The following is a 57,671-nucleotide window of genomic DNA, read 5'->3' as shown; positions in this document are numbered from 1 at the left end:
CGTGACCCTGGTCAGTGCCAGTTCCGGCACGCTGGGTTGGGCGGGTGCTGTATCTCTGGGTGTCGCCCTCTGGTCGGCGCGGGCGGGGGTCGGGGCGATGATGCACGGGCTTAATCTGGTCTATGCGCAAAAAGGGCGCTCCAGCATCAAGCACTACCTACGTGCGCTTTTGCTGACCGTCAGCCTGCTGGGCGTGGGCATTGTCTCGCTGCTCACCATTGTGGTGACGCCGATTGTGCTGTCGTTCTTTCCGTTGGGCACGCTTGCCTCTTTCATGATCGAACTGCTGCGTTGGGCCATCGCCATCGTGGTTATTTTTGGCGGTATCGGCATGCTTTATCGATTTGGCCCCAACCGCAAAGGCATTCGCATTGGTTGGCTGACGCCCGGTGCCGTGATGGCGGGCACGAGCTGGGCGATCATGTCCATCGCCTTTTCATTCTACGTTGCGCATTTCGGCAATTACAACGAAGTCTACGGGTCCATCGGTGCTGTCATTGCGATGCTGATCTGGCTCTGGATCAGCAGTTTCCTTGTGCTGTTGGGCGCGGCGCTCAATGCCGAGATTGAAAGACGCAGGCCGACCATCTCTCCTGAACCTTCCCCTCAGATCGACGTCGCCGACGAGGTCGAGCCAAAACCGGCAGAATAACTGCGGCAAGCCGTCACGCCCCAAGGTTTTCCGGAACATACTCCGGGTGCCGCGTGTTTCTCCTTTGACAGAAGAAAAGGAGAATGACGATGACAAGCGCATTGAATGTAGTACCAGAGACAACCGACATCAGCACCGGTGTCAAAGACGCCGAAGCGATGGCGCAGGGTCTCGAAAACGCATTGGCGGATACTTATCGCATGCTGTTCAAAACGCATGCAACTCATTGGAATGTGGAGGGTCCGCTGTTCTTCTCGGTGCATAATCTGACGGAAGAACAATATGAAAACCTGTTCAAGGCCGCCGACGATATCGCCGAACGCATTCGCGCATTGGGCCAGCTGGCGCCGTCAACACTCTCGTCGATTGTCGCCAACTCGGTGATTCAGGATGAAGAAACGCCGGCGTCGGCAGGCGAGATGTGTGAAGACCTGGCCGCAGATCATGAACGTGTGGCCCATCGCTTGCACGCGCTGATCAAAGTTGCGGGCGAGCACGGAGACCCGGTGACAGAGGATATGGCGACCGAACGCGCCGCGTTCCATGAGAAAGCCGCGTGGATGCTGCGCTCCATCGCCAAGAGCTGACGGATGATTTGCAGAAACGAAAAACCCCGCTGGAAGCAGCGGGGTTTTTTGTGTGCGCCTGCTATGTGCGTCAGGCTTTTAATGTTTCCGTGGAGGAGAAGAACATTGCCTGGCTGACGGCGGAGATCACCTGATCCTCGGTATATGGTTTCGAGATCAGGAACGCCGGTTCGTGCTTGTCACCGGTCAACAGACGTTCGGGGAAAGCGGTGATGAAAATCACCGGGCGTTCACCGAGGTTCGCCATCAGATCATTCACCGCATCGATGCCGGACGAGTTGTCCGCCAGCTGAATATCGGCGAGGATCAGATCTGGCTTGTCCGCTGACCCAAGCGCCACGGCCTCGTCCCGGGTGCGGGCGACGCCCGTAACGCGATGTCCCATCTCAGACACGATGCTTTCGATGTCCATTGCAATCACCGCCTCGTCCTCGATGATCATCACGGAACCGGAAACCGCATCGGCCATCTCACGCCGCGCGATTTGCACCAGCTCTTCGGCCTCGCTCTGATCGACGCCGATGATGCTGGCAATCTCGCCAAAGCTGAACCCTTCGACGCTGTGCAGCAGCAAGGCTTCGCGGCTGTTGGCCGTCAGGCGCGACAGATGCTTCTGTGCGCGTGCTTTCAATCCGCTCTCGCCGTCATCCACCGGGGCGCCGGCGCTGGACCAGATGCCGTAGAGCACTCGAAACACGCCGGTTTTTACTGCTGCGCCATCCAGCACGGACCGATCAGTCAGGATGGCCTCGAGCGCTGCCGCAGCGAATTGGTCGCCGCTGCTCTGGCTGCCGGTCATCGCGCGCGCAAAGCGGCGCAGATAGGGCAGGGCAGTGCCGAGTTCTTCACTGATGTCCGGGGAGACAGAGGCATCCGACATATGAAATCTTCCTTTTTTCACTTTTCTTGGAACCGAACGCACAGTTGCGAGTTTGGTTCCGACGCAGGTGGGATATTTTTAACCTTCTCGGGGAATGATCGGCAGTATGACTCAGCCAGGCGGAAACAGGAAACGTGAAAGCGTGATCGACGAAAATTTGAAGCGAGTCTACGAAGAGGCGCTGGAAGAGGGCGTTCCGGACCGCTTCAAGGACCTGCTGAATGCGCTCAAGGAACAGGATCAGGCCAAGGGATCCAATAAATGAGCACGCCGGACCCTCGCGATGCATTGGTGGAGCATTTGCCCGCCATGCGCGCCTTTGCAATCAGTCTTACCCGAAATGGCGCAACAGCCGACGACATGGTGCAGGATACGCTGGTCAAGGCCTGGACGAACATCGATAAGTTTCAGGCCGGCACCAACATGCGCGCTTGGCTATTCACCATTTTGCGCAACACTTATTATTCCTCCCGCCGGAAGGCGAAACGCGAAGTCGCCGATGTTGATGGCACCCATACTGAGGGTTTAGCCGAAAAACCGGCGCATGACGGACGTTTGCAGATGACGGACTTTCGCCAGGCCTTTGCTCAACTCAGCGACGAGCAACGCGAAGCGCTCTTGCTGGTTGGCGCGTCGGGCTTTTCTTACGAAGAAGCTGCGGATATGTGTGGTGTAGCAGTCGGCACGATCAAAAGCCGTACCAACCGGGCACGGCAGCGGCTGGCCGAACTGATGCAGCTGGACGATGATGAGGCGCTTGAGATGACCGATGATGCGACAATGTCGGTGCTGACGGCGGCCAAAGCCACCTCCTTCTGACAATGACAGGCGGGTTTCTGGATGGCGATGTCTTTCGCGGCCTCGCATTTCGTATCCTCGTCTTTTTATCGCTTGCCCTTTTGCCTTTTGGTCTCATTGCGGTCGTGCAAACCCAGGAGATTGCTCAACAGGCCGAAGAGAAAACGGCGTTGTCGTTGCTCGGCCTGACGGAACAGGCTTCAGGGGCGGAACGTAACTTTATCCAGGAAGGCTTTGGCGCCGCTGAGGCGCTCAGTTCCATTGTGCGGTTGTTTGTGGAGGATGCGCAGGCCTGCGTCTCTTTCCTGCGCGCGTATCAAATGGCCTCCGGCGTCTATTCCATGGTGGGCTTCTTACCGGCAGATGGCGTGATGACCTGTTCGTCAGCCGGAGGGGAATATGATTTCAGCGCTTATCCGGATTTCGACTTGGCCCTTGCAACACCAGAACGCTCCGTTGTTCTGAGCCGCACCGGACCCATTACACAACAACCGACGCTCGTGGTTGTGAGCCCGGTATTTGAGCGTGACGTTTTTGGCGGTTTCATGCTGTTGTCCATCAATCTGACAACTCTCGAAGAATCCAAGGATACCCCGACCGAGATCAGCCCCTCTGACCTGGTTATTTTTAATGCGGCCGGCGAAATCCTGACGTCGGATCGGGCACGGCTGGTGACCGAGGCCGATTTACCCTTGAACCGGAGCCTGAAAACGCTTGTTGGCGACAACACGTCTGTCTTCGAAGATGTGAATGGTAAAGAAGAGGAACGGATCTACGCGGTGGTGCCCATTGTGCCGGACGTGGTCTACGCGATGAGTATCTGGCGTCAGGCCGATGTGCTGGCCAGTGCAAGCCAGACAGGCACGCTCAGCGTGTTTCTACCCATTCTGATGTGGATAGCCAGCCTCGTGGTCGCATTCTGGTCAATCAATCGGCTGGCCATTCGATACATCCGCAAACTGGGCCGCCAGATGCGCCTTTTCGCCTACAACCGATCAATGCCGCGGTCTGCCATGGGGCAGGGGGTGCCGAAGGAATTTGTGGATATTCAGACCGCGTTCATGGGCATGGCGGAGTCGATTATTCGGGATGAGGCGTCGCTCGAGGACTCCTTGCGTGAAAAGAACATCCTGCTGAAGGAGGTGCATCACCGGGTCAAGAACAACCTGCAACTGATCTCTTCGATCATGAACATGCAGATTCGGCGTGCCCCAACCGACGAGTCGCGCCTCGTTCTGAAACGCTTGCAGGAGCGCATTCTGAGCCTCGCGACGGTGCACAAGAACCTCTACCAGAGCGATGGTTTGGAACGGGTCGACGCGGGCGCGCTGGTCGAAGAGATCGTGGGGCAGCTGCTGGTGGTTGGTTTGCCCGCAGGGTCTGCTGTCACAGTGGAACAGTCCTATGCGCCCGTGCAATTGGATACGGATGACGCAGCTCCGTTGACCCTGTTGGTCTCCGAGGCCGTGACCAACGCGATGAAATACATCGGACAGGCAACCGCGCGGGACCCTGCGAAACTCAAGATCGAACTGTCGCAGGAGGACGGCGAGATAGCTGTTTTCGCAATCTCCAACTCCGTAGGAGAGGCCACGGAGGCAGAAAGTACGGGGCTTGGTAAACAATTGATCAATGCTTTCGCTCGGCAGTTGAATGCCGAGGTCACTACCGAAGTCAAAGAAGGGGTGCACTGCTTGACGTTGGCCTTCCCTGTGCCCCATCGGGTCAAGACCATCCAGGATTATTAACTATATTCTGATAGCTATGGAACAAATCCGAAGCAAACAACGTTTTTCCCACGAACACTGAGGAAAGGAACCCTGACATGTCGATTGACCTGTTCGTTTTCGGGCTTTCCATTCTGACTGTGGTTGCGCTGATTGTTCTTGTTCTGACGAGCGAGGGCAAAGGCAGACGTGGTGACGACAACGACTAGATCGTTGTTGTGACGGACCATTGTTGGTCATCCTTACGCAGGGGTTTCCCTTGCCTGAGAGCCACCGCCTGATAGCGGCGGAAGAAAGCCAAAACAGATAGACCCCTGATCGCCCATGGCGGTCAGGGGTTATCTTGTCAAAAGCTGGGAGGTGTGCAGGCGCTGATGATCTCGCACTCCTCGGTGCCGGTGTTTCGGAACCGGTGAGGCAGCTGGCTGTTGAAAAGATATCCGTCACCGGGGCCCAGGGTATCGACCGCGTCGTCCACGGTGATCTCGATTTGACCGCGAATGATCACCCCGGCCTCCTCTGCATCGTGGCTGAGCAGTTCCGGCCCGGTATCCGCCCCCGGTGCATAGCGCTCGTGCAGCAGCTGCAGGGCGTGCTCCTGCGCGTTCCCCAGCTGCCGCAGGGACAGGAGTTGCGCCTGCGGCCCATCGAGATCGGGGGGTGCGATTTCGGTGAATTCCTCGGCAGTGTAGAAGTATTTGCTCTTACTGCTCTCTTCGAGCGTGGCAAAAAATTCGGCCATCGACACCTGAATTGCATCCAACAGGCTTTTGAGCGAGGCCACGGACGGGCTGGTCTTGTTCTGCTCGATCAGGGAAATCGTGCCATTGGTCAGCCCCGCCCGTGTGGCAAGTTCCCGCTGGGAAAGCCCCCGTTTTTTTCGGATCGTGCGTAGCCTGTGTCCAATATCCAAGAGGCCGGTTCCTCGTCTTTCGGTGACATGTTGGTTTTGCTTGGTTTTTTAAACAGCAAGCGGGGTCTGTGCTCAATCCCTTTTCTGCCAGGTGCGGTCGAGAAGTCATCCATTCCATAAAAACACCCGTAGAATCACGATTGACAACAAAATTAAACGGCGTATCGATATTTTAAACATCTCGCCTGACATCAAAGGAATGAGCATATGGCCAGCACTGTCAAAACGCCTGCGGCAAAAAAGCCGCGCAAACCCCGCGCGGCAAAAGCCCGCAAGATCGCTGTGGTTTCCACGACGCCCGCCGAACAGAGCAATGCAGCCCTGCTCGCCCGCCGCGAGGCGGCGGTCCCGCGCGGCGTCGCCTCTGCCGCGCCGGTGTTTGCGGAGCGCGCGGAAAATGCGGAATTGTGGGATGTGGAAGGCAAACGCTACATCGATTTCGCCGGTGGCATCGCCGTGTTGAACACCGGGCACCGCCATCCGTCGGTCGTCGCGGCGGCGAAGGCACAAGAGGACAAGTACACGCATACCTCCTTTCAGGTGGTGCCTTATGAGCCTTATGTCGCACTGGCAGAAAAGCTGAATGCGCTGGCGCCGGGGGATCACGCCAAGAAATCCTTGCTGGTGACCACAGGTGCGGAAGCCGTTGAGAACGCGGTCAAAATTGCCCGCGCGGCAACAGGTCGTCCCGGTGTGATCGCCTTTACCGGTGGCTATCATGGCCGCACGCTGCTCACACTGGGCATGACCGGCAAGATCAGCCCCTACAAGAAGGACGTAGGCCCGTTTCCGTCCGATATTTTCCGTGCGCCCTTCCCATCCGTGCGCGATGGCGTCACTGTCGAGGACGCGCTGACCGGGCTGCAGAACCTCTTCCTGACCGACGCACAGCCGGACCGTGTTGCCGCGATCATCATCGAGCCCGTGCTGGGTGAGGGGGGGTATACACCTGTGCCCTTCGAGATGATGCAGGCGCTGCGCCAGATTTGCGACGAGCATGGCATCCTGCTGATTGCGGATGAAATTCAGGCGGGCTTTGGCCGTACCGGCACGTGGTTTGCGATTGAGCATTCGGGCGTGGTGCCGGACCTGATCACCGTCGCAAAATCCATGGCGGGCGGCTACCCGATTGCCGGCGTGATCGGACGTGCGGACATCATGGACGCGATGGCGCCTGGCGGTCTGGGCGGTACATACGGCGGCAACCCGGTGGCCTGCGCTGCCGCCCTGGCCGCGATCGAAGCCATTGAGAGTGAAGGGCTGCTGGCCCGCTCGCTGGAAATGGGCGAGACCTTCCGCGCCCGTTTTGCCGAGATTGGTGCGCGGGTTGCGCCCTACCGGATGTGGGACATCCGTGGCCTTGGCGCGATGCTGGCGGTCGAATTCGTCACCGACTTTGACACCGCGACACCGGATGCGGCCCTCGTGAAATCCATCTGCGCCCATGCGCTGAAACGCGGGTTGATCCTGCTGGCCTGCGGGATGCATGGCAACGCCTTGCGGATCATGGTGCCCCTGACTGCGTCAGACGAAATCATTGCCGAAGGCATGGCGATTTTCGAGGCAGCACTTGCGGATGCGGTGGCAGAACAGGCCGCCTGACGCGCGCCATTATAGCATTACCGGAAAGGGCGCCTTTGAGCGCCCTTTTTAACAGGGTGGGGGTGCGAAGCTTTCGGCGCTCGCCCGTGCCCAGCGTTTGCGGTAATCGGTACCGATATCTTCCTGGGTGTTGAGCAGGAACCCTTCCGGCAGATAGGGATAGGCCTCGTTTCCCTCGACCATTTCCTTGTCGCCCAGGCGCACCATCATGTGTTGCGGCATGAAATCCCCGGGGTGTTTGAGCCCGGCAGCTCCCGTCATTTCACCCAAAGCCTGCAAAGTATTGTCGTGAAACCGCGCGACGCGTTGCGACTTTGAGCCGACATCAAGCGCCCGCTGGCGGATCGGGTCCTGCGTGGCCACGCCGACGGGGCAGTGGTTGGTGTGGCAGGCCTGCGCCTGAATGCAGCCGATGGCGAACATGAACCCGCGTGCCGAATTGCACCAATCCGCCCCAAGCGCCAACGCCCGCGCGATGTCAAAGGCCGAGATGATCTTGCCCGCCGCGCCCACCTTGACCTGATCGCGCAGGCCTGCGCCGCGCAGGGTATTGTGCACGAAGGTCAGCCCCTCGATCAGGGGCATGCCGATGTGGTTGGAGAATTCGACAGGGGCCGCGCCCGTGCCGCCCTCGGTGCCGTCCACCACGATGAAGTCGGGCGCAATCCCGGTCTCCAGCATCGCCTTGACCATGCACATGAACTCCCGCCGGTGCCCGATGCACAACTTGAAGCCCACCGGCTTACCCTCTGATAAATCGCGCAATTGTCCGATAAACTGCATCATCTCAATGGGTGTCGAAAAGGCGGAATGCGCGGCGGGTGAAATACAATCCTCGCCCATGGGAATGCCGCGCGCCTCTGCGATTTCGGGGCTTATTTTCGAGGCCGGCAGCATGCCACCATGTCCCGGTTTTGCCCCCTGGCTGAGTTTCAACTCGATCATCTTGATCTGATCGAGGCTGGCCGTCTTTTTGAACTTCTCTGGATCAAAGGAGCCGTCTTCTGCCCGGCAGCCGAAATAGCCGGACGCGACCTGATAGATCAGATCGCCGCCCCCCGCCTTGTGATAGCGGCTGACCGAGCCTTCACCTGTGTCATGGGCAAAGCCGCCCAGTCTTGCGCCAGTGTTCAGCGCCTCGATCGCGTTGGCAGATAGAGAGCCAAAGCTCATCGCCGAGATGTTGTAGAGCGACGCGTCATAGGGCTGCTTGCAGGCATCCCCGCCGATTTTCACCCGGAAATCCGTGTCTTCGATGTGAATAGGGCTGACCGAATGCGTCACCCAGGCGTAGCCCGCATCATACACCCTTTGCCGCGTGCCGAAGGGGCGTTTGTCTTCCTGACCCTTCGCGCGCTGATAGACCAGACTGCGGGCGTCACGGGAAAACGGCTCCTCGTCCTGATCGGATTCGATGAGGTACTGACGAATCTCTGGCCGAATGCCTTCGAAGAGGAATCGCATATGCCCGAGCACGGGGTAATTGCGCAGAATCGAATGGTGCGGCTGCCGTACATCATGCAGCCCCAGAAACGACAGGAAGATGAAGAACGCTGCCGGGATCAGCATCCAACTGGTCCAGATCAGCGCAGCGATCAGGCAAAGAAAACTGGCCACCACAACACCTGTGAAGGTGGTGTAGCGCAACATGGATCCGAGATCTGGCATATATCTTCCTGTTGTGGCCGCCGCTTTGGGTGCGCTCTATCGAAACGGCGGGCTGATGGCGTCACGAAAAATTAAACATCCCCGAATGATGATTCATTGTGCGGAGTAGCGCAAGCTTTCCTGCTGTCACGCTTTGGTGGGCAGGAAACAGGTATAGCGCTTGAACAACACTCAAAAGCTTCGTACGCTTTTGGAGAACAGGGTGTGCATGAACAATATAGCGAATCCAGCCGCAAGATAAGTCGGAGCGCACCTGCCGGAGGATTGGGGAGCCTCACCGTCGTCATCCGCCCGTGCGGGGTCGTCGGGCCGCCTTTCCTGCCGAGGATCAAAAGGGAGAGGTGATGCGCGCGTTTAAAATACTAATCGATCCGGCCGGTCGTATAGCGCGCAAGCAGGCTGAAATGCTTATTCTCTCGAAATGCCTTAACGTCGTTTTCACTTTGCGCCTGTTCCTGAGGTTCCAACTGACGGCAGATGGGCGTAAGGCAACGTGGCGCGAAGTCGTATGTGGGTCATGCTGGCCCCCTTCGCCGCGACGGAGTGTTTTGTTATGACCCCATTCGCCATTGCCGGCGTGCAGATGTACGTGAACGCGCTGCATTCCAATGTGGAAGGGATGATCCACCGGCTGGACGTGCTGATGGCGCGGTTCCCCTGGACGCAGATGGTGCTGTTTTCAGAGCTGGCGCCCTATGGTCCGCTCGACAAGTTTGCCCAGGCCCCGCAGAACGAGGCGCTCGACACCTTCTGCGAAGCAGCGCGCAAGCATCGTGTCTGGCTGATCCCCGGTTCGATGTTTCTGCGCGACCCGGAGACGGGCATGATCTTCAACACCGCCGTGGTGATCAACCCTGAAGGCGAGATCATCAAGCGGTATGCCAAGATGTTCCCCTTCCGGCCCTATGAGACGGGCATTGCCGCGGGCACTGAGTTCTGCGTTTTCGACGTGCCGGAGGTCGGGCGGTTCGGTCTGTCGATCTGCTACGATATCTGGTTCCCCGAAACCACGCGGCAACTCACAGCGCAGGGTGTCGAGGTGCTGTTGCACCCGGTGCTGACCGGGACAACCGACCGGGACGCGGAACTGGCAATCGCGCGGTCCACGGCGGCACAGTTCCAATGCTACGTCTTTGATGTGAACGGGCTCGGCGCGGGCGGCGTGGGCAAATCGCTGGTCGTGGATCCCTCGGCCCATGTGCTGCACCAGTCTGCGGGACAGGAAGATATGTTCCCCATCGAGGTCGACCTGTCGATGGTGCGCCGCCAGCGCGAAACCGGCATGAAGGGGCTGGGTCAGGTTCTCAAGAGTTTCCGCGACCGATCCGTCGATTTCTCGGTCTATGACCGGAACAGCGGAACCGATGCCTATCTCAAGACGTTGGGCCCACTGGAAATACCTCAACAAGGGACGCGCGCAGGACTTCACGTGGATGTGCCAGCAGAAAAAGTACAGGAAACGCCTGCGTTCAAAGGTATGGCGATTGACACGCTGTCCGGATCCGTGACCGCGCATCCTGCGTCCAATACGACGAAAACTGCCCAAGCAGAGGCAGCACCCCAACCCCCGACCGAAGAAATTCGGGGGAGCGAAAAACAATCTAGCGGGTAGATCGCCGGGCCTTGTCGGGCGGTCACTGCCGCCCGGCGTATCAATCGGTGGTTTTCCCGGACAGCGGAGGACAACTGATGCACGCGATAAACGATTACTCTTCGGCCATTCAATTACGGTCGGACAGGTGGAGCGCGCTGCGCGAAACAACCGCCGCGCTGACCCGCAGTCCCAAGCCCAAACAGGAAGCGGAACTGCGCAAAAAGGTCGAGCAGCTCTTCAAGTCTCTCGCGGTGATCGAACCCTATTGGGCATTTCCGGGCATGTCCGCCTTTGACCATATGCGGCGGCAGTTTGAGCATAACTCCTTGGACGACTTGGCTTTTGCGGTGGGACGGGTGACACGGGCACTCACGACCGGGGCCTACCGGCGGCGGCATATCCCGTTGGAGCGGGATAGTGTCGATGCCGAAGAACATGACGATGAGGCGATGCTGCCACCCGAGGCACGGGCGTTGGCCAAGCCCTACTTTGAAGTGTTGATCGTCGACAATGTGAACGAACATCAGGAGCGTTGGCTGCGCAGCAATGTCACGCGGATGCGCCGTGCCGAGGACCCCTTTGTCTACGAGGCGCTGGTGGTGCCAAGCCTTGAGGACGCGCTGGTTGCGGTGCTCTTCAACCACAATATTCAAGCCATTGTGGTGCGACCCGGGCTGGTGCTGAAATCCAAGATGGATCAAGAGATCGTTGCCCGGTTCATCACCCGTGCAGGCGGGCAGGAAGAGATCGACAACATGCTGCCCGAGAATTACGGGCCGGAATTATGCCGACTGGTAGCCAAGGTGCGACCCGAGCTGGACGCTTATCTGGTGACCGAGCGGTCGGTAGAAGAGATCGCAGGGCTGGATCTCGGGATTTGTCGGCGGGTGTTCTACAATCAGGAAGACTTCATGGAGTTACACCTGAACATTCTGCGCGGGGTTCAGGCACGCAACAAAACACCGTTTTTCAACGCGCTGGTGGAGTACTCCAAACAGCCCACCGGTGTGTTTCACGCCATGCCCATCAGCCGCGGCAAATCCATCAGCCGCAGCCACTGGATTCAGGACATGGGGGCCTTTTATGGACCGAACATCTTTCTGGCCGAGACCTCAGCCACCTCTGGCGGGCTCGACAGCCTGCTGGAGCCGCACGGCCCGATCAAGGAAGCGCAGGAACTGGCCAGTCGGGCGTTCGGTTCCAAGCAGACGTTTTTTGCCACCAACGGCACCTCGACCTGTAATAAGATCGTTGTGCAAGCCCTTGTTCGGCCCGGAGATATCGTATTGGTGGACCGCGACTGCCACAAGTCGCACCACTACGGCATGGTGCTGGCGGGCGCGCAGGTCTGTTATCTCGACAGCTATCCGCTGAATGAATATTCAATGTACGGCGCGGTGCCGCTGCGCGAGATCAAGCATCAGCTTTTGAAGCTTAAGGCCGAGGGCAAACTGGACCGGGTGCGTATGCTGTTGCTCACCAACTGCACCTTTGACGGGCTGGTCTATAATGTCGAGCGGGTGATGGAGGAGTGTCTGGCGATCAAGCCCGACCTGATTTTCCTCTGGGACGAAGCGTGGTTCGCCTTTGCCCGGTTCAACCCGACCTATCGCCAACGTACGGCCATGGCTGCGGCTGGCAACCTCAGAGAGAAGTTCCGCAGTGACACCCATGAGCGGCTCTATGAAGCGCAGCAGAGCATGCTGGAGGGATGCGACGACGAGAAACTTCTGGAGACGCGGCTGATCCCGCCGCCCAACGCCCGCGTGAGGGCCTATGCGACGCAATCTACGCACAAAACGCTGACCTCTCTGAGACAGGGGTCGATGATCCATGTCTACGATCAGGATTTCAAAGGGGAGGTAGAGCAGGCGTTCCATGAGGCCTATATGACGCACACCTCAACGTCGCCGAACTACCAGATCATTGCGAGCCTGGATGTTGGACGGCGGCAGGTCGAATTGGAGGGTTTCGAGTTCGTGCAGCGCCAGATCGAGGCGGCGATGTCGATGCGGCGCGCGATCATGACACATCCGCTGTTGTCCAAGTATTTCAAGGTGTTGACTGCCGGCGATATGATTCCGGACGTCCACCGCCAGTCGGGTGTGACCAGCTATTACGATGCGGAGCAGGGCTGGACCGACATGTGGGATTGCTGGGCGCAGGATGACTTCGCGCTGGATGCCACGCGGGTCACCCTGGCCGTGGGCGGCACGGGCTGGGACGGCGATACGTTCAAGACCGATATCCTGATGGATAAATACGGTATCCAGATCAACAAGACCTCGCGCAATACGGTCCTGTTCATGACCAATATCGGCACCACGCGGTCGTCTGTGGCTTACCTCATCGAGGTGCTGGTGGAGATCGCCAAATCGCTGGATGAGCGGCTGGATGATGCCAGCCGGATGGAGCGGCTGTCGTTTGACCGGCGGGTGCAGAACCTCATGGAGGAGCTGCCGCCGCTACCTGATTTCAGCCGCTTCCACGATGCCTTCCGGCAATGTGATGTCACTGGGGAAGGCGACATTCGTTCGGCCTTCTTCCTCGCTTATGACGAGGAGAAATGTGACTATCTGGACATTAACGGCTCGCTTGGCGCAGCGCTGGGCGCGGGGGAAGAAGTCGTCTCGGCCAGCTTCATCATCCCCTATCCGCCGGGCTTTCCGATTCTGGTGCCAGGGCAAGTGGTGAGCAAGGAAATACTGGCCTTCATGCTGGCGCTGGATGTCAGCGAAATCCATGGCTACCGGCCCGATCTGGGGCTGCGGGTCTTCACCCAAGAGGCGCTGCAAGCGCTCGTCGATGCCAAGAATGGCACCAAACTGGCCTCCGCGGCCGAATAATACCAACAGAGAGGACATTAAGACATGGCAGCCACGGTTCTGAAGAACATCTCGGAGATCCGCCGCTATTTCCACCGCAATGAGGACCCGATTTATTTCATTTCGGCCACGAACTTCAATCTGTTGGGGCTCGATGAGTGGGTGAAGAATTTCAAATACATCTGCTACATCGACTGTTACGGCGGCAAGCATCCAAACGTGTTCTGTCCCTCCGAGCAGCCACATGCGGAATTCCAGTCCATCGAGGACATCAACAACTACCTGTTGCAGCACAAAGAGGTGATCGATTTCATCAAGCGTCGGGGTGGCAAGCCGAAATTTGTCTTCCTCATGTTCGATGAGGAGACGGAGCGCCTGTCGAAGGAACTGGGTGCAGATGTCTGGTTCCCCAAAGCGAAGCTGCGCACCAAGATGGACAACAAGATCGAAACCGTGCGGATCGGCAACAAGGCGGGGGTGCCCTCGGTGCCGAACGTGCTGGCCGAGGTGAAGTCCTATGAAGATCTGAAGAAGACCTGCGAGAAGGCCAAGATCGGGCACGATCTGGTGCTGCAATCGGCCTTTGGCGATTCCGGGCACACGACTTTCTTCATCAAGTCCGAAGCGGATTTCCGGCGGCATGAGCATGAGATCGTCGGCGAGGGCGAGATCAAGATTATGAAACGGATCGACTGTCGCGGCTCTGCGATCGAGGCCTGTGCGACCAAGGAAGGCACCATCGTTGGCCCGCTAATGACGGAGCTTGTCGGTTTCAAGGAACTGACGCCCTATCGCGGCGGCTGGTGCGGCAATGAAATCCTGTCGACGGCCTTCCCGCCGAAAGTGCGGCAGAAAGCGCGTGATCTGACCTTCAAATTCGGTGAGCAACTGCGCAAGGAAGGCTATCGCGGATACTTCGAGTTGGACTTCCTGATCGACAAAAAGACCGGCGATCTCTGGCTGGGTGAGCTAAACCCGCGCATTACAGGCGCGTCCTCCATGACTAATCACGCGGCCTTTGCCCATGCGGATGCGCCGCTGTTCCTTTTCCACTTGCTGGAATTCTCGAAAAAGAAATTCAACCTGGATGTGGATGAGCTGAACGCCCGCTGGGCCGACAGCGCCAATATCGACAGCTGGTCGCAGATGGTGATCAAGCACACCGACGACAGCGTGGACATCTGCACCGGCAGTCCGGAAACCGGTATCTACAAGATGCTGGAGGATGGGCGCGTGGTGTATGACCGCTTCGACTATCACCGCCGCGCGGTGGAGAGCGAAAACGAGGCGTTTTTCCTGCGTATCCTGCAGCCGGGGGACTACCGCTATGAAGGGGCAGACATCGGCATCCTGGTGACGCGCGGCCGGTCCATGACCAAGAATTTCCGGTTGAATGAACGGGCTAAAAAGTGGATTCACGGCATCAAGCAATCGGTCACGGCCAAGCCGCTGCCCACCGCGACCGCCTTCGACGATCCGGCGTTCAAGATCCTCTGACCCGAAAGGATATGCGCACCCCATGTTATGGCGCGCCGTAAGTGAAGACAGCCCCGGGCCGAAATGGTCCGGGCTTTTTGCCGAATACTGGCCAGACTACAAAGACTGGTGGTTGAAGGAGGGCGAAAGCACGCGCCCGACCTACGCGGAGTCGCGCTCTGCCTTGCAGCATCATATGCCGGAGATCGTGCCACTCTACGATGAGCTCTGCGAACTGGCTGGCGGCGGTGATCTGGCGGCGCGGTTCTTGTCGTTCTACTGCCCGCCGCCCTATCTGGCGGGCTGCAGCCAGGCGATCTGGACCGGCAAGGAGCCGGTCATGGTGCGCAACTATGACTACAATCCAAATGCCTTCGACAGCCTCGTTCTGCACACGAAATGGCAGGGGCGCCGGGTCATGGGCACCTCAGACGGGCTCTGGGGGCTGGTGGATGGCGTAAACGACGCGGGCCTGTCGATTTCGCTCACCTTCGGCGGGCGGCGCGTGGTGGGTGATGGGTTCGGTGTGCCCCTGATCCTGCGCTACGTATTGCAGACCTGCGAAACGTCGGAAGAGGCGGGCGCGGTGCTGGCTCGGGTGCCGACGCATATGAGCTATAATGTGACTGTGCTGGACAAAAAGCGCCGGTATCTGACGGCGATGATGGCACCGGACCGGCCCGCGTTGATCACCCATGCCGCCGTTGCCACCAATCATCAGGAAAACGTCGAATGGGTCAGCCACGCCCGGTTCACCGCCACGGTGGAACGTGAACGCTTCCTTTTGCACAGGCTCACCCTGCACCGGGACCCCGAAGAAAAGTTTATTGGGGCCTTTCTCAAGCCACCTTTGTACTCCACGGCGTTCAATGCTGGCTTTGGTACGCTTTACACGGCGGTTTACCGGCCGAAACGGCGTCAAATGGAACTGCGCTGGCCCGGGACGGTCTGGTCGCTGTCGATGAAAGACTTCGAAGAAGGCGGGCGTCGCATACTCTTGCCCGGTGCCGCCTGAGTTTTTTGCATGCTCAAATTTTTGCCAATAGAATCAGCGCGCTTCACGCTAAAGTTGCAGAAGGGGCTTGCCAAACCGCGCCCTGTCCCAAAGATTGTCATCAGAAAAACAAAAAGGGGAGACTACAATGAAATTCACCACATCACTTCTGTCTGTCGCGCTGCTTTTGTCGAGCACCGCGCTGGCTTCGTCCGAGACGTTGCGGTGGGCGCGCGCGGGCGACAGCCTGACGCTGGATCCACACGCGCAGAACGAAGGCCCAACCTCGACGCTGGCGCATCAGATCATGGAACCGCTGGTCCACCGTGATCATTCCGGCACTATTGTGGCCGCATTGGCAACGGAGTGGACACCGTCGGAAGAAGATCCGAACGTCTGGATTTTCAAGCTGCGCGAAGGGGTGACCTTCCACGATGGATCCAGCTTTGACAGCTCGGATGTGAAGTTCAGCCTTGAGCGCGCCATGACGGAGGATTCCGACTATAAGGAACTGCTTGCCTCCGTGTCCGAGGTGAGGGCACCTGACGCCTACACCATCGAGATCGTGACCGACGGCCCGAACCCGATCATGCCCAACAACCTGACCAACATGTTCATCATGGACCAGGAGTGGGCCGAGGCGAACAACGCTGTGAAGGTGCAAGACTATGAAGGTGGCGAGGATACGTTCGCCGCCAAAAATGCAAATGGGACAGGGCCTTACAAGGTTGTGAGCCGCGAACCCGACGTCAAGACCGTGCTGGCGCTCAACGAGAACTATTGGGGCAAGGATGAATTCCCGCTCGAAGTGACCGAGATCATCTACACGCCCATCCAGAACGCGGCCACCCGCGTGGCAGCCCTGCTGTCCGGTGAGGTTGATTTCATTCAGGACGTACCGGTGCAGGATCTTGAGCGGGTCGCAAGTACCGATGGGCTCGACGTGCGCACGGCGCCGCAAAACCGGGTGATCTTCTTCGGCATGAACGTCGGCGATGAAGACCTTGCCAACGACAGCGTCGAAGGGGCCAACCCGCTGGCGGATGTGCGTGTGCGCGAGGCGATGAACCTCGCCATCAACCGCGATGCCATCAAGCAGGTGGTGATGCGGGGCCAGTCGGCGCCTGCGGGCATGATCGCGCCGCCCTTTGTGAACGGCTGGGACGAGGCGATGGATGCGTCCTCATCTACCGATCTCGAAAAGGCGAAAACGCTGATGGGTGAGGCCGGTTATGGTGACGGTTTCTCGATCCAGCTCGACTGCCCGAACGACCGCTACATCAATGATGAGGCGATCTGTCAGGCCGCCGTTGGGATGCTGGCGCAGATCGGGGTGAACGTGAACCTCGATGCCAAGCCCAAGGCGCAACACTTCCCGCTGCTCAGCAATCTGGAAACGGATTTCTACATGCTGGGCTGGGGCGTGCCGACCTACGATTCCGAGTATATCTTCAACTTCCTGGTACACGGTCGTGACGACAAATACGGGTCTTGGAATGCGACGCGCTACACCAACGACGATCTGAACGACAAGATTCAGAGCCTCGCGTCGAACACCGATCTGGAAGCGCGTGACGCCGATATCGCCGCGATCTGGCAGGTGGTACAGGATGAGAAGATCTATATCCCCATCCACCACCAGGTGCTGAACTGGGGCATGAAATCCGGTGTCGACACGGTTGTCGAAGCGGAAGATTCGCCCAAAATCAAGTATTTCAAGCTGAACTGAGCCTGAGACGCTTGTGATATAAAACGGCGTGGCCCGATCACCGGGCCGCGCCGCCACCGCTTTCCCGCATCTCCTGCTGAAAGGGTTCCTCTTATGCTTCGTCCCATTTCACTCGCCGCCGCCCTGATGGTTTCCGCCTCCGCCCTTGTGGCCGAGGAGTTCCGATGGGCCGAGACGACCGACCCGCAAACGATGGACCCGCATGCGGTGAATTCCGCCGCCGTCCTGGGGTTTCTCAACAACGTCTACGAAGGGCTGGTGCGCCGCGGCAAGGACATGACCATCGAGCCGGCGCTGGCCACGGCATGGGAACCCATCGGGGCCGGGGAGGGCTGGCGCTTTACCCTCCGGCAGGGCGTAACCTTCCACGATGGCAGTACGTTTGATGCGCAGGATGTCCTCTTTTCATATCAGCGTGCTTCCGACGAAGCCTCCGATACCCGCAGCTGGTTCGCGCCGGTCTCCGAGGTCAAAGTGGTCGATGACTACACCGTCGACATCATGACCACGGCGCCGAACCCGATTTTCCCCGATAGCATTGCCAACTGGATGATGATGGATTCAGGCTGGGCCGAGACAAATAACGCAGCGCGCCCGGACAAGGACAACGGCAACTTCGCCACCCTGAACGCCAATGGCACCGGTGCTTTCCAATTGACGACGCGAGAGCCGGGACTGCGCACGGTGCTGGAGCCCTTTGGCGCTTGGTGGGATGAGGTAGAGCACAATATCACCCGCGCCGAGCTGACCCCGATCCAGAACCCGGCCACGGCGGTCGCGGCCCTGCTGTCGGGCGATGTGGATTTCATCAACCCGGTGCCCATTCAGGACACCGCCCGGCTGGCCGCAAATGATCAGGTAAAGGTCATTCAGGGGATCGAAGCCCGTGTGATCATGCTGGGCTTTCCACATGAAGCCGAGGCACTGAAGTATTCCGGCGAAACTACCGATGCCAACCCCTTCGCTGATGCGCGTGTCCGCCAGGCGGTCGCCCATGCGGTGAATGTACCTGCGGTCCTGCAGACGATCATGCGCGGGAACGCCGAAGAGGTCAGCCAGCTGGTGAGCCCGGCCATGCGCGGCTATAGCGCAGCACTGGCCGACCGTCCCGCATTCGATCCTGACAAAGCCCGCGCCCTGTTGTCCGAGGCGGGCTATCCTGACGGTTTCTCCTTCGGGTTGAAGTGTCCCAACGACCGTTATCTGAACGACGAATCCGTCTGTCAGGCCATCACCGGTATGCTGGCGCAGGTGGGGATGCGGGCAACCCTCGATGCGATGCCGGTCCAGAATTACTGGCCGGAACTGCGCAGCGACAACTATGATATGTATCTGCTGGGCTGGTCGCCGGGCACGTTTGACGCCGAACACCCAGTGCGGTTCCTGGCCAGCACACCGAATGAAGAAAAGAAGCTAGGGTCTTGGAATTTCGGTGGCTTTTCTAATGCGCGTGTGGATGAATTGCTGCCGATGATCCAATCCGAGATCGATGATAGCAAACGTCAGGCCATGCTCGATGAGGTCACCAAGATCCTGCAGGACGAAGTGGCCTATGTGCCTTTGTACGTCCAACCGCTGGTCTGGGGCACGCAGGCCAATATCGCGCTCACGCAGCGCCCCGATAACTTCTTTATTCTGCGCTGGGTCACTGTTAATTGACCCGGCACAGGCCAAGGCAGGGCAGGCTTTGCGCTTGACCCCACCCAAGACAGGCAACAAAAAGACATATGCTCGCTTTCGTCATCCGCCGTGTGCTTCAGTCCATTCTCGTGCTGCTTGTGGTCGGATTGGTGGCGTTTTCCATGTTCCGTTTCGTTGGCGACCCCGTAGACAACATGCTGGGGCAGGAACGCACGCAGGCGGATATCGAGCGTTTGCGCAGCCAGTTGGGGCTGGATCAACCATTTGCGGTACAGTATTTTAAATTCCTGCAAGGTGCTGCGCAGGGCAATTTCGGCGTCAGCTACCGGCAAGGCCGCCCGGTATCCGACATCCTGATAGAACGCGCACCGGCCACGCTTGAGCTTGCCGCTGTCTCCGGGTTTCTCGCGATCAGTATCGGCATCGCGCTCGGCGTCTTTACCGCCATCCGGCGCAACGGGTTTACCGCCAATGCGATCATGTCCGTCTCGCTGATCGGTGTCTCGCTGCCAACCTTCCTGATCGGGATTCTCCTGATCTACCTGTTTTCCGTGGAACTTGGCTGGTTGCCCAGTTTTGGCCGGGGCGACACGGTGATGATCGGTGGTTGGTCGACCGGGTTTCTGACGGAAAGCGGGCTAAAGGCGCTGATCCTGCCCTCGATCACGCTTGGGCTTTACCAGATGACGCTGATCATGCGGCTGGTTCGGTCCGAAATGCTGGAAGTCCTGCGACAAGACTACATCCGCTTTGCCCGCGCCCGGGGGTTGCGCGACCGCGCGGTCAATTTCCGTCACGCGCTCAAGAACACGCTGGTGCCGGTGATCACGGTCACCGGGTTGCAGCTGGGCTCCATCATCGCCTTTGCCATCATCACCGAGACGGTCTTTCAATGGCCGGGTGTTGGCCTCTTGTTTATCAACGCCATTCAGTTCGTGGATATCCCGGTCATGGCCGCCTACCTGATGCTGATCTCGGTGATGTTCGTGGCCATCAACCTGATCGTTGATCTGCTTTACTTTGCAATCGATCCGCGTCTGCGCGTCGATAGAACGGCGGCCCACTGATGTCCGAGACCTCCCTTGAACCCACTGTACAGGCCGCCGAACGCTCGCGCTTCCGCCTCGCGCTGGAAAGCGACTTTGCCTATCAATTCAAGAAGTCTCCCGTTGCCATTGTCTCTGCAACCGTTGTCCTGGTCATGGTACTCTGTGCGGTCTTTGCACCGCTGATCGCTCCCTATAACCCGTTTGATCCGGCGTCGCTGAACCTGATGAACGGGTTCTCGAAACCGATGGAGCCCAATGCCTTTACCGGAGACACCTTCTGGCTGGGAACGGATGATCAGGGCCGCGACGTGTTTTCCACCATCCTCTACGGCATGCGCATTTCGCTCTTTGTCGGCGCGGCGGCGGTGCTCTTTGCCATGGTGCTTGGCGTCACCCTCGGCCTTGTGGCGGGGTATCTGGGCGGCTGGACCGAAACGATCATCATGCGGGTTGCCGACGTTCAGCTGACGTTCCCCGCGATCCTTGTGGCGATGCTCATTTTCGGCATCGCCAAGGGCATCACCCCGGTGGAATACCGTGACCAGATGGCGATCTGGGTGCTGATCATTGCAATCGGTCTCAGCGACTGGGTGCAATTTGCCCGCGTTGTCCGGGGGGCCACACTGGTGGAGAAGAACAAGGAATACGTGCAGGCCGCGCGGCTGATCGGGCGCGGGTCGGGTGCAATCATGCTGCGGCACATCCTGCCCAATGTGCTGTCTCCCGTGCTGGTCATTGCCACTATCTCGCTGGCGCTGGCGATCATCGCCGAGGCGACCTTGAGTTTTCTCGGGGTAGGGGCGCCGCCGACACAACCGTCGCTGGGCACGCTCATTCGCATCGGTCAAGGCTTCCTCTTCTCGGGTGAGTGGTGGATTCTGCTCTTCCCCGCCGTAACCCTGCTGGCGCTCGCGCTCAGCGTGAACCTGCTCGGCGACTGGCTCCGCGACGCCCTGAACCCGAGGCTGCGGTGATGATCGACCCGAAGGTCACGAACCGAACCCGGGCGCCCTATTACCCGTGGGGTGCGGGCTGCGACGGCTGGCGGCTGCTCGACACGGCGGAGCTGTCGGTGATTGAGGAACGCATGCCGCCCGGCACCAGTGAAGAACGGCATTTTCACCGGCACGCGCTCCAGCTCTTCTACGTCCTGACAGGGCAGTTGACCATCGAGGTCGAGGAGGATGTGCACGTGCTTGGTCCCGGCGACGCATTGCCCATCGTCCCGCCCGCACCCCACCAGGTCCGCAACGAAGGCGCGGCTGAGGTCCGTTTTCTGGTGATCTCCGCCCCGCCGACCACCAACGACAGGCAGGTTCAGTGACCCCCATCCTCTCCATACGCGACCTCACCGTCGAGATCCCCACACGGCACGGCATCCTGCGGCCGGTGAGCGGGGTGAGCTATGACATCGCCGCCGGCGAGATCCTCGGCGTGGTGGGCGAGAGCGGGGCGGGCAAGTCGATGGCAGGGAATGCGGTGATCGGGCTCTTGAGCCCGCCCGCGCATATCGCGCAGGGCGAGATCCATGTGAACGGCGCGCGGATCGACCACCTGGAAGGCGACGCGATGCGGCGCCTCAGGGGCAAGGAAATCGGCATGGTGTTTCAGGACCCGCTGACCTCGCTCAACCCGCTGCTCAGGATCGGCGACCAACTGACCGAGACCATGCTTGCGCATCTCGACATCTCTCGCAGCGAGGCCGACAGACGCGCGGTTGCAGCACTGGAGGAAGTGGGCATTCCCGGTGCCGCAGAACGTGTGGGCAGCTACCCGCATGAGTTCTCCGGCGGCATGCGTCAGCGGGTTGTGATCGCCCTTGCGCTCTGCGCCGAACCTTCCCTCATCATCGCGGACGAACCGACGACGGCGCTGGATGTCTCCGTTCAGGCGCAGATCATCGCGCTGTTGAAAAAGCTCTGCCGTGAACGGGGCACTGCCGTCATGCTGATCACCCATGACATGGGCGTCATCGCCGAAGCCGCAGACCGGGTGGCCGTCATGTATGCCGGGCAGTTGGCGGAACTTGGGCCGGTCCGCGACGTGCTGACCGCGCCGCATCATCCCTATACCGATGGTCTGATGGGCTCGACCCCGCTGGCCTCGCGCGGCAAGGATCGTTTGCACCAGATCCCAGGTGCGATGCCGCGTTTGGATGCGCTTCCTGAAGGCTGCGCCTTTCATCCGCGGTGCCCGTATGTACAGGACGCCTGCCGCGTCTCTCCCGGTCCCCGGATCGAAGATGGTGCGGGCCGCGCGGCTTGTCTCTTTCCCATGACGCGGGAGGCAGTGGCCTGATGGCACTTGTCGATATTCATAATCTGACACGCATCTTTGACGTCTCAAAACCCTGGCTGAACCGTGTGGTGGAGCGGCGGGAGAAATCATATCTGACGGCCGTGTCGGACGTCAGTTTTGAGATTGCCGAGCGCAGCGTTTACGCATTGGTTGGCGAAAGCGGATCAGGCAAGTCGACCATTGGCAAGATGCTGGTAGGGCTGCTTGGGCCTAGCTCTGGCGCGGTCGAAATCCGCGGTATCGACCTCGCGCGCGAAAGTGATGCCGCGAAAATCGATGCCGTACGGCGGGACATCCAGATGATTTTCCAGGACCCCTTTGCCTCGCTCAATCCGCGCTGGCGGGTGCGCGATATCATCGTGGAACCCGTGGCGGCGCGGGGCGGGGACACCGATGGCATGGCCGAGCGCCTGCTGGAGCAAGTGGGCTTGTCCGCGCGGGATGCTGGCAAGTTCCCGCATGAGTTTTCCGGGGGTCAGCGCCAGCGTATCTGTATTGCTCGGGCCCTTGCCTCCGAGCCCAAGCTGATCGTCTGTGACGAGCCGACCTCGGCGCTGGATGTCTCCGTTCAGGCGCAGGTGCTGAACCTGATGAGCGATCTGAAGGACACATTCGGTCTGACCTATCTTTTCATCAGTCACGATCTGACCGTGGTTCAGCACATGGCCGACCGGATCGGCGTGCTTTATCTGGGCCGTCTGGTCGAAGAGGCGGACCCGGATGCGCTGTTTGACGACCCGAAACACCCCTACAGCCAGATGCTTCTGGCGGCGGCTCCACAGCTCGACAGTTTTGGCCGGGATGTCCCACCGCCAACAGGCGAAATCCCGGATCCGATCAACCCGCCGACAGGCTGTGCCTATCATCCGCGATGCCCCCTTGCCGCGGAGATCTGCAGCCAGAAACGCCCCGAAATGCGCGAGATACGCGGCGCGCGGGTGGCCTGCCACATGGCGGAGTGACGTAGTGCCATGACGGGCCCGCTGGCAAGCTTGCAGGTCATCGAATTCTCAGGGCTTGGTCCTGCGCCTCTGGCAGGCCAGTTGCTGGCCGACCTCGGTGCGGATGTCATCACGATTGACCGGAAAGCCGCCCAAGCAGATCCCACCGATATCAACCGCCGGGGCAAACGCAGTGTGGCGCTGAACCTCAAGTCCAAGGACGGCCTGGCGGTTGCCAAGGCCCTTCTGAGCCGGGCGGATGTCCTGATCGAAGGATTTCGGCCCGGCGTGATGGAACGGCTTGGTCTTGGGCCCGCAGACTGTCCAGAGAGGCTCATCTATGGACGTATGACGGGCTGGGGACAAACCGGACCATGGGCGGAAACCGCCGGGCACGATATCAACTATCTCGCGATGACGGGTGCGCTGCATGCCATTGGTCCTGCGGATCACCCGCCGGTGCCGCCGCTCAATCTGGTGGCGGATTTCGGCGGCGGCACGATGTTCCTGCTTATAGGCATTCTGTCCGCCGTTTTCGAGCGTGGCGTGTCCGGTAAAGGGCAGGTTGTCGACGCCGCCATGGTCGATGGCGTGCCTGCAATGATGGGATTGTTGCATGGGATGCTGGCGCGGGGCACATGGCAACAAGAACGAGGGGTGAACTGGCTGGATGGCGCGGCACCATTCTATCGGTGCTATGTTTGTGCTGATGGTAAATACATCTCAGTTGGCGCGCTGGAGCCGCAGTTCTTTGCCGAACTCGTGGCCAAGGCAGGGCTGCCCATTCCGGAAGGGATTGCGCAGAACGATACGGCGCATTGGCCCGCGCAAAGCGCCACCTTTGCCGACGTTTTCAGACGCAAGTCGCGCGATGAATGGATGGCACTCCTTGAGGGCAGCGATGCTTGCGCCGCACCGGTTCTGGATTTCTCCGAGGCAGCATCACATCCCCAAAACACCGCGCGGGACGTATTTTATCAGGAAGACGGCGTCACACAGGCCAGTCCCGCCCCTCGTTTCAGCAGAACACAGGCCATCAGACCAACAAGCCCGCGTGCCGTGGGTGGTGACACCGATGAAATACTTGACGCCCTCGGGTACGACGCAAAAGCACGCGCCCGGATGCGGGAAGAGGGCGTGCTGACATGACCGTCGTGATTGCCGGAGCGGGCATTGCCGGCCTCACCCTGGGACTGACGCTGCACCAGATCGGCGTGCCCTTTCGGATTTACGAGGCCGTGCGGCGCCTCAAACCTATGGGTGTCGGGATCAACCTGCAGCCCAATGCGGTGCGGGAACTGATCGATCTGGGGTTGGAAGATGATCTCGCGCAGATTGGTGTCGCCACGCAAAACCTCGGGTTTTACAGCAAAACCGGTCGCGAGATCTGGACCGAGCCAAGGGGCACCGCCGCCGGGTACCATTGGCCGCAGTTCTCGGTGCACCGGGGTCACCTGCAGATGCTCCTTTATGACACGCTTGTCGCGCGCGCAGGGGCGGATTGTGTTGTGACCGGTCACCGCGCTACTGGCTTTTCGGCAGCGCGGCTGCACATGGAAACGACTGACGGGCCACTTGACGTAGAAGCCTCGCCGATCATCGCCGCAGACGGCATTCACTCCGCAATCCGGCACCAGATGTACGCAGACGAAGGCCCTCCGATCTGGGGCGGGGCGATACTCTGGCGTGGCACGACGCAAGCAGCTCCCTTTCTGGGCGGTGCCGATATGATCTTGGCGGGCCATGACAGCCAGCGCTTCGTCGCTTACCCGATCACGCCGCCAGACCCCGGTACCGGTCAGGCAACGATCAACTGGATTGCAGAGCTGCGAACTGACCCGGCGCAGGGTTGGCGCAAGGAAGACTGGAACCGGCAGGCTGATCTCGCCGATTTTCTGCCGGCTTTCGAAGGGTGGCGTTTTGATTGGCTTGATGTGCCCGCTCTCATCAGAGGGGCCGAAGCGGTGTATGAATACCCTATGGTGGACCGTGACCCGGTCGAGAATTGGACAACGGGGCCGGTCACCCTGATGGGTGACGCCGCGCATCCGACCTATCCTGTCGGCTCCAACGGCGCGAGCCAGGCGATCATCGACGCCCGCACCTTGGGGGCCTGTTTCAAGGACCATGGCACAACTGAAAACGCGCTCCTTGCCTATGAGGCTGCGATACGCCCCCGCACCACAGGTGTCACATTGGCCAATCGGGGCACTGGGCCGGACGCCATCCTGCAGCTGGTAGAGGACCGGTGCGGCGGAGAGTTTGACGATATCGAAACAGTGGTCCCGCGCGCCGAGCTTGCTGCACATTCTGCCAAATACAAATCGCTGGCCGGGTTTGATGTGGCCGCATTGAATGCGCAACCGCCGCTGATCGGTCCGGTCTGATCCTGCTGGTCGCCTAGTCGTACCACTCCGGCGCCTTTTTCAAGCCAGGCCATTGCACTGGGCAGTGGCCAAAGATCACCATTGCCTCGGTCTCTTCGGCAATCCGCATCAGCCGCGCCCCACTTTCTATGGCACGCTCCGCGTCCCAGGCGCCTTCAAAACCCTCGTCGATTTCTGCCGGGCGGCTGATGGCGTCAGACATCAGCAGAACTGGCCCGGTCCTTGGTAACTCAACCAGAAAAGCCAGTTGCCCGGGCGTGTGGCCGGGCACCAGATAGGCGTGAAACCGCGGCCCGATTTCCGTATCACCGCTCAATTCGATGTAGTCCCGCTCTGGCCACTCCATCGCGTGCTTGCCGGACCAGTAGAGCGGGCGGGGCAGCGCCCGTTCCGCTGCGGCGATGACAAGAGGCACCCCCGGAAAACCGTGCAGAAAACCGATGTGATCAATATGCGTATGGCTCTGGACCATCAGCGTGATGTCGGCGGGATCAATGCCCGTTAACGCCACTTGTTCAGGCGCAAGATTGTCAGACGTGATCGACAGAACGCGGCCAAAACCGGTCAGATCATCCTCGATGCTCGCGGTCTCGGCATCATCTGCATATTTCGCCGGAAAACCGGTGTCGATCAGCACAGTCTCATCCGCATCCGTCTGAATGAGATACCCGCAAATCCCGATGATGCGTCCATTGGCGTGCACTTGAAACAGACCGTAGTCCAATATCGCCATGCGCAGTGGTCGGCCTTTCAGAAGACCGTGAATAGGTTTTCGCGCGGATGGGTCACCGCAATCCATTGACTGCCACAAAACGTGCAAGATCGAGGATGATCTGTCCCCGTGCGGCGGCAATGGCCTGGGGACCGCCCGCCGGATCAAAGGCGACCGCCAGATCGAACACTCCGGACCGTTCGCGCCTGCCGTCAGTGACCGCGACGAAGTATTGGCCGGTTGCCACAAACTGCCCCGCATCATTGGCAACAAGGCTTTCAAAGCGCAGTTCCAGCCGCGCATCCGGAAAACTCTCGAATGGCCAGGGTGCCGAGGCCACGCGCGCGCCGCTCAGACGCGCAAGGTGCCGGGCAAGTTCGAGGGCCACGGCTCGCTCCGGCGTATCTGCCCAGAGAACAGCTCCGTCGCTCGTCACCCGTCCATCCAGACCCTGCAGCGAAATCTCATCCGAGGCGGCATATGCAGGCAATGAGATCTCGCGGATTTCCACCGCGCGGAACGCAATGCGTTGACGATCCGCCGCCTCGGGGCTTGGAACGATGTATCTGTCGGGGGCAGCCCCGCAGGCCGCAAGGACGCCAAGGACACAAAGGGCCCAAATTGGTCGTTTCATCTTCATGTTCATCGTCCCCTGATCAATGCGCTGGGATTGCGCTCCAGCAGCCGTGCAAGCGAGGTGAGCGCATCGGCAGCCTGAGAGATATCGCGCAGCGCGGCCTGTGCATCACGGCTGATGACATCGCCTTTGTTGTATCCTTCGATGGTGCGACTGGCCTGATCAAAGACTTCCGTGATCCGTTCAACAAGCGCGGGCAAGTCCCTGCTCGACAAGGCAACCGCATCCGCGGCCTCGCGGGCAGACGACAGGGTGGCATTCACATTGCGCACGGCCCCACCTTCGCGCAATTCGGCCAGCGTTGCATTGAGTTCGTCCAGCGCCGCGCCGAGCGACGCCGGCAAATCCTGCGCGGCGGATGTACTGAGGATAGCATCCGCAGAACCAAGAAGTTCGGTCAGCTGTTCAGTCAGTTCCTCCAGCGGCATTGCTTCCGCTTTCGCCGCCACGCTGCTCAGATTGTCGATCAATTCCGGCACGCCCGCGACGGAGGCATTGACCGATCCCGCCGCTTCAGTCGCGGCGTCAATGGCCGCCACGACGCGCTCCACAGCCTGACCTTCTTCGATCTGGGCAAGGATCGCCTCAATTCTGCTCAGGGCTGCATTGAGCGTCACTGGGATGTTCTGCACATCTTCCGAGGCGACAATCCCGCGCATGTCCCCCAGCAGCGCGCGCACCTCCTGCGGCGTTTCGCGCAGGGCCTCACTGGACACAAACGCCTCGGCACTTTGCATGAACCCGATCGCGCTGTTCAGCAGCTCTTCGATCGGCAGGCTGTTGATACGTGTGAACACGCCCTCAACCGTGGCCGTAGCATCGGATATTTCGCTGTCCGTCGACGGCAGCGTGGCGATTTCGTCAGGCGACACGATGATCGCGGCGGGCTCGGGCTCTTCCACCTCGACCAGTTCCACCTTGAGGCCGCCGGTGAGCAGGCTGCCCGTGGCAAGACGGGCCCGCAGACCTTCACCTACACGGGTACTTAGAAAATCAAGAGCACGCTCCGGGTTGATCTCTCCCTGTAGCCCCAACCGTGCCGGCTGTATACCGATCACCACATCCAGACGCACCCGGTTGTCCCCGAAGGCATCCGCATCCACGATGCCTGACAGGCTTTCAACAGAACCGATACGCAGACCGCTCCACTCCACCGGCGCACCGATGGCCAGACCGGAGATATTCTCGTCAAAGATGACCCGCAGTTCGAGCAGTTCGGTCTCGGAGGCATTGAACACGCTGTTGCGCGCACTGATCTGATCCGGGTAGACCTCGAACACGGTGCCATCCGAGACACGCCCGCCGCCCGAGACAAATGTATCGAAGGTTAGTCCGCCACCGACCAGTGACGCAATGGAGGAGAAGTCCACCTCCGCCCCGGCCGGTCCCAGCGAGACGCTGAACCCGGAGGTGTCCCAAAACCGCGTGGCGCGGGTGATCAATCGACCGTGTGGTTCATAAATGATAGCCTCGGCAATGGCGAAACTACCCTCCCGGGAAATCCGCGCCGGGCCAACGCGACCGACTTCGATACCCCGAAAAAGGATGGGCGCATTGTCGGTCAGCGATCCGCCAGGTGTGGTGCGCAGGGCAAGCTGCAACCCATCCTTGCCGGGTTGAAAGAGCGGCGCGGTTTCAAGACCCTTGAACTGGGTCCGTGTCGGGCCCACTTCGCTATCCCACGATCCTTCGATGAAAATGCCGCTCAAGACCGTGTCGAGACCTGAGACGCCCTGCACCGACAGCTCGGGCCGGACAACCCAGAAGGACGCGCCGGCATCAACAAACTCTGCGATTTCCTTTTCGAGCCGGATTTGGGCGATCACTCCGTCCAGACCTTCGGCAAAGCTCATGGTTTCCACAACGCCGACCGTCACGTCGCGAAACCTCAATTCCGTCTGACCGGAAGCGATACCTGCTCCATTCTCGAACTGCACAGCAATCAAAGGTCCCCGGTCATTGTAGGACTGCCAGGCAACGGCCAAGGCGATGACCAGGGCGATCAGCGGAATGACCCAGACGATGGAAGCGCGGCCCAGAAAACTCTCGCGTGCGGGATCAATCGGCACGGGGGCAGGTGCATCATTCATTCTTGTTTTTGTCCTTTGCCCTGCTGCTGCGCATCCCAGATCATGCGGCTGTCAAACGCCTGTGCCGAGAGCATAGTGAAAATGACAGAGAGCGCAAAAAAAAGGCTGGCGAGACCGGGATTGATGGCGACCAGAACCTTGAGTTGCACCAGGGACGACAGGATCGCAACGACAAAGATATCAATCATCGACCACCGCCCAATGTACTCGACCACTTCGTAGAGCAGCTGGCGCTGGTTTTGCGAAACGGTCGAGGGCCGCGTGACGGAAATTGCGAGGAAAGCAATCGCCATGAACTTGGCCAGCGGGATGACCACGCTGGCAATCAGAATGATCGCGGCGACGCCGATGCTGCCGTGGTGCATCAATTCGATGGCACCCCCGACGATGGTGTCCTCCTGCACGTAAAACAGCGTGCGGGTACGCAGCATCGGGTATATGTTGGCGGGGATGTAGCACATGAACCCGATAATCCACAGCGCCCAGACCCGTTGCAGACTTTTCAAATCGCGCTGCACCAGTTTGTGCCCGCACCGCGCACAGGTCTGCACGCCCTGCGGCCAGACCTGAAGACATCGGGTACAGGCGACGACCCCCAGATCGCGGGCGCTTATGACTTCGCGGGTTTGCTCAGCGCGTTCCATACCGACCACCTGCACAAGAAATTATCCTGAACCACCACAAGCACGACCAGAATGGCGAACATCCAGAAAGCCGGTCCAAAGCTTACATCGGCCAGATCGCTGACCTTGACCAGAGCCACCGCACAGCCGATGGCAAAAATTTCCGCCATGGACCAGGGTCGCAGCGCCTCGGCGAGGCGGAAAGCCTGTGCCGCCTGTGGGGCAGGGGGCCGGTCCATGACAATCGGCACCAGCACGTAGAGAGACAGCAGCACACGTGCCAAGGGCACGAAGATAATCAACGCAGCCGTTGCTAATGACAGCACAACAAGCGGACCATCGCTGAAGGCAAGCGCTGCATCAAGGATCGACACCGAATTATGCGCGCCCGCGACGGCAATCGACAGGAACGGAAAGATCGCAGCCGCCGTGATCAGGATCACAATCGCCACGGAGAGCGCGATGATCTGCAGGCCTGCCTTGCGGCGGGGCATGATCAGAACGGTATGGCACCGGTGGCACACGGCCCGCTCGCCATGACCTGGACGGGCAAGCGTGTAGGCTGCGTCGCAATGCGGGCAGACAATCAAATCATTCCGGGGAATCGGCGCGGCAGGGGCGGTCATGACCTGAATTTACACGCTTTTTCAAACAATGACATATGGCGCAAATACGCCCTGCCAGCTGTGGTGTCACCCCGACCATGGCCCATGCTGATCCGTGCTGCCGTCATCCAGCCGCGCAAAGCCGTGCAGACCAAAGAAATCGCGCTGGCCCTGGATCATGTTCGCCGTTCCGCGCGCGGTGCGCATCGCGTCAAAATAGGCCAGACCTGATCCAAGCGCGGGGGCCGCGATGCCGTGCAGGGCGGCCTGGGCCACGACCTGACGCAGCGCATCATGGGTTTGCGTCAGCTGATCCGCGAAATAGGGCGCAAACATCAGGTTTTGAGAGGGATTATCCGTCAGCGCGTCCGCCATATCGTTCAGCATGTCCGACCGGATGATACATCCTTCACGCCAAACGCGAGCGATGTCGGGCAGGGGCAGCTTCCAGCCGAAGGCCTCTGACGCGGCGGAGATCATGGTAAAGCCTTGGGCGTAACAAAGGATTTTGCCGCAGATCAGCGCCTGTTCCAGCGCGTCCTCACTGACCGTTCCTTCGGCCATTGCCTTGGGGGCCGTGCCGAAAAGCGCCTCGCCGGATGCGCGCATGTCCCGCCGTGAGGACAGGTTGCGGGCAACCACGGCAGCCTCGATTGCAGGGATTGGGGCGGCAAGATGCTGCGCCTCGATCACGGTCCAGCGCCCGGTGCCTTTCTGGCCTGCTGCATCCACGATCACGTCCAGAAGCGGACCACCTGTAGCCGAATCCATTGTGCCCGCCACCTTGCCGGAAATCTCCACCAGATAGGACCGGAGGGGGCCGTCGTTCCAGCGATCAAAGACCTTGCCAACAGCAGGCGCATCATAGCCCATGCCATCGCGCAGCACGCCGTAGGTTTCGGCAATCATCTGCATATCGGCATATTCGATGCCATTGTGCACAGCCTTAACAAAGTGGCCGGCGCCTTCCTCACCCATCCAGGTGGCACAGGGCGTGCCCTCGTATTTGGCGCTGATGGCCTCCAGAATATGGGCCACACGGTCCCAGTCCTCGCGCTTGCCGCCGCCCATGATCGAGGGGCCATGGCGCGCGCCTTCCTCGCCGCCGGACACACCAACGCCGAGGAACGGCCCGAAGGCATTCCGCATCCGTCGGTTGGTATCGTGGAAATTCGCATTCCCCGCGTCGATGATCAGGTCATCTGCGTCCAGCAAGGGGCGCAGCCCCGCGATCTGCGCGTCCACAATCTCGCCCGCAGGCACCATCAGGATGATCGCGCGCGGCGTCGCCAGGGCGGCAACGAAGTCTTCCAGTGTTTCGGTGGGTGTGATCCGGGGGGCAAGTTCCCCCGCCTCTGCATGGAAATCCTGCGTGACTTGTGACGTACGGTTCCAGACCGCGATGTCAAAACCCTTCTCGGCGATGTTCAGCGCCAGCGCCGATCCCATCGTCCCAAGGCCAATCAGGCCGATCTCACTGCTCATGGAAACTGTACTCCGGCACGGTTCAAGGTGACACGATAGACGCTTGTCGTCGCGGTGATGTAAAGCTGATGTTTCGCCCGACCGCCAAAGCAGATGTTAGACACCAGTTCTGGCACGAAGATCTTGCCGAGAAGCCGACCGTCCGGCGCGATGCAATGCACCCCATCAGCAGCCGAGGACCACAGGTTGCCATCCGTATCGACGCGAATGCCGTCAGCGGCACCCGGATCAATCGTGTGGAAATGCCGCCCGTTTGCGACCCCGTCATCACTCACATCGTAAACCCGAATGTGCTGTGCATCATCCAAGAACATCCGGCCGGTGTCGGCCACATACAAAAGCGCTTCGTCAGGCGAGAAGGCTAGCCCGTTGGGGCAATTCATATCCTCCACCACGACATCCAGCGCACCGGTGTCAGGATCGGCCCGATAGACGACGCAGGGATTTTCCTGTTCACTGGCGAACCCTTCGTAATTCGTCATGATCCCGTAATGCGGATCGCTGAACCAAATTGAGCCGTCTGATTTTACAATCACATCGTTCGGGGAATTCAAAGGCTTGCCGTTGTAGCTGTCGGCGATCACGGTGATACGCCCATCCAGTTCGGTCCGGGTGACGCGGCGCATGCCGTGTTCACAGGAAATCAGCCGCCCTTGTTTATCACGCGTATGACCATTGGCGTAATGCGACGGCGCGCGGTAGGTTGTGATCCCCCCTTCAGGCGTCCAGCGCAGGATGCGATTGTTGGGAATATCGGAGAAGAGCAGGCAGCCCGCGTCCCCAAACCAGACCGGCCCTTCGACCCAGTCAAACCCTGTTGCCAGTTGTTTTACCGGCGCGTTGCCCAAAACGTATTGCCGAAAGGCCGGGTCGTGCACTTCAAAGAATGACACTGTTACTTGCTCCCCAAGTTGTCCTGTTGACGGTCTCACCTGCGCGTTTGCATGATCTGATGATCTAGGCAAAGGCGATCTGCGCTTTCATGGCCTGCGTACGGTCGCTGGCCAGCTCAAAGGCTTTGACGGCATCCGTCAACTCAAGCGTCTGTGTGATCAGCGGTTTCACATTGATCAAGCCCTTGCGCATCAGTTCCACACCAGTGAAAAACTCTTCGTGGAACCGGAACGAACCGCACAGGCGCAGTTCTTTTGCGGTGATGGCCTGCACCGGCAAGGTCATGTCCCCGCCCAAACCAAGCTGCACGATCACGCCACGCGGGCGCATCGCGGCGATACCGCCGATCAGGGCAGGGGCCGCGCCCGTGCATTCGAAAAGCACGTCGAAGGTGCCCTTGTCCGCCTCGTATGACTTCAATGCGTCAGGTTCCTTTTGCGCGTTGATGACCCGGTCCGCCCCGTTCTCCGCCGCCATTTTCAGGGTGAAATCGGTGAGATCCGTTGCAACGATCTCCGCCGCACCGGCACGCCGCGCAGCGAGAATGCACAACAGCCCGATTGGCCCGCATCCCGTCACCAACACCCGTTTGCCCAACAGTTCGCCCGCCTGCCGCGCCCCGTGCAGACACACCGCCAGCGGCTCGGCCATCGCGGCTTCCCCGGCCGTCAATCCATCGGCCGGCGCGCACTGCCGCTGATTGGCGACGAGGATCTGACGGAACGCGCCCTGAATATGAGGGAACGGCATGGCGGACCCATAGAAGCGCATGTTCAGACAGTGGTTGTGCGTGCCTTCCTGACAATACTTACAAGAGCCGCAGGGCCGGGAGGGGGAGACCGCCACAAGCTGACCAACACGCAACCCTGTCACATCCGCCCCCAAGGCAGTGATATGGCCGGAAACCTCGTGACCCAGGATCATCGGCTCCTTGATGCGAACCGTGCCGAACCCGCCATGCTGGTAGTAATGCAGGTCAGATCCGCAAATCCCGCCCGCCGCAATGGCGATCTGAACCTCACCGGGTCCGGGCGTTTCGTCAGGTCCGTCTTCGATCCGCAGATCGCGCGGGGCGTGAATAACCAGAGATTTCATCTTTCCCTCTCCACAATAGTACCTCGCACTTCGCAGCCTAGCTTGACTTCGTGCGTTACCGGTAACATAAACAGCTTTGAAATTGACGTCGAGCATAAAGAGAGACCCCATGAGCGTGAACCTTTTTGACCTGAGCGGGCGTCGTGCCCTGATTACGGGCTCTTCGCAGGGTATCGGTTTTGCTCTTGCAAAAGGCCTGCAGGCTGCCGGAGCTGACATCGTCCTCAACGGGCGTGATGTCATCAAGCTCGATGCCGCCGCTGCCGAGTTGGGTGGATCTGTCAGCACCTTGCCCTTTGACGCGACCGATCATGACGCCGTGCGCATCGCCGTGGACGGGTTCGAGGCGGATAGGGGTGCCATCGACATTCTGGTGAACAACGCCGGAATGCAGCACCGCACGCCGCTGGAGGACTTCCCTGCAGATGCCTTCGAACGGCTGATGCAGACCAATATCGCCAGCGTCTTCCACGTCGGCCAGGCCTGTGCTCGCCACATGATCGACCGCGGGCGCGGCAAGATCATCAATATCGCCTCGGTACAAACGGCCCTCGCACGGCCCGGCATTGCGCCTTACACGATGACCAAAGGTGCGGTTGCCAATCTTACCAAGGGCATGGCCACGGATTGGGCGAAATACGGGCTGCAGTGCAACGGTCTGGCACCGGGCTACTTTGACACACCACTCAACGCAGCGCTGGTAGCCGATCCCGAGTTCTCCGCCTGGCTTGAAAAACGAACCCCGGCAGGACGCTGGGGCAAAGTGGAAGAACTTGTGGGCACCTGCATTTTTCTGGCTTCGGATGCATCTTCTTTTGTGAACGGGACCACTGTTTTTATCGACGGCGGGATCACCGCATCTCTTTGAAGCTTAACTTTCAATGAGTATAAATTCTACATAATTCATATTATGAGTAACGTATGACAGGGAAGTTAGGCGCCGTTTGCAAGCGCAACTTCTCCAGAAAGTGCTATTGGTTTTTTGCGTACAGCCCAAAGACCATTCCGGGCATGTAACAACGTCAAGCGCCGCAGTTCTCCAGGAATGCTCTCGAGAACCCCTGTCAGGCCGCCGCCTCAAAAATCCGTTCCTGCGCCTCGTTAAAGTAAAACGCGTCGTCCGCTGCAAACTCCAGTCTGACGACATCGCCCACTTCTGTCGGGTCCTGCCCGAAGAGCCGGACGGTGACCGTTTCGCCCTGATCAGTATTCACCAATAGATTAGTATCGCCACCCAGGCGCTCCACATGAGTAACCCTGCCAGAGATCCGCCCCGATTGCGCAAGACGAAGATGCTCCGGCCGGATGCCGATGGTCTGCCCGTCAGGCACGCCCGGAACGGAGCGTTCAAGAAAATTCATCGACGGTGACCCAAGGAAACTGGCGACAAACCGATTTGCGGGATTGTTGTATAGCTCCATCGGGGTGCCCACCTGCTCGACGCGCCCGTCCCGCAGCACCACGATCCTGTCGGCAAGCGTCATTGCCTCGATCTGATCATGGGTCACGTAGATCATGGAGGCCGACAACGTGCGGTGCAGCTCCGCAATCTCGACGCGGGTGTTCATCCGCAGCGCGGCGTCCAGATTGGACAACGGTTCATCGAACAGGAACAGTTTCGGATCGCGCACGATCGAGCGACCGATGGCCACCCTCTGGCGCTGCCCGCCGCTGAGCTCCGCAGGTCTGCGTGTGGCGTATTCTTCGAGGTCCAGCATCTTGCTGGCTTTGGACACTCGCTCTTCCACCACCGCCCTGGGTTGGCCTTCCTGCTTGAGACCCAGCCCCATGTTGTCCTTGACCGTCAGATGCGGATAGAGCGCGTAGGATTGAAAGACCATTGCGATGCCGCGCTTGGCGGGAGGCACGGTATTCACGACATCATCGCCGATGGTGACCGTGCCAGAGGACGCATCCTCCAGTCCTGCGATCACGCGCAGCAGGGTGGATTTGCCACATCCGGACGGGCCGACAAAGACGACAAATTCACCCTCCTCGACGGTCAGGTTGATGTCTTTCAACACATGCACCGAGCCAAAGAACTTGTTCACGTTTTCCAGTTTCAAGGCTGTCATGTGCTGTCTCCGAGATAGATGGGTTTGCCGGTTCGGATGCTTTCATCCGCAGCCAGGCAAATGCGGAGCGATTGCACCGCGTCATTCATATGGCGTGTCAGGTCAATGTCGTTTCGGATCGCATTCACGATCCACGCCTGTTCAGCGTCACACAGGGCCTGATGGCCGGGTTCGTCGGGCAGATCGATCAGGGTGTCTCCCGCCGGGCGGTGCACCAGCAGTCCTCCCACCTTGGTGTGCCCGTCAATGTCATCCGACGCCCCCTTGTTGCCGTCAGTGATGGAAATCGCACCGTTCGGGCTGACCACGTCTTTCACAAAAAACGCGGTTTCCGACATCATCGGTCCCCACCCCGCCTCGTACCATCCCACGGAGCCGTCATCGAAGACGACCTGAAGCTGCCCGTAGTTGTACATATCTGGTGCGATTTCATCGCTCAGCCGCAGGCCGATACCCTGCACCCGCACCGGACGCGCATCGGTGATCTGGCACATCACATCAACGTAATGCACGCCACAATCCACCAGCGGCGACGTCGTTTCCATCAGCGCCTTGTGGGTGTCCCAGGTCGGCCCGTCCGATTGCTGGTTTAGGTTCAGCCGGAACACATACGGCCCACCAAGACCGCGCGCTTCCGCGATCAGGCGCACCCAGCTGGGATGGTGCCGCAGGATGTAGCCGACACCCAGCTTGCGGTTCAGCCGATGCGCGGTGTCCACCACGCGCTGCGCCTCCTCGGCGGTCATTGCCAGCGGCTTTTCCACGAAGACATGCGCCCCGGCTTCCATTGCCCGGATGGCATAATCCGCGTGTGTGTCCGTGTAGGTCGCAATAACGACAAGATCGGGTTGGGTGTCGGTCAGTGCTTTGCCGAAATCCGAATAGATCGGATAGGCTTGCAACGCATCCGGCAAACTGACGTCAGATCGGTTCACGAGGCCGACAATCTCCGTCCCCGCCAGACCATCATGCGCCAACGCGTGGCTGCGGCCCATATTGCCCAATCCTGCGATGAGAACCTTCATTTGACCGCCCCCGATGTGATGCCCCGGATGAGCTGGCGCGAGAAGATCACGTAGAGCACCATCACCGGCAGGATCGCCATCGACAGCGCCGACAATACCGCGTTCCAGTCCGTCACGAATTGCCCGATAAAGACTTGGCTGCCGAGCGTCAGGGTCTTCACCTCTTCTGCCGGGGCGAGGATCAGCGGGAACCACAGGTCATTCCAGATCGGAATCATGTTGAACACCGCCACGGTTGCCATGGCGGGGCGGACCAGCGGCAAGACTAGGCGGAAGAAGATTTTATATTCCGACAACCCATCGATCCGACCTGCGTTCTTGAGATCGTCCGAGACCCCTTTCATGAACTCGCTGAGAATGAAGACCGCAAGCGGCAGGCCTTGCGCCGTGTAGACAAGGATCAGCGCCACAAGAGTGTTCACCAGCCCGGTCGATACCATCATTTCCAGGATGGCCACGGTCCCGATCCGGATGGGGATCATGATCCCCAGCGCCAGATAGAGGCCCATCAGCGTGTTGCCCTTGAACCGGTATTCCGCCAGCGCAAAGGCCGCCATGGCCCCGAAAAGCAGGATGAGCGTCAGAGAGACCACCGTGACAATCATGGAATTCTGGAAGTAGAGAAAGAAATCCCCCTGCTTGAACACGGTCTGATAGCCGATGAGCGAAAACGTCTCCTCAGTCGGCAGGCCCAACGGGTCCCGAAAAATCGCGCGGCGTGTCTTGAAGCTGTTGATCAGGATCACGAAAACCGGGAACAGCGCGATGATCGTGTAGGTGATCAGAACGGCATGGGCCGCTATGGCGGTGCCGGGGATGCGTCGGATCTGGGTCATCGTCTCACCCCTAGAACTGGTAGTTGCGCAGGCGGCGCTGGATGCCGAAGAGGTAGATGCAGACGCCAATCAGAATGATCCCGAACATGGCCGACGCGATGGCGGACCCCATGTGCGGATCGCCCAGCTGCAACTGAAACCCAAAGAAGGTGCGGTACATGAAGGTGCCCAGAATATCCGTGCTGAAATCCGGCCCGGCGAGCGCGCCCTGCGCGGCATAGATCAGGTCAAAGGCGTTGAAATTCGCCACGAAGGTCAGCACTGAAATGATACCAATGGAGGGTAGAATGAGCGGCAGTTTGATCTTCCAGAACGCCGCCATGCCGGTAATCCCGTCACACTCCCCCGCCTCAAGGATTTCATCCGGGATAGACAGAAGCGCGGCATAGATCAGCATCATCGGGATGCCCACGTACTGCCAGACGGACACCAGGCTCAGCGTTGTCAGCGCGTATTCCTCCTTGCCCAGCCAGGGCTGGTAAAGGAACTTCAGCCCAATCGCATCCAGCATGCCGGGTGCAATGCCCCAGATCGGTGAAAGGATCAGTTTCCAGGCAAAGCCGACGATGACAAAGGACAGGATGGTCGGGATAAAGATCGCAGAACGGTAGAACGCGGAAAACCTAAGCCGGGGTGACGACAGGATCGCGGCCAGCGCAATGCCGATCGGGTTTTGCACCAGCATGTGGATGAGAAAGAACCATCCGTTATTGGCCAGCGCGTTCCAGAATTGGTCAGACCAGATCGCATCCCCAAAGAGGGTGCGAAAGTTCTGCAGCCCGACCCAGATGCGCTCCTGATCGATCTCGGAATAGAGCGACAACCGCAGGGTGTTGAAGAGCGGATAGATCATCACCGCCGTATAGACCAGCACGGCGGGCGCCAGGAAAACGGCGATATGCCATCTGGTTTTTTGCTTTGAAGGCGCAGCCATGGGCCGTCTCCTGGGCGATGTGGGGAGAATACTATAGGTCTCCGGGCGCACGCATGTCGCCCGGAGTTTCTTGGCAGAGCGCGTTACTGCTGCGGCGCGTACCAGCTGGCCAGCCCGTCCTGCAGACGTTTGCCGGCGTCCTCAGGGCTTTCATCCCCCTTGATCACCGCAACGGAGGCATTCCAGGTTTCGTTCTCAAGGTTCGGCGTGCCGCGCGACAGGATCTGATAGGTCGAGCGGATCGAGCTTTCACATGTGTCACGCCAGGAAATAAACTCCTGTGCCAGCGGGTCCTCAAGCTCCACGGCAGCGTTCGACAGCGGGAAGAAGCCCGGTAGCGCATTGGCGAAGATGGTAGAGAACTCCGACGAGGCAACCCAGTTGAGGAAGGTTTTTGCCGCCTCGGAGCTGTCCGTCGCCGCGTTCATGCCGATGCCGATATCCGTGTGATCGGAGATGTAGCAGGTATCGCCCGCACTCTGGACGGGCGGGTTGAAGGCACCCATCTCGAAATCCGCCTGGGCGTTGAAGCCGGAGATTTCCCAGCTGCCCGCCGGATAGATCGCCGCGCGCCCCAGCGTAAAGATGTTCTGGCTGTCGGGGTAGGTCTGCGCCTCATAGCCGTCACCCATATAGTCGCCCCACTTTGCCAGTTGGCGATAGGGCGCGACCCAGCCTTCATCTGTCAGCTTCTGGTTCCCGGCGATCAGGGCATTCCGCCCCTCTTCGCCCTTCCAGTAGTTCGGACCGATGTTGTTGTACCCCATGGTCGCCGCTTCCCATTGGTCATTCGTGCCCATGGCCATCGGGATGTAGTTGCCGTCCTGCTTGAATGCCTCAAGGACCGCAAAGAATTCCTCTTCGGTCTGCGGCACCGCGACGCCAACCTCTTCAAAGGCGTCCTTATTGTAGATGAAACCGTGGATCACCGAGGCCATCGGCACACAATAGGTGGCGCCGCCATCATCCGTGGACCAACCCGATTTCGCCACGTCGGAAAAATTCGACATGCCCTCCATGCCGCTCAGATCGGCCAGATGACCGGCCTCATAGAGCGCCAATGAGGCATCGAAAGGACGGCAGGTGATGATGTCACCGGCAGAGCCCGCGTCCAGCTTGGAGTTGAGCACGGCATTATATTCGGCGGGAGCAGAGGGCGTGAATTTCACCTTGATGTCCGGGTGCTCGGCCTCGAAGGCCGGAATGATCTTGTCTTGCCAGATCGCCAGATCATCATTGCGCCAGCTTTCGATGGTCAGCTCCGCCTGTTGTGCGGTGGCCGCGGTGGCACCCAGCAGCGTGGTTGCCAGCAGAACGCCCTTTAATGTATTGGTTTTCATTGGTTTCTCCCTTGGATTAAAATCATGTGTTGGGTTTTGTTCTTGGCGCGATATCACGTAGACAAGCGCGCAGGTGTCCCCGGTTCTGGGTCAACAGGGCCTTCGCCTCGCTCAAACCTGCCCCGGCAGCGACAAGAGTCGCAAGTTTCGCGTTATATCCCGTCATTCTCAGGGCCTCATCCGCATCATCGGCGGCAACACACGCAATGCGTGACACGATATCGGACGCCCGCTGCCGCAGCTTGATGTTGTCGGGGTTCAGGTTGATCATCAGGCCGTCATGCACATGTCCGAGCAGCACGCCGACCTGCGTAGAAATCATATTCAGGACAGCCTTCTGCGCGGTGCCTGCCGCGAGCCGCGTTGAACCCTCGACCACCTCTGGTGCAGTGTTGAGCGAAATGGCAACGTCTGACGCCGCCAGCAGCGCGGAATTGGCGGTATTTGCGATCCCGATGACAGACACGCCGCGTGTGCAAGCGGCCTCAGCAAAAGCGAGCGCATAGGGCGTGGTGCCACTCGCACTCACGACGATTGCTACATCATTTTGATCGACGGCACTTGCGGCGCGCGCTGCGTCCTCGCGGTCGTCCTCTGTGCTACCGGACATCACGCCCTCCGCGGGCACCCCTCCAGCCATGTGGATACGTATTTGACCGGGCGATATCTGGAACGTGCCGGGCAGCTCGCAAGCGTCTGCCAGCGCCATCAGCCCGGAGCTTCCAGCGGCGGCGTAGTGCACTGTCCCTCCGGCCGCAACGGTGCGCGCGACCAGAGCACTGGCGGCAGAGATATCGGCAATCGCTGACCGCGCCGCCTCCAAAGCGGCAATATGCGAGGTAAGCATTGCAGACATCGCATCACGTTCAGACAACTGATCTATTGCTGCGCCGCGATTGCCTTGAGACGTATGAGTTTGCACGTTCGACTCCCCAGATTTCCGGATATAATACCTAAGTAATACCTTTTGTCTACCAATTTATTTAGCTATTAAGATATGATTAAAAAATCATCTGATAAACCCTATTTTGGTTTCTAATTGGATGTTGTATCTGCCAAAAGGTATGATATAGGTATTCTATGCGTATGAACTCGGCATATTTCCTGGTGGGCGTTGATGGTGGCGGAACCGGCTGTCGGGTCGCTGTTGCCGCTCCAGACGGCGCGCGGATAAGCGAGGTGCCCGGTGGCCCCGCGAACTTTGCAACCAACCCGGACGCAACACTGAGAAACATCTTGTCTGCCCTGCAGGCCGTCGCATCAACCGCAGGGCTCGCGGAGGGGTGGCAAAAGAACTGCATCGCACATTTGGGCCTGGCGGGCGTGATGGACGCCTCGGATGCTGCATCGGTCGCTGCTGCGATGCCTTTCAGAGATACCGCCGTGACGGATGACCGGATCACGTCCCTCACAGGTGCCCTGAAGGATGAAGACGGGATGTTGGCCGCGATCGGCACCGGAACAATCGTCGCGTCGCGATCCCGCGATGCAGTGCGATATTTTGGAGGCTGGGGTCACGATCTGGCCGACCAGGCATCCGGTGGGTGGCTGGGCCACAACGCCTTGCGCCGCACGATGCTTGCACAGGACGGGCTTGTGGAGCATTCAGGCCTCACCGCCGCCCTTCTGGCGCATTTCAACGACGCACCGAACGAGATTGTACAATTCACTAAAAATGCCGCGCCGGGCGATTATGCCAGTTTTGCGCCCATGGTGGTCGAGGCCGCCCGGCAGGATGATCCAAACGCGCTGACCCTGATGAAATGGGGCGCAGAGTACCTGAACACCTGTATTGGGGCGGTGGGCCTGAAGGATGGCGACAAACTCTGTCTCGCGGGAGGCGTCGGCCCACACTACGAACCGTATATCGACGCAGGGTTCAGAAAACACATTCATCCACCCGCCGGTTCTGCGCTGGATGGTGCGCTGCACCTGGCGCAGCAGCATCTGCAAAGCATGGGGGAAGCGTCATGAGCGTTGCCGATTTCCTCGAGCCCACGGATTGGTTTCGCCATGACGGCGGGCCAAGGTACGTTCAGCTGCGTCAGCGTTTGAGCGAGGGCGTGTCCAAGGGCATTCTGCCGCCGGGCAGCCCCCTGCCCCCCGAGCGCGAAATAGCCTCCATCACGGATTTCTCGCGCGTGACCGTGCGCAAGGCGATCCAATCCTTGGCAGAAGACGGCACCATTGTTCAGAGACAGGGCTCCGGCTCTTTCATCTCCTCCAAGCCTGAACGGATCGAACAGAAACTGTCCCGGCTGACGTCTTTCTCGGAAGACATGGAACGGCGGGGGAAGGCTTCGACCTCCCGCTGGCTGGAGCGCGGTCTCTTCATGCCGTCACCGGATGAAATGACCTCTCTGGCCCTGTCTTCGGAGGAGTCCGTGGCGCGTATCACGCGATTGCGCATGGCGGATGGCGAGCCCATCGCCATTGAGCGGGCCTCCCTGCCCACGGATATCCTGCCCAACCCGCTGGCGGTCGAGACCTCGCTTTATGAAACGCTGGAGCTGGACGGGCATCGGCCTGTTCGGGCGCTCCAGAAAATTTCTGCGATCAATCTTGCTTCGGCGGATGCTGAACTGCTCGCCGTTTCACCGGGGGACGCGGGCCTGCGGATTGAACGTACCTCCTACCTTGCCTCCGGGCGCGTCGCGGAATTCACGCAATCGATCTATCGCGGCGACTCCTACAATTTTGTTGCCGAACTCAGGCTATCCAAGGAATAACCATGTCTGCCCAAACACATATGCGACGGGAGATTCTTGAAATCCCCGCTGCGGTTGATGCACTCCTGACAAAAGGGGCGTCCTCCATAGAGGCTGCGGCAAACGCGCTGCGCGCGGCTGATCCTCTCTTCATGATTTCGGTTGCACGAGGATCTTCCGATCACGCAGCGACCTATTTCAAATATGCCTGCGAGCTCGTAGCCGGTATTCCGGTTGCGTCCGTTGGTCCGTCGGTATCCTCAATTTACGACCGTGAGCTTTCGCTGTCACGGTGTGCATGCCTTGCAGTGTCACAATCGGGTAAAAGTCCCGATATCGTTCGATTGGCCATGATGGCGACCAGTCAGAGTGCGCTGAGTATTGCCCTCACCAATCACACGGACAGCGACCTTGCCAGGGTAAGTACTCACACTATCGATCTACACGCCGGCGCTGAACTGAGCGTGGCGGCGACAAAAACCTTTGTAACCTCTGCTGTCTCCGCGATATGGCTGTTGGCTGAATGGCAGAAAGACACGATACTGTTGCAAGCCCTTCACGCCCTGCCAGAGATGCTGGAACATGCAACCCAGATGGACTGGGGCGCATTGGGTGCAGAGATTACATCACGACAATCGCTTTTCTGTCTCGGGCGCGGACCAGTGCTGGCCATCTCGAACGAAGCGGCCCTCAAGTTCAAAGAAACGTGCCAGTTGCATGCAGAATCCTACTCATCAGCAGAAGTGTTGCACGGCCCGGTCTCCATCGTTGACCAAGAATTTCCCGTCCTCGCTCTGACTGCGGCTGATCAGGCCGAAACCTCCCTTGTGGAAGTGGCCGACCAAATTGCGGGCAAGGGCGCGTCGGTTTTCGTGACATCCGACCAAGCCACTCATGCTGCCAGCTTACCCTGCGTACGCACTGCGCATCCTTTGCTTGATCCCATCTCTCTCATCGTTTCATTCTACGCGATGGTCGAACAGGTGGCCCTCTCCCGCGGGATGAATCCAGATGAGCCACGGCATCTCAAGAAAGTAACGGAAACAATTTGATGAACCGGGCGCTGACAGGGGCGGATGTTTTTGACGGAAAGCAGCTTCATGAAGGAAAAGCTTTCCTGTTGGAAGGTGACGTTTTTTGCGGAATTGTCCCCGCCGAAAGCGTTCCCGCCGCGTTCGAGATAGAGGAGTTGTCCGGCGGAACAATCCTGCCAGGGTTTGTGGATTTACAGGCAAACGGCGGCGGCGGGGTGATGTTCAACGATGAAACCTCAGCCGACGGCCTGAGAGCAATTGCAGAGGCGCATGCAACCACGGGGACGCGCGCGCTCCTGCCGACCCTGATTACAGATACGCCGTCGCGTACACGTGCCGCGGTGGAGGCCGTCGAGGCCGCCATTGAGCATAAAATGCCCGGGATCATCGGTATCCACCTGGAAGGTCCACATTTATCCGTGGCTCGGAAAGGCGCGCATGATCCGGAATTGATACGTCCGATGACCGATAGCGACGAAGCCTTTCTTGTGGAAACAGCAAAGCGCCTGGCGAATGTTATGCTGACCGTTGCCCCTGAAAACGTGACTTGCAACCAGATCGCACGGCTCTCCGAAGCCGGGGTCATCGTCTCTTTGGGCCACACGGATTGTACCATGGCGGACGCGGAGGCCGCTTTTGAGGCGGGCGCATGCTGCGTCACGCATCTCTTTAACGCCATGAGCCAGATGGGCAACCGGGAGCCGGGACTGGTTGGAGCCACACTGCACACCTCGACCATTTCGGCCGGAATGATCGCAGACGACATTCATGTCCATCAGGCCAGCATGCGTGTCGCTCTTTCGTCAAAGCAGGGACCCGGAAACATCTTTCTTGTTACCGATGCGATGTCCACGGTCGGTTCCGACATCACTGAACTCAAACTGAACGGACGCCGCATTCTGCGGCAGAACGGCCAATTGACGCTGGAAGACGGCACCCTTGCCGGCGCTGATCTGGAGCTTTCTCACGCCCTTTCCATACTTGTCGAAAACCTGGGGATACCGAAAGAAAGGGCCTTTGCCATGGCGACGTTGTTTCCTGCGCAAGTCTTGCCTCAACCCGGTACAGCAGGCCGATTTGTCGTAGGCAGTGCGGCCAATGCAATTCTGCTGGACGACAACTTAGGATACATTCGCGGTTTATGACGTGCTGCGCCAGCCACAGGAACCATCATCGCGCGCTCAATATCGAGCATTCATCCTTCACGAAATGTGCGCAGTATTTGCCAGCGGGATCGGCCCTGACTGATCCTGACGACATAGAGAGTTTGGCATCCAACCTGCTATTGTTTGCACCCCTTCACAGCACTAGCCGGTGTCACCACCAAGTTCATCGAGTGGAGCTGGGCGGGCGATGAAAAATCCCTGAATCTGATCGCAATGGTGACGCGACAGCCAATCATACTGATCCTGCGTTTCGACACCCTCGGCGACGATTGTTGCGCCTATCTGCTTGCCGAGGGAGAGGATCAAACGAATGATAGGGCCCGATTTTGGCAGCTGACTGACAAACGACTGATCGATCTTGATGCAACTGAGTGGAATTCGGGAAATATACGATAGGTTGGAGTATCCGGTCCCGAAATCATCAATGGCAATCCGGTACCCCATGTCCGTGATCGTTTTCAGCTTGGATGCGATGTCGTCCAAATCGCCGATCAAAACGTTTTCAGTGATTTCCAGCTCAATTCTGTCGGTTGGGAATCCGGGCTTTCTTGCAAAAGATGCCAACATGTCCGTCAGCCGCTCGTCAGCGAATTGGCGGGGAGAAATATTGAGCGAAAGATGCATGTATTCACCTGCATCCTGCCATTTCATTGCTTGCTCGAATCCAATCTCCAAGACTTGTTGCCCAAGACTGTCGATCAGCCCCGTTTCTTCACAGATCGGGATGAAATTATCCGGGCCGACAATACCTTTTTCAGGGTGCTTCCAACGCACCAGGCCTTCCATCGAGACAACATTGCCTGATCGAAGATCGATTCTGGGTTGATAGTGCAAAACAAAATCACGCTGCTTTAATGCGGACTCAATCTCTGTTTTGAACCTGGCCCGGTCTAGCGCGGCCGCACCCATTTCGCTTGTGTAAATCGTGTATCTGTTCCGCCCTTCGCGCTTGGAGTGATAAAGCGCAATATCAGCCTGGCGCAGCGCAGACTCAAAGTCTGTTTGCGCTGGAGTAAAATCCGCAATTCCCATGCTGACATTGACGTCAATGCTGGTTGCGCCAATTCTGACAGGTCCCGATAGATTGCAGAACAGAACCTTTGCTTTTTGGTGGACGTGAACGTAATCCGCATCTTCGTAAAGCAGAATGGCGAATTCATCACCACCCAGACGCACCACGATATCCTCCGGGCCAATCACCTGTTGCGCGCGCAGGGCAAGCTCTCGCAACACGTTGTCGCCAGCTTCATGCCCGAATGTATCGTTGACGTTCTTGAACCGGTCTACGTCAAAGTAAAGCAGCGTACATCGCACTTCACTGGCGTTGGCGAGATCTTCTACAAGCCGGTGCATGAACGCCCGGTTATAGCATCCCGTCAACTGGTCGCGGTCCGCAAGGTAGCGTGCCTTGTCTCGCGCAATTTTCAACTCGCTCACATCAAAGGCTGTCAGCAAAACCGCCGGTTGGCCGGTAACTGCATCGCTGCATAGTTTCGCAGACAAATCGAACCAATGTTTGCCCGATGCTGTCGTTACCCTGGCGACCATACGATGTTCGCCGGAGCCATCCAGTTCGAACATCATGACGTGATAGTCTTTTGAATCGACGAAGAGTTGCTGGAAACTCTTGGATGGTCCGCCAATCGAGTTGCGAGCCGCGGGGTTCATATAGAGCGCCGGACCATCGAGTTCGAAAAGGGCGATCTTTACATCCGTGTGCAGCAGCGCTTCGGCGCTACGCAGATTGTCCGGTTCATCGCTGGCCCGCTCAAGGACTTCGCACTGCATGGCCATCCGACCGTCTGGCAGGCGAAACCCACGAAACGCGACGCTGGAACTGACCGGTTCTCCATTGGGATAGAGCGTCCACATTTCGCGGAACGTTGTCTGGCGCTCGATGAAATCGGCCTGGTATTGCTTCAGTCTTTTTGCGACTGTGGAGGACATGCCCTTGGACATATCTCGCGAACACAGGTCTTCTTCGCTCTCTGCCTGCCACATTTTGCAGGCCTGCGCATTCGCATAGACGACCCGGCAGTTGTCTACATCATAGACCCAGACCGGGGTCGATAGGTTCCTCGCCCCCGAAAACAGATCAAGAACGGCATGCGCATCACTGGCCAGATGGTCAGTGTTGCTGATGTCCCCTTCTGATTTCGCTTTCTTCGCGTGCATCTGGGATTACCTCTGAAATCAGATCAGGCGGCCTTACCCTCCTGGACTCCAAGTTTCCCAAGGGGTCGGAACCCCTTGGTCGCGCTTACATCCCCGATCCAGCGCGCGATGTTTGGGTAGTCATCCATCGAAAGACCGGCTTCCTCCAAAACATGCACGTATCCAAAGACCCCGATATCAGCGACCGAGTATCCAGACCCCACCATGAACTGAAACTCCCGCAGGTGTTCGTCCAAGCGCGCAAGACCCGGGGCCGCCGCATTTTGCCAGTTTTCAATGTCGGCGGCACGATTTTCGCGTTCCTGCGGCAGGATCGTCGTAAAAAAGCGGGCCGGTGAAATGAAGGGCTCCAGCTTGGACTGCTCGAAGTACATCCATTGCAGCGCCTGTGCACGCTCGGTCTTGTCCTGCGGCATCAGGTGCGTTCCCTCGGCCAGGTACCAGAGCATTGCATTGCTTTCACCCAATCCGCGGCCGTCCTCCGTCACCATAAAGGGGACAACGCCATTTGGATTGATCTCCAGAAACCAGTCGGTCTTCTGCTCACCCGCCAGAACATCCACCAGACGAAGCTCAAACGGGGTTTGAAGCTGGTGAAGCGCCAGCCAGGGCTTGAAGCAATTACCCGATCCCAAGCATGCATAGAGTTTGATCATGAAGACACCCATCATTGAAATTGACCACTCAAGACTGATATTTCGCAAGTGTTAACCCGCCTTGAACAGGATGGCTGGGCGCCGGGGTTTCTCCCGACAATACCTTTCAAATTTTGACAAGTTCCGACCGCTCAAGAATTTCAAGTTGCTGACGCGGTCAGCCTCATTTTCTCAAACACGGCGCGGTCTCACGGCCAAGCGCAACCTGGACATCAGCGGCAGCAGTCACTTCGCACCCGTGACGAAAACGTTAATCCGCCCTCAGATCGTTAAGATTTCCGGCCAAGTGATGCCAGAGTGAGCAGCATCCCCAAACTATCGCATATTTGATCTATCTTGTTTACCATGTGTTAACTTTCCACCCGATCTTAACACTTTGAATCAAACTCTTCGCTATGCGTCCTCCCCAGAAAAGGGGATGTCAAAAATGCTAAGAGAAACCAATCTTGTTCCGCAAAACTCCAGCTCGGAAAATCCAATCGCGCATCGCATCTGGAGCGCCAAGTACCAATATCGCTCGCAGGGGCGCGTTGTGGATCAAACGGTTTCTGACACATGGAAACGGGTCGCCCACGGGCTGACGGAGAATGAAAAGCCATCTGACCGGCAGGCTGTTGCGTCACAATTCTACGATGCCATGGCATCTTACAAACTTTTACCGGGCGGGCGGATCCTTTCAGGGTGCGGGACCGCGCGCGACGTGACGTTGTCCAATACCTTTGTCATGCAGGAAATTCCCGATTCAGTCGAAGGCATCATGGACACCGCAAAACAGGCGGCGCTGACAATGAAGATGGGCGGCGGCATCGGGTTCGATTTCTCGACCCTGCGCCCCAGGGGCACCGGGGTCGCGGGTCTGGATTGCCCTGCGGCGGGGCCGCTTGCGGCCATGGATATCTGCAATTCGGTCTGCAAGATGGTGGTCAGCGGCATGGGGCGCGGCGCGATGATGGCGACGCTGCGCTGTGACCACCCGGACATCGAGGCCTTCATCTCGGCCAAGGAAGCCTCTGCAGAGCTGCGAAACTTCAACCTCTCCGTCATGATCACCGATGACTTCATGCAGGCCGTGCGCAGGAATGACGACTGGAACCTGACCTGGAACGGCTGGACGTTGCGGCAGGTGAAAGCACGGGAACTTTGGGATAAGATCCTGACAACGAACTATGAGACGGCGGAACCCGGTGTCCTGTTCATTGATCGGATCAACACGCTCAACCCGCTCAACTACCTTGAAAGCATCTCCGCAACGAACTCCTGCGCGGAACAGCCGCTGCCGCCGAACGGGACCTGTCCGCTGGCCTCGATCAACCTCGCGCGGCTGGTGCGATCCCCATTCCAGCCCGGGGCCACGATGAACTTTGACGAGTTGAAGCGCCTGGCCAAGGTCGCTGTTCGGATGCTGGACAACGCGATTGATGTATCGCGGTTCGCGGTTGAGGCGCAAAAAGACGAAGCACAAGCCAAACGGCGCATCGGCATCGGCGTTACGGGGGTCGCGGACGCACTGATGATGCTCGGCCTGCGCTATGGCTCTGAACAGGCGGCAGAGACACTGTCGCAGTGGATGCGCACCTTGCAAAACGCAGCCTATCTTGCCTCGTCCAAGCTCGCGGCGGAGCGCGGCAGCTTCCCACTCTTTGACAGCACGCGTCATCAGAAGCACACGAACATCCAGAAACTCGACCCGGATGTGCGGCAAGCCATCATGCGCCATGGGCTGCGCAACGGCCTGCTGACCACGATCGCCCCCACGGGGACAACGTCGATGTACGCGGGCAACGTCTCCTCGGGCATTGAACCGATCTTTTCGGCGTCCTACCAACGGCTGTTCAGCAATCCCGACGGCAGCAAGTCGCTGGAGGCGGTGGAAGACTACGCCATCTGGCTGCACCGTCGCATTTTCGGCGCGGACGCCGCGCTGCCCGAGGGTTTCGTGACCGCGATGGATCTGGAACCCGCAGATCATGTGGCCATGCAGGCCGCTGCGCAGGCTTGGGTGGACAGCGGCATTTCGAAAACCGTGAACTGCCCGGCGGATATGTCATTTGAACTCTTCAAGGATGTATACATAAAAGCCTATGATAGCGGCTGCAAAGGGTGCACAACCTTCCGCCCCAATGCCGTAACGGGGTCTATCCTCTCGACATGATCAGATGATGGGGCAGAAGATGATACGACGCATGCTGCGCTTTGGCAGTCAGATGTTGAGCGGCGGGCGGGAAAAGGTTCCGCCCGCCGCTGCAGAACCCGACAGGAAATGGCCAGAGGATCGGGCCGCCCGTTGGATGCCGACACATCAGCACCGCAAAGGCGGGCTCTACCGTGTGCTGTCAGAAGGCATCCTGGAGGCGGATCGCAGTCCGGTCGTGATCTACGATGATGCGGACGGGACGGTGTGGGTCCGCGCGTCCAATGAATTCTGGGACGGCAGGTTCACAGCGATTTGACGATCAAGCAGCGGCGTCAGAAAAGAACGCCGGCATCAGAGGCCTTCCGACGGAAGGTCCGGCCAATCGGAACAAGGCTGCCATCGGCCAGTTCCAAGACAACCTTCCCGCTTACAGTGCGCCGGGCAACAACCGCCTCACGCGCGACCCAGTGGGAGCGATGCACCTGCGCGCCTGCCACCTGTCCTGCCTCTTCAATTGCATCCTTGAAACGCATAGCAACAAGGCTGCGGCCCTGATCTGTAATGACCTCGACGTAATGATCCTGCGCTGCCAGGCGGATCAGCCGGCCGCGCCGGGCCCCCGGCAGGCGATGCAGCAGCACAGGCTCTGACGGTGCCGGTATCGGTATAGCTTCGCGTGGCGACAGAAGTTTGACCATTGTGCCGATGGACAGGATCACAACGGCGCACTGAAGATACAGCTCCGTCATCCCCGCCCTGCCGATGCAGGACCCGAAGGCACAGGCGATGCCATTGACGACCGCCATCGCGGGTAACGCGGCGACCACAGAAGCAATGGGCACCCAGATCAAAGCGGACCAGTTCATTCGGCGGCTTACACGTTCCACGGAAAAGAACACCAACTGAACCGGGATCGCCGTGCCAAAGACAATCAGCGCCCAATAGAGATATCGCTGCACCTCAAGAAAATGCATGTCCGTCCCGAAAGGCCCCACAAGACCTGTCAACAAGGCGATCAGAACCAGCACGGAAACCCGCCTGCGTGTGCCCAAAAGCTCGGCAACCGCCTCTGCGAAAACCGCCCTGAGGGTGTTGTTCGCGATCCCTGCAGGCATTTCACGAAACTCCGCTTGAGTATGCGTCAATCGATGCGTCATCCCGTCGGGCACAGGATTGTAACCGACAGATGGAGAGGATCGTAACATGGTTTTTCGAATTCAGGAATTGCTCGGCAAGAGACATTCCGCGTGGTCGCTGGCCGCGATCACATGTGTGGTGGCGCCGGCGGTGCTGGCCTGTTCGACGATGGCGCTCGGCCCTGCCGGATCGAGGGAGATTGCCTATAGCTATGACACCTCGGCGACCGGGGCGGGCTACATATTTGTGAACCCCCAAGGTGGCGTCCGCACGTCCATCATGGAAGACAGCACGGCAAGCTGGCCCACCGAGCATGGTAGCGTCACCTTCAATCAGATGGGATTTGGCATGCCGACGGCGGGCATGAATACCGAAGGGCTGTTCGTCTCGCTGATGTGGAACGACGCCGCCGCGTTTCCTGCCACGAAGAGCACGGACATCCTGAACGAATTGGAGTTGATCCAATTGCTGCTGGACCGCGCAGCATCGGTCGAAGAGGCCGTAACCCTTGCACGAGAGGCATCCGTGCAGGCGATGGTTCCGATCCACTACTTCGTTGCAGACGCCACCGGTGCGACGGCGGCGCTCACACCGACACGCGACGGAATTTCAGTGCATCTGGGACATGACATGCCCGTTCCGGCACTGACCAACTCGGACTATGAAGATCTTCTTGCCGGACTGGCGAGCTTTGAGGGGTTCGGCGGCAGCAAACCCGTGCCGGTGTCGAAGACACATGAGCGCAGCAGCCTGAACCGGTTTGTCCTGGCGGCACACGCCACCCACTCCGGATCGAAGGATGCCTTTGCCGCGCTGGAGGATGTTAAAAACGATCAGACGCGCTGGCAGATCGTGGCTTCACCGACGGAGCAGACCATCCGGTTTAAGCTGACCGACACCACGTCGCAGGGGCGCATCGAGATGGGAGATATCGATTTCAGCTGCCGCGACAGCGTGACCGGTCTGAACCTCGAAACCGCCCACACGACGGGCGACACTTTGGATTTCGCTCAGCCCTCCGCCACGGAGATGACGGACGTTCTGTCCAACGTGCTGGCCGGTTTTGCGGACACGATAGGAATGCCGCTGGAATGGGCCGGACCGATCGTAAAAGCGCAGATGGGATCCTTTACCTGCGCTGACTAGGCGCGCACCTTGCGGCCCCCTACCCGGCCAAACATCCCGGTAAAGGCGGGACCTTGCAAAGCCACCTAGGGTTCGTCCGGGACAACGCCCGGTGTCACGGGCTGGGTAATGGCATCCTGCGCAGCAGCGGTGACGGCCTTGCGCTCTTCTTCCGTCAGCGGCTGATCCCCCGCGATCTCGACCTTCACATTGCGTTCGGCCATGCGGATGCCATTGGCCTCGAAAGCATCGCGCACCTTCTGATAGGCATCGCGCCGCACCAGCCATTGCTCGCCCGGACGGGTCATGAATTTTACACCCACGACCATGTTGAATTCTTCCATCCGCCGCACGCCCTGCGATTTCAGCGTGTCCAGAATACTGTCGCCATAATGCTCATTGGCCTTCAGCTCGGCACCGACCTTCTTGACGATCTTCTTGACCAGTTGCAGATCGGTGTCGAAGGGCACGCGGAACTCCAGTTTCATGATCACCCAGTCGCGCGAATAGTTGGTCATGGATTTCAGCTCACCAAAGGGCAGCGTGTGCACCGCGCCGCGGTGATGCCGGATCTGCAGAGAGCGGATAGAGATTTTCTCCACCGTGCCCCGCAGCTGGTCGATCTCGACATATTCGCCCACGCGAAACGCATCATCGACGAGGAAAAAGATGCCGGACACCACATCCTTGACCAGCGACTGCGCACCAAAGCCGATGGCAATGCCCATAACGCTCGCGCCCGCAAGGATCGGCGCGATGTTGACCCCCATCGAGGACAGGACCGACATCACCACCATGCTGAGCAATGTGACCATCAGCACGACACGCAGCAGCGGCAGCAGGGTCGCCATCCGCGCTTCGGGTCCGGGGGCCTGCCCGTCCTCGGGGGGCTTGTAGGCGGCCAAGCGGCGATCAATCGACGATTTGCCCCAGGTCCAGATCAGGTCCGCAATCAGCACCGCCGCCGCGCTGTCGATCAGAATAGAAAACAGCCGCTGTGCAACGGTGGGGTTTTCCGAATTCTCGAAGATGCCCGCGTTCCAGATCAGTGCCAGCGTGAGACCAAGGGCAATGAACATAGCAAACCGGATCAGCCTTTGAGCAATGGGCCGGTAGGTCTCGTAAGGATCGATGATGGGTGCAGGGTCGGCAGACTCTTCTTCCTCGATCACGGCATCTGCAAGCTCCGACGCTTCAGCAGGGGGAGCAGCACGTTCCGCCTTTGCCCGGAAATCTGCGATGACCTGGTCAAAGGTCATATCCGTCCAGGCCCGCAACAACTTGAGGATGGGAATGGCCAGACCAATGCTGAGCACCGTCCACATCAGGGCCCGCACATCAAAGAGCCATGTGACAAACACCAAGGCGCTCAAAAGACTAAGATGAATGCGCCAACGGGCCATGGACCGGTCGGAAAGGGCATCGGAATGCTTCCTGGCCTGCGCAAAACAGATGGCAATCAGCAGCAGTGCAGCCACCAGCAAGAGAACGGCAAAGAGGACAGCAACAGAAAGCGTTTCCGGTGCCATGCGGCCCTGTACATCCGATGTCGTGAGCTGATCAAAGACGTCGATCAGCGAGACGGCAAAAATGACCATCGCGGAAAAGAACATGATGGCCTGCCCGGTAACCCGCGCCATTTTGTCCCCGACAGGCAAAAGCCGCAGTTGCGGCACGCGCGGGGCAAGGAAAAGCTTGGTCAGCGAATTGATCGCCCGGACGGAGAGGATCCCCACAAGTGCTGCGAGGATCAGCGTGCGCAGCAGCGGCGGCCAGTCGATGGTGGAGAAGGCCCCGATGCTGCCGATGGCAAACATCGTCAGACCGACAAAGGCCAGCGCCGTCCGGGTCAGCGCCGCAAACAACCGCTCCCTGGGGCGTTTGAAGGTGCTGAACTCGATCCGGCGTCGCAGCGGGTTGGTGTATTGCCGCGACAGCCACTCCAGCCCGGCGCCGAAGAACAGGAAGATCAGCGCAAAGGTCAGGCTGCGCACCCGCCGGTCCGGTGTTAGCTGTTCCCGCCACTTCTGTGCGATGACCTCGGGTGCCTCACTGAAACTGGCCCAGGCCGCGCTCAGATCGGCGACGCGCGCGCCGACATGATCCGTGGCCTCCGCCAACTGCTCGCGAATGGATTTGATGTTCTGCGGCGCGGCGGCTTCGGCGTCATTTGCCTGCTCCTGCAGCCAGTTCTGAATGCGGTCGTCCGCAAGCAGCCGGGTGAATTCATGCAGGTCGTTCGCGGAGGGGGCATCAATGGCGGGTGCCGGTTCCTGTGCGCTGGCAACCACAGTCGATAGTATCAGTAGGACAGCCGCGGCCCACGCCCTGACGCGCATGAGACCGATCATGCCGGGACCTCAGCGGGATTGGAGACCAGCTCCGGCTTTTCAAAGTCCTTGTCCTTGAAACTGTAGTCCGCCGGATACAGCGGATCGACCTCCAGAAACCCGCCGGAGGGTGTCAGCTGACACGCGAGGCGCACATCTTCTGCGGCCCCGATGCGGCGCAGTGTCTTCATCTCCAGCGCCGTGGGCTCCGGCAGGGGAAACTCCGACGAGACGATACGCACCGCACATGTCCCGCACCGCCCGCGCCCCTCGCACAGACTGGCATGAGGTTGATGGTTCTGCTTGAAACTGTCCAGAATACTCAAATTCGATTGGGTGGTGATGGGCTGGGCATCACCATGCTTTAACAGAACCACCTGGGTCGGTTGGAGCGCGAGTTTCACGGACCTGGCGACAAAAGTCAGCGCGGCCAGAGCGAGGGACCACCAGATCACCTGGCTGGTTGCAGTCTTTACGGTCTGATACGCCACCCTTTGCACCGCCGGGGCTGCGGGCCGCGGTGCCTCAGCCGTTACGGTCGGGGCAGAATAGGCCTGCGTGCTGGCCCGTTGCGCGGCTTGCGCGTCTACCAGCACCCCGCGCCCGGCTTCCGCAAATCCAAGCAGGGCCAGAACCGGGACCGCCACAGCGATGGGATAGATCCAGCCCAACATGTTGCGCATGCTTTCCTTGGACCGCAGCCAGGTAAAGAGACCGGCACAGCCATGCACCCAGACGACAGAAAGCAGGACAACCTGCAGCAATCCAATCTGGGGCTGCGCCAGCCAGAAAAACCGGGTGGCCGCTGCGTAGTCAAAGGTCACTCCGTTGATTTTCAGGGAGGCAACCCCAATCGCGTGGGTGGCCAGCAGCGGCACAACGATCACACCGGAGAGGAGCTGCACAAGATCCTGGGGGTTTGTACGCAAGGTGGGGCGTCGATAGATCGCCCATAGCCCAAGAAAGAAATGGATCACAAGGGCGCTGAGCAACAGTGGGCCCAGCATCGGGGATGCCCAGATTTCGGACAGGTAGGGGCGGGCCGCGTCCATAGCCTCGAGCGAGAACACACCGAGGCTAAGGTTCAGCAAATGGCTGGTCACGAAGATCAGCAAGAAAAGCCCCGACCAGATGCGCATGGTGCGCACAATCAGCCCGGAGCGCGGTCCCTTGGCTTGGTTCATACGATCTGTCCCTTACAATGGGCCCGCACAGTTAAAGACCGACCCGGATACGCGCTTTGCGCGATTATCCTCAGACTGTCGGGATTCTGGAATGGCTTTGCAACCCGTCTGATTTAGCTGGAGCGATTAATTGAACCAGATCATAGGCTGCAGAGTCTAACAGATCCCGTGACGAATACACGGCACGCAGGATGCTCAATGCGGGCTGATACAGTCTGAAAATGTTTCGAGTTCAGGGCATGGAGGCGGTCGCAAGATCGCCAAAGATGGTTTCCCCATGCTCACGCAGGTAAATCCGCAGCCAGGGTGTGAACGTCTCCGGCGTCGCCTCGACCTCGGCACGCAACGTATCAAATGGCATCCAAGACACCGCCATGACCTCATCCGGGTTTGGGGTAATCTTCAGGTCAGCGGGCGCCTGCGCCACAAAGACATCCACCACCTCATGCTCGGTCAGCCCATTGCCCACATCCGCGCGGTATTCCAGATGATGGCGGTGCTGCGGTGCAAGGCCCGTCACGCCGATCTCTTCGTCCAACCGCCGCATGGCGCAGTCCAAAGGTGCTTCGTCCCATTCGGGATGCGTGCAACAGGTGTTCGCCCAAAGCCCCGGCGTGTGGTACTTCCCCATGGCGCGTTGCTGCATCAGCACCGCGTCGCCGTTCAGCACGAAAACCGATACCGCCTTGTGCCGCAACCCTTTCAGGTGCGCTTCGAGCTTTTCCACCGGTGTCAGCGTGCCATTGACCCAGGCCGGGATCATGATCGTCATACGCGCGTCGGTGCCACAAGTCCGCTCAGGTGCGCAAGGTTCTTGAGGCCGATTTTCAGATGCGCCATAGGCCGCGCACGCACCAGCTTCTTGTTCATGTAAGCTTCGAAGGTCAGGCGCTGCACGTCGATGTCGTGGCAGAGCGAGACAAAGCGTTCGCGGCGTTCGTCACTGCGGTAATAGGCGTTCTGCATGGAGCCAAGGACGCGAAACACCGTTTTGTGCTCTTTCATGAAAAGGCTGCGCGCCAAACGCAGATCTTTGACTCGACCGGACGCCAATGTCGCGGCACAGGCAGTTGCAGCCACCCTACCCCCGACCATCGCGTAATAAATGCCTTCGCCGGATGACGGCGCGACGACGCCCGCCGCATCACCGGCGAGCACCACGTCCTTGCCATTGTCCCAGCGGTCCAGCGGTTTCAGCGGGATGGGCGCGCCTTCCCGCCGCAAGGTCTCGCAGTCTGCTAAACCAGCGCTGGCGCGCAACGCTGCGGTGGACTGTTTGAGATCAACGGAGGAAATTTCGGTCCCCATGCCCACGCTGGCGCTGTCGCCGTGCGGGAAAATCCAGCCATAGAAATCCGGGGAGATATCGCCGTCATAGATCACGTCGCAGCGCACCGGGTCATAGAGTTCCGACTTGGCGGGGGCCTTGATGATCTCGTGGTAGGCCAGCACGTAGGGGATCGTATCGCCGCCCGGCACCTCGGCCCGCCCCACCTTGGACCGTGCGCCATCCGCCCCGATCACCAGCCGGGTCTGCACGCGTGTCTCCTCGCCCGAGGCGCGGTCCCGGTAGACAACGAATACGCCCGCGTCCTCGCGCTCGATCCGCACAAAGGTGCCGCTCAGCAGCGTGGCCCCGGCTGCCGCCGCCCGCGCGCGCAGGAACGGGTCGAAATCCTTGCGGTCGACCATGCCGACAAAGCCGTTTTCGATGGGAATATCCACGTGCCGCCCCGTGGGCGAGATCATCCGCGCCGTGTTCACCTTGGCCACAAGCTGGTCGTCTGCGATGTCGAAATCCTGCATCAGGCGTGGCGGGATGGCCCCGCCGCAGGGCTTGATCCGCCCTTCGCGGTCCAACAGGGCGACCTTGTGGCCAGAGTTGACCAGATCCAGCGCCGCCGTCGCCC

The 57,671-nt window shown here is 59.3% G+C and carries 51 protein-coding genes (2 of these 51 only partly in view); 27 read left to right on the top strand and 24 right to left on the bottom strand.

All coding sequences use genetic code 11. The features are described from left to right. Window positions 1-652, top strand: the 3' portion of a protein-coding gene (locus Q1A07_RS20375) for a YihY/virulence factor BrkB family protein (RefSeq protein WP_299784059.1). The gene continues 257 nt to the left of window position 1, outside the view; 652 of the gene's 909 nt are visible here — the last part of the coding sequence; its start codon lies beyond the left edge, outside the window; its stop codon occupies window positions 650-652. An 89-nt stretch (window positions 653-741) separates the two neighbouring features. Further along, window positions 742-1,239 carry a DNA starvation/stationary phase protection protein gene (locus Q1A07_RS20370; protein ID WP_299784057.1) on the top strand — a complete coding sequence of 166 codons (498 nt, stop codon included), beginning with the start codon at window positions 742-744 and terminating at the stop codon, window positions 1,237-1,239. A 70-nt stretch (window positions 1,240-1,309) separates the two neighbouring features. Here Q1A07_RS20370 and Q1A07_RS20365 read toward each other — a convergent pair whose 3' ends face one another. Then, a complete protein-coding gene (locus Q1A07_RS20365; RefSeq protein ID WP_299784055.1) occupies window positions 1,310-2,119 on the bottom strand; it encodes a response regulator in 810 nt (269 codons plus the stop codon). 142 nt (window positions 2,120-2,261) lie between these two features. Between Q1A07_RS20365 and Q1A07_RS20360 the strand changes: the two genes are divergently transcribed. The 3 genes from Q1A07_RS20360 to Q1A07_RS20350 are packed head-to-tail and all read left to right on the top strand — an operon-like array spanning window position 2,262 to window position 4,665. Next, the gene (locus Q1A07_RS20360; protein WP_366523804.1) at window positions 2,262-2,384 is read left to right on the top strand and encodes a NepR family anti-sigma factor; all 123 of its coding nucleotides are present in this window, start codon (window positions 2,262-2,264) and stop codon (window positions 2,382-2,384) included. Further along, entirely contained in the window at window positions 2,381-2,938 is a 558-nt protein-coding gene (locus Q1A07_RS20355; RefSeq protein ID WP_299784053.1) for an RNA polymerase sigma factor, read from the top strand. Before Q1A07_RS20360 ends, Q1A07_RS20355 begins: the two co-directional genes overlap by 4 nt. 2 nt (window positions 2,939-2,940) lie before the next feature. After that, complete coding sequence (locus Q1A07_RS20350; protein ID WP_299784051.1) at window positions 2,941-4,665, top strand: histidine kinase dimerization/phosphoacceptor domain -containing protein; 1,725 nt, start codon at window positions 2,941-2,943, stop codon at window positions 4,663-4,665. A gap of 325 nt (window positions 4,666-4,990) precedes the next feature. On the opposite strand, the gene Q1A07_RS20345 is transcribed toward Q1A07_RS20350, so the two are convergent. Continuing rightward, window positions 4,991-5,557 (bottom strand): cupin domain-containing protein, encoded by a 567-nt coding sequence (locus Q1A07_RS20345; RefSeq protein WP_299784049.1) that lies wholly within the window; start codon window positions 5,555-5,557, stop codon window positions 4,991-4,993. A 207-nt stretch (window positions 5,558-5,764) separates the two neighbouring features. Between Q1A07_RS20345 and gabT the strand changes: the two genes are divergently transcribed. Then, a complete protein-coding gene (gene gabT / locus Q1A07_RS20340; RefSeq protein ID WP_299784047.1) occupies window positions 5,765-7,159 on the top strand; it encodes a 4-aminobutyrate--2-oxoglutarate transaminase in 1,395 nt (464 codons plus the stop codon). Between the two features lie 48 nt (window positions 7,160-7,207). On the opposite strand, the gene Q1A07_RS20335 is transcribed toward gabT, so the two are convergent. Further along, window positions 7,208-8,827, bottom strand: a complete 1,620-nt coding sequence (locus tag Q1A07_RS20335; RefSeq protein ID WP_299784045.1) for an FMN-binding glutamate synthase family protein — start codon at window positions 8,825-8,827, stop codon at window positions 7,208-7,210. A gap of 553 nt (window positions 8,828-9,380) precedes the next feature. Here Q1A07_RS20335 and Q1A07_RS20330 point away from each other — a divergent pair. From Q1A07_RS20330 to Q1A07_RS20270, 13 genes are all read left to right on the top strand, one after another. Next, window positions 9,381-10,439: a carbon-nitrogen hydrolase family protein gene (locus Q1A07_RS20330; RefSeq protein ID WP_299784043.1), complete on the top strand. Its 1,059-nt coding sequence runs from the start codon at window positions 9,381-9,383 to the stop codon at window positions 10,437-10,439. A gap of 77 nt (window positions 10,440-10,516) precedes the next feature. After that, entirely contained in the window at window positions 10,517-13,267 is a 2,751-nt protein-coding gene (locus tag Q1A07_RS20325) for an aminotransferase class I/II-fold pyridoxal phosphate-dependent enzyme (protein ID WP_299784041.1), read from the top strand. A gap of 24 nt (window positions 13,268-13,291) precedes the next feature. Further along, window positions 13,292-14,743 (top strand): biotin carboxylase, encoded by a 1,452-nt coding sequence (locus Q1A07_RS20320; RefSeq protein WP_299784039.1) that lies wholly within the window; start codon window positions 13,292-13,294, stop codon window positions 14,741-14,743. Window positions 14,744-14,765: 22 nt separating this feature from the next. Then, on the top strand, window positions 14,766-15,737 hold the full coding sequence (locus Q1A07_RS20315) for a C45 family peptidase (RefSeq protein WP_299784037.1): 972 nt from the start codon (window positions 14,766-14,768) through the stop codon (window positions 15,735-15,737). A gap of 127 nt (window positions 15,738-15,864) precedes the next feature. After that, window positions 15,865-17,445, top strand: a complete 1,581-nt coding sequence (locus tag Q1A07_RS20310) for an ABC transporter substrate-binding protein (protein WP_299784035.1) — start codon at window positions 15,865-15,867, stop codon at window positions 17,443-17,445. A gap of 93 nt (window positions 17,446-17,538) precedes the next feature. Further along, a complete protein-coding gene (locus tag Q1A07_RS20305; RefSeq protein WP_299784033.1) occupies window positions 17,539-19,104 on the top strand; it encodes an ABC transporter substrate-binding protein in 1,566 nt (521 codons plus the stop codon). A 68-nt stretch (window positions 19,105-19,172) separates the two neighbouring features. Next, window positions 19,173-20,153 carry an ABC transporter permease gene (locus Q1A07_RS20300; RefSeq protein WP_299784031.1) on the top strand — a complete coding sequence of 327 codons (981 nt, stop codon included), beginning with the start codon at window positions 19,173-19,175 and terminating at the stop codon, window positions 20,151-20,153. After that, the gene (locus tag Q1A07_RS20295) at window positions 20,153-21,109 is read left to right on the top strand and encodes an ABC transporter permease (RefSeq protein ID WP_299784029.1); all 957 of its coding nucleotides are present in this window, start codon (window positions 20,153-20,155) and stop codon (window positions 21,107-21,109) included. Before Q1A07_RS20300 ends, Q1A07_RS20295 begins: the two co-directional genes overlap by 1 nt. After that, a complete protein-coding gene (locus Q1A07_RS20290; protein ID WP_299784027.1) occupies window positions 21,109-21,459 on the top strand; it encodes a cupin domain-containing protein in 351 nt (116 codons plus the stop codon). The genes Q1A07_RS20295 and Q1A07_RS20290 overlap by 1 nt, the downstream gene beginning before the upstream one ends. Next, the gene (locus Q1A07_RS20285) at window positions 21,456-22,433 is read left to right on the top strand and encodes an ABC transporter ATP-binding protein (RefSeq protein WP_299784025.1); all 978 of its coding nucleotides are present in this window, start codon (window positions 21,456-21,458) and stop codon (window positions 22,431-22,433) included. The genes Q1A07_RS20290 and Q1A07_RS20285 overlap by 4 nt, the downstream gene beginning before the upstream one ends. Then, window positions 22,433-23,395 carry an oligopeptide/dipeptide ABC transporter ATP-binding protein gene (locus tag Q1A07_RS20280; RefSeq protein ID WP_299784023.1) on the top strand — a complete coding sequence of 321 codons (963 nt, stop codon included), beginning with the start codon at window positions 22,433-22,435 and terminating at the stop codon, window positions 23,393-23,395. Before Q1A07_RS20285 ends, Q1A07_RS20280 begins: the two co-directional genes overlap by 1 nt. A 9-nt stretch (window positions 23,396-23,404) precedes the next feature. Then, entirely contained in the window at window positions 23,405-24,523 is a 1,119-nt protein-coding gene (locus tag Q1A07_RS20275; protein WP_299784021.1) for a CaiB/BaiF CoA-transferase family protein, read from the top strand. Then, window positions 24,520-25,761 (top strand): flavin-dependent oxidoreductase, encoded by a 1,242-nt coding sequence (locus Q1A07_RS20270; protein WP_299784019.1) that lies wholly within the window; start codon window positions 24,520-24,522, stop codon window positions 25,759-25,761. Before Q1A07_RS20275 ends, Q1A07_RS20270 begins: the two co-directional genes overlap by 4 nt. 13 nt (window positions 25,762-25,774) lie before the next feature. Here Q1A07_RS20270 and Q1A07_RS20265 read toward each other — a convergent pair whose 3' ends face one another. The 8 genes from Q1A07_RS20265 to Q1A07_RS20230 all read right to left on the bottom strand — a co-directional run bounded on the left by Q1A07_RS20265 (window position 25,775) and on the right by Q1A07_RS20230 (window position 33,902). Further along, window positions 25,775-26,494, bottom strand: a complete 720-nt coding sequence (locus Q1A07_RS20265) for an MBL fold metallo-hydrolase (RefSeq protein ID WP_299784017.1) — start codon at window positions 26,492-26,494, stop codon at window positions 25,775-25,777. A gap of 52 nt (window positions 26,495-26,546) precedes the next feature. Next, entirely contained in the window at window positions 26,547-27,107 is a 561-nt protein-coding gene (locus tag Q1A07_RS20260; protein WP_299784015.1) for an ABC-type transport auxiliary lipoprotein family protein, read from the bottom strand. An 8-nt stretch (window positions 27,108-27,115) separates the two neighbouring features. After that, the gene (locus Q1A07_RS20255) at window positions 27,116-29,200 is read right to left on the bottom strand and encodes an MlaD family protein (protein ID WP_299784013.1); all 2,085 of its coding nucleotides are present in this window, start codon (window positions 29,198-29,200) and stop codon (window positions 27,116-27,118) included. After that, window positions 29,197-29,844: a paraquat-inducible protein A gene (locus tag Q1A07_RS20250; protein ID WP_299784012.1), complete on the bottom strand. Its 648-nt coding sequence runs from the start codon at window positions 29,842-29,844 to the stop codon at window positions 29,197-29,199. The genes Q1A07_RS20255 and Q1A07_RS20250 overlap by 4 nt, the downstream gene beginning before the upstream one ends. Beyond that, entirely contained in the window at window positions 29,811-30,449 is a 639-nt protein-coding gene (locus Q1A07_RS20245) for a paraquat-inducible protein A (protein WP_299784010.1), read from the bottom strand. The genes Q1A07_RS20250 and Q1A07_RS20245 overlap by 34 nt, the downstream gene beginning before the upstream one ends. 66 nt (window positions 30,450-30,515) lie before the next feature. Beyond that, complete coding sequence (gene gndA, locus Q1A07_RS20240) at window positions 30,516-31,913, bottom strand: NADP-dependent phosphogluconate dehydrogenase (protein WP_299784008.1); 1,398 nt, start codon at window positions 31,911-31,913, stop codon at window positions 30,516-30,518. Beyond that, entirely contained in the window at window positions 31,910-32,806 is an 897-nt protein-coding gene (locus Q1A07_RS20235; RefSeq protein WP_299784006.1) for an SMP-30/gluconolactonase/LRE family protein, read from the bottom strand. The genes gndA and Q1A07_RS20235 overlap by 4 nt, the downstream gene beginning before the upstream one ends. 64 nt (window positions 32,807-32,870) lie before the next feature. After that, window positions 32,871-33,902, bottom strand: coding sequence for an L-idonate 5-dehydrogenase (locus Q1A07_RS20230; protein ID WP_299784004.1), 1,032 nt, complete (start codon window positions 33,900-33,902; stop codon window positions 32,871-32,873). A gap of 109 nt (window positions 33,903-34,011) precedes the next feature. Here Q1A07_RS20230 and Q1A07_RS20225 point away from each other — a divergent pair, with 109 nt between their 5' ends. Then, entirely contained in the window at window positions 34,012-34,770 is a 759-nt protein-coding gene (locus Q1A07_RS20225) for an SDR family oxidoreductase (protein WP_299784002.1), read from the top strand. A gap of 196 nt (window positions 34,771-34,966) precedes the next feature. Here Q1A07_RS20225 and Q1A07_RS20220 read toward each other — a convergent pair whose 3' ends face one another. The 6 genes from Q1A07_RS20220 to Q1A07_RS20195 all read right to left on the bottom strand — a co-directional run bounded on the left by Q1A07_RS20220 (window position 34,967) and on the right by Q1A07_RS20195 (window position 41,034). Continuing rightward, window positions 34,967-35,977 (bottom strand): ABC transporter ATP-binding protein, encoded by a 1,011-nt coding sequence (locus Q1A07_RS20220; RefSeq protein ID WP_299784000.1) that lies wholly within the window; start codon window positions 35,975-35,977, stop codon window positions 34,967-34,969. Beyond that, on the bottom strand, window positions 35,974-37,002 hold the full coding sequence (locus Q1A07_RS20215; protein WP_299783998.1) for a Gfo/Idh/MocA family oxidoreductase: 1,029 nt from the start codon (window positions 37,000-37,002) through the stop codon (window positions 35,974-35,976). Before Q1A07_RS20215 ends, Q1A07_RS20220 begins: the two co-directional genes overlap by 4 nt. Further along, complete coding sequence (locus tag Q1A07_RS20210; protein WP_299783996.1) at window positions 36,999-37,838, bottom strand: carbohydrate ABC transporter permease; 840 nt, start codon at window positions 37,836-37,838, stop codon at window positions 36,999-37,001. Before Q1A07_RS20210 ends, Q1A07_RS20215 begins: the two co-directional genes overlap by 4 nt. A gap of 10 nt (window positions 37,839-37,848) precedes the next feature. Further along, a complete protein-coding gene (locus Q1A07_RS20205; protein WP_299783994.1) occupies window positions 37,849-38,772 on the bottom strand; it encodes a carbohydrate ABC transporter permease in 924 nt (307 codons plus the stop codon). Window positions 38,773-38,855: 83 nt separating this feature from the next. Further along, a complete protein-coding gene (locus Q1A07_RS20200) occupies window positions 38,856-40,112 on the bottom strand; it encodes an ABC transporter substrate-binding protein (protein ID WP_299783992.1) in 1,257 nt (418 codons plus the stop codon). 22 nt (window positions 40,113-40,134) lie between these two features. After that, a complete protein-coding gene (locus Q1A07_RS20195; protein ID WP_299783990.1) occupies window positions 40,135-41,034 on the bottom strand; it encodes an N-acetylmuramic acid 6-phosphate etherase in 900 nt (299 codons plus the stop codon). A gap of 164 nt (window positions 41,035-41,198) precedes the next feature. Here Q1A07_RS20195 and Q1A07_RS20190 point away from each other — a divergent pair, with 164 nt between their 5' ends. From Q1A07_RS20190 to nagA, 4 genes are read left to right on the top strand one after another with little or no spacing between them, the layout of a single operon-like run. Continuing rightward, window positions 41,199-42,086 carry a BadF/BadG/BcrA/BcrD ATPase family protein gene (locus Q1A07_RS20190; RefSeq protein ID WP_299783987.1) on the top strand — a complete coding sequence of 296 codons (888 nt, stop codon included), beginning with the start codon at window positions 41,199-41,201 and terminating at the stop codon, window positions 42,084-42,086. Next, complete coding sequence (locus tag Q1A07_RS20185) at window positions 42,083-42,841, top strand: GntR family transcriptional regulator (RefSeq protein ID WP_299783985.1); 759 nt, start codon at window positions 42,083-42,085, stop codon at window positions 42,839-42,841. The genes Q1A07_RS20190 and Q1A07_RS20185 overlap by 4 nt, the downstream gene beginning before the upstream one ends. Before the next feature lie 2 nt (window positions 42,842-42,843). Further along, window positions 42,844-43,872, top strand: coding sequence for an SIS domain-containing protein (locus Q1A07_RS20180; protein ID WP_299783983.1), 1,029 nt, complete (start codon window positions 42,844-42,846; stop codon window positions 43,870-43,872). Next, the gene (nagA, locus tag Q1A07_RS20175; protein ID WP_299783981.1) at window positions 43,872-44,999 is read left to right on the top strand and encodes an N-acetylglucosamine-6-phosphate deacetylase; all 1,128 of its coding nucleotides are present in this window, start codon (window positions 43,872-43,874) and stop codon (window positions 44,997-44,999) included. Before Q1A07_RS20180 ends, nagA begins: the two co-directional genes overlap by 1 nt. A gap of 162 nt (window positions 45,000-45,161) precedes the next feature. On the opposite strand, the gene Q1A07_RS20170 is transcribed toward nagA, so the two are convergent. Beyond that, entirely contained in the window at window positions 45,162-47,195 is a 2,034-nt protein-coding gene (locus tag Q1A07_RS20170; RefSeq protein WP_299783978.1) for an EAL domain-containing protein, read from the bottom strand. Window positions 47,196-47,218: 23 nt separating this feature from the next. Continuing rightward, the gene (locus Q1A07_RS20165; RefSeq protein WP_299783976.1) at window positions 47,219-47,863 is read right to left on the bottom strand and encodes a glutathione S-transferase family protein; all 645 of its coding nucleotides are present in this window, start codon (window positions 47,861-47,863) and stop codon (window positions 47,219-47,221) included. Window positions 47,864-48,278: 415 nt separating this feature from the next. Here Q1A07_RS20165 and Q1A07_RS20160 point away from each other — a divergent pair, with 415 nt between their 5' ends. Further along, a complete protein-coding gene (locus Q1A07_RS20160; protein ID WP_299783974.1) occupies window positions 48,279-50,003 on the top strand; it encodes an adenosylcobalamin-dependent ribonucleoside-diphosphate reductase in 1,725 nt (574 codons plus the stop codon). Window positions 50,004-50,022: 19 nt separating this feature from the next. Next, entirely contained in the window at window positions 50,023-50,301 is a 279-nt protein-coding gene (locus Q1A07_RS20155) for a DUF1653 domain-containing protein (protein ID WP_299783972.1), read from the top strand. Between the two features lie 16 nt (window positions 50,302-50,317). On the opposite strand, the gene Q1A07_RS20150 is transcribed toward Q1A07_RS20155, so the two are convergent. Then, entirely contained in the window at window positions 50,318-51,190 is an 873-nt protein-coding gene (locus Q1A07_RS20150) for a LytTR family DNA-binding domain-containing protein (RefSeq protein ID WP_299783970.1), read from the bottom strand. Between Q1A07_RS20150 and Q1A07_RS20145 the strand changes: the two genes are divergently transcribed. After that, window positions 51,189-52,268: a carcinine hydrolase/isopenicillin-N N-acyltransferase family protein gene (locus Q1A07_RS20145; protein ID WP_299783968.1), complete on the top strand. Its 1,080-nt coding sequence runs from the start codon at window positions 51,189-51,191 to the stop codon at window positions 52,266-52,268. The genes Q1A07_RS20150 and Q1A07_RS20145 overlap by 2 nt on opposite strands. Before the next feature lie 65 nt (window positions 52,269-52,333). On the opposite strand, the gene Q1A07_RS20140 is transcribed toward Q1A07_RS20145, so the two are convergent. The 4 genes from Q1A07_RS20140 to Q1A07_RS20125 form a co-directional block, all read right to left on the bottom strand. Next, the gene (locus Q1A07_RS20140) at window positions 52,334-54,598 is read right to left on the bottom strand and encodes a mechanosensitive ion channel family protein (protein ID WP_299783966.1); all 2,265 of its coding nucleotides are present in this window, start codon (window positions 54,596-54,598) and stop codon (window positions 52,334-52,336) included. Then, window positions 54,595-55,761 carry a 2Fe-2S iron-sulfur cluster-binding protein gene (locus tag Q1A07_RS20135; RefSeq protein ID WP_299783964.1) on the bottom strand — a complete coding sequence of 389 codons (1,167 nt, stop codon included), beginning with the start codon at window positions 55,759-55,761 and terminating at the stop codon, window positions 54,595-54,597. The genes Q1A07_RS20140 and Q1A07_RS20135 overlap by 4 nt, the downstream gene beginning before the upstream one ends. 232 nt (window positions 55,762-55,993) lie before the next feature. Beyond that, window positions 55,994-56,533 carry an isopentenyl-diphosphate Delta-isomerase gene (gene idi / locus Q1A07_RS20130; RefSeq protein WP_299783962.1) on the bottom strand — a complete coding sequence of 180 codons (540 nt, stop codon included), beginning with the start codon at window positions 56,531-56,533 and terminating at the stop codon, window positions 55,994-55,996. Beyond that, window positions 56,530-57,671 carry the 3' portion of a geranylgeranyl diphosphate reductase gene (locus Q1A07_RS20125; protein ID WP_299783960.1) on the bottom strand. Its footprint extends 37 nt past the window's final position, so the window shows 1,142 of its 1,179 coding nt (coding positions 38-1,179); its start codon lies beyond the right edge, outside the window — the gene reads right to left on this strand; the stop codon is at window positions 56,530-56,532. Before Q1A07_RS20125 ends, idi begins: the two co-directional genes overlap by 4 nt.

The organism is uncultured Roseobacter sp. (assembly GCF_947492555.1).
GTDB lineage: Bacteria > Pseudomonadota > Alphaproteobacteria > Rhodobacterales > Rhodobacteraceae > Roseobacter.
The sequence above is the reverse complement of the archived record's forward strand: the minus strand, read 5'-3'. Positions and strand labels throughout refer to the sequence as shown.

What these genes read in the sequence shown, in the direction of transcription:
- Q1A07_RS20210 (WP_299783996.1), bottom strand. Translation starts at nt 37,838, where the DNA reads ATGACCCAGATCCGACGCATCCCCGGCACCGCCATAGCGGCCCATGCC.
- Q1A07_RS20255 (WP_299784013.1), bottom strand. Translation starts at nt 29,200, where the DNA reads ATGAATGATGCACCTGCCCCCGTGCCGATTGATCCCGCACGCGAGAGT.
- Q1A07_RS20140 (WP_299783966.1), bottom strand. Translation starts at nt 54,598, where the DNA reads ATGATCGGTCTCATGCGCGTCAGGGCGTGGGCCGCGGCTGTCCTACTG.
- Q1A07_RS20220 (WP_299784000.1), bottom strand. Translation starts at nt 35,977, where the DNA reads ATGACAGCCTTGAAACTGGAAAACGTGAACAAGTTCTTTGGCTCGGTG.
- Q1A07_RS20265 (WP_299784017.1), bottom strand. Translation starts at nt 26,494, where the DNA reads ATGGCGATATTGGACTACGGTCTGTTTCAAGTGCACGCCAATGGACGC.
- Q1A07_RS20300 (WP_299784031.1), top strand. Translation starts at nt 19,173, where the DNA reads ATGCTCGCTTTCGTCATCCGCCGTGTGCTTCAGTCCATTCTCGTGCTG.
- Q1A07_RS20365 (WP_299784055.1), bottom strand. Translation starts at nt 2,119, where the DNA reads ATGTCGGATGCCTCTGTCTCCCCGGACATCAGTGAAGAACTCGGCACT.
- Q1A07_RS20200 (WP_299783992.1), bottom strand. Translation starts at nt 40,112, where the DNA reads ATGAAAACCAATACATTAAAGGGCGTTCTGCTGGCAACCACGCTGCTG.
- Q1A07_RS20310 (WP_299784035.1), top strand. Translation starts at nt 15,865, where the DNA reads ATGAAATTCACCACATCACTTCTGTCTGTCGCGCTGCTTTTGTCGAGC.
- Q1A07_RS20260 (WP_299784015.1), bottom strand. Translation starts at nt 27,107, where the DNA reads ATGAAACGACCAATTTGGGCCCTTTGTGTCCTTGGCGTCCTTGCGGCC.
- Q1A07_RS20370 (WP_299784057.1), top strand. Translation starts at nt 742, where the DNA reads ATGACAAGCGCATTGAATGTAGTACCAGAGACAACCGACATCAGCACC.
- nagA (WP_299783981.1), top strand. Translation starts at nt 43,872, where the DNA reads ATGAACCGGGCGCTGACAGGGGCGGATGTTTTTGACGGAAAGCAGCTT.
- Q1A07_RS20165 (WP_299783976.1), bottom strand. Translation starts at nt 47,863, where the DNA reads ATGGGTGTCTTCATGATCAAACTCTATGCATGCTTGGGATCGGGTAAT.
- Q1A07_RS20160 (WP_299783974.1), top strand. Translation starts at nt 48,279, where the DNA reads ATGCTAAGAGAAACCAATCTTGTTCCGCAAAACTCCAGCTCGGAAAAT.
- gabT (WP_299784047.1), top strand. Translation starts at nt 5,765, where the DNA reads ATGGCCAGCACTGTCAAAACGCCTGCGGCAAAAAAGCCGCGCAAACCC.
- Q1A07_RS20270 (WP_299784019.1), top strand. Translation starts at nt 24,520, where the DNA reads ATGACCGTCGTGATTGCCGGAGCGGGCATTGCCGGCCTCACCCTGGGA.
- Q1A07_RS20155 (WP_299783972.1), top strand. Translation starts at nt 50,023, where the DNA reads ATGATACGACGCATGCTGCGCTTTGGCAGTCAGATGTTGAGCGGCGGG.
- Q1A07_RS20180 (WP_299783983.1), top strand. Translation starts at nt 42,844, where the DNA reads ATGTCTGCCCAAACACATATGCGACGGGAGATTCTTGAAATCCCCGCT.
- Q1A07_RS20170 (WP_299783978.1), bottom strand. Translation starts at nt 47,195, where the DNA reads ATGCACGCGAAGAAAGCGAAATCAGAAGGGGACATCAGCAACACTGAC.
- Q1A07_RS20280 (WP_299784023.1), top strand. Translation starts at nt 22,433, where the DNA reads ATGGCACTTGTCGATATTCATAATCTGACACGCATCTTTGACGTCTCA.
- Q1A07_RS20185 (WP_299783985.1), top strand. Translation starts at nt 42,083, where the DNA reads ATGAGCGTTGCCGATTTCCTCGAGCCCACGGATTGGTTTCGCCATGAC.
- Q1A07_RS20330 (WP_299784043.1), top strand. Translation starts at nt 9,381, where the DNA reads ATGACCCCATTCGCCATTGCCGGCGTGCAGATGTACGTGAACGCGCTG.
- gndA (WP_299784008.1), bottom strand. Translation starts at nt 31,913, where the DNA reads ATGAGCAGTGAGATCGGCCTGATTGGCCTTGGGACGATGGGATCGGCG.
- Q1A07_RS20320 (WP_299784039.1), top strand. Translation starts at nt 13,292, where the DNA reads ATGGCAGCCACGGTTCTGAAGAACATCTCGGAGATCCGCCGCTATTTC.
- Q1A07_RS20315 (WP_299784037.1), top strand. Translation starts at nt 14,766, where the DNA reads ATGTTATGGCGCGCCGTAAGTGAAGACAGCCCCGGGCCGAAATGGTCC.
- Q1A07_RS20245 (WP_299784010.1), bottom strand. Translation starts at nt 30,449, where the DNA reads ATGACCGCCCCTGCCGCGCCGATTCCCCGGAATGATTTGATTGTCTGC.
- Q1A07_RS20215 (WP_299783998.1), bottom strand. Translation starts at nt 37,002, where the DNA reads ATGAAGGTTCTCATCGCAGGATTGGGCAATATGGGCCGCAGCCACGCG.
- Q1A07_RS20205 (WP_299783994.1), bottom strand. Translation starts at nt 38,772, where the DNA reads ATGGCTGCGCCTTCAAAGCAAAAAACCAGATGGCATATCGCCGTTTTC.
- Q1A07_RS20335 (WP_299784045.1), bottom strand. Translation starts at nt 8,827, where the DNA reads ATGCCAGATCTCGGATCCATGTTGCGCTACACCACCTTCACAGGTGTT.
- Q1A07_RS20250 (WP_299784012.1), bottom strand. Translation starts at nt 29,844, where the DNA reads ATGGAACGCGCTGAGCAAACCCGCGAAGTCATAAGCGCCCGCGATCTG.
- Q1A07_RS20290 (WP_299784027.1), top strand. Translation starts at nt 21,109, where the DNA reads ATGATCGACCCGAAGGTCACGAACCGAACCCGGGCGCCCTATTACCCG.
- Q1A07_RS20355 (WP_299784053.1), top strand. Translation starts at nt 2,381, where the DNA reads ATGAGCACGCCGGACCCTCGCGATGCATTGGTGGAGCATTTGCCCGCC.
- Q1A07_RS20225 (WP_299784002.1), top strand. Translation starts at nt 34,012, where the DNA reads ATGAGCGTGAACCTTTTTGACCTGAGCGGGCGTCGTGCCCTGATTACG.
- Q1A07_RS20305 (WP_299784033.1), top strand. Translation starts at nt 17,539, where the DNA reads ATGCTTCGTCCCATTTCACTCGCCGCCGCCCTGATGGTTTCCGCCTCC.
- Q1A07_RS20150 (WP_299783970.1), bottom strand. Translation starts at nt 51,190, where the DNA reads ATGTTACGATCCTCTCCATCTGTCGGTTACAATCCTGTGCCCGACGGG.
- Q1A07_RS20135 (WP_299783964.1), bottom strand. Translation starts at nt 55,761, where the DNA reads ATGAACCAAGCCAAGGGACCGCGCTCCGGGCTGATTGTGCGCACCATG.
- idi (WP_299783962.1), bottom strand. Translation starts at nt 56,533, where the DNA reads ATGACGATCATGATCCCGGCCTGGGTCAATGGCACGCTGACACCGGTG.
- Q1A07_RS20350 (WP_299784051.1), top strand. Translation starts at nt 2,941, where the DNA reads ATGACAGGCGGGTTTCTGGATGGCGATGTCTTTCGCGGCCTCGCATTT.
- Q1A07_RS20325 (WP_299784041.1), top strand. Translation starts at nt 10,517, where the DNA reads ATGCACGCGATAAACGATTACTCTTCGGCCATTCAATTACGGTCGGAC.
- Q1A07_RS20190 (WP_299783987.1), top strand. Translation starts at nt 41,199, where the DNA reads ATGAACTCGGCATATTTCCTGGTGGGCGTTGATGGTGGCGGAACCGGC.
- Q1A07_RS20145 (WP_299783968.1), top strand. Translation starts at nt 51,189, where the DNA reads ATGGTTTTTCGAATTCAGGAATTGCTCGGCAAGAGACATTCCGCGTGG.
- Q1A07_RS20230 (WP_299784004.1), bottom strand. Translation starts at nt 33,902, where the DNA reads ATGAAATCTCTGGTTATTCACGCCCCGCGCGATCTGCGGATCGAAGAC.
- Q1A07_RS20275 (WP_299784021.1), top strand. Translation starts at nt 23,405, where the DNA reads ATGACGGGCCCGCTGGCAAGCTTGCAGGTCATCGAATTCTCAGGGCTT.
- Q1A07_RS20295 (WP_299784029.1), top strand. Translation starts at nt 20,153, where the DNA reads ATGTCCGAGACCTCCCTTGAACCCACTGTACAGGCCGCCGAACGCTCG.